Source organism: Citrobacter sp. RHB35-C21, assembly GCF_013816515.1.
Lineage (GTDB): Bacteria > Pseudomonadota > Gammaproteobacteria > Enterobacterales > Enterobacteriaceae > Citrobacter > Citrobacter braakii.
This window is the reverse complement of the sequence record NZ_CP057147.1, coordinates 1,783,844-1,841,514: the sequence shown is the minus strand read 5'-3', so window position 1 is coordinate 1,841,514 and position 57,671 is coordinate 1,783,844. Positions and strand designations below refer to the sequence as shown.

54 protein-coding genes, 1 tRNA gene and 1 pseudogene (2 of these 56 running past the window's edge) are annotated in these 57,671 nt (G+C 52.6%); 23 read left to right on the top strand and 33 right to left on the bottom strand.

What is annotated here, in order from left to right; genetic code table 11:
• Together lysP and yieE are read right to left on the bottom strand one after the other, a co-directional pair.
• Window positions 1–784, bottom strand: the 5' portion of a protein-coding gene (gene lysP / locus HVZ39_RS08815; RefSeq protein ID WP_016153724.1) for a lysine-specific permease. 686 nt of this gene lie to the left of the window's left edge; 784 of the gene's 1,470 nt are visible here — the first part of the coding sequence; the start codon lies at window positions 782–784; its stop codon lies off the left edge, out of view.
• Between the two features lie 203 nt (window positions 785–987).
• The gene (gene yieE / locus HVZ39_RS08810; RefSeq protein ID WP_181633480.1) at window positions 988–1,860 is read right to left on the bottom strand and encodes a DNA-binding transcriptional regulator YeiE; all 873 of its coding nucleotides are present in this window, start codon (window positions 1,858–1,860) and stop codon (window positions 988–990) included.
• Window positions 1,861–2,104: 244 nt separating this feature from the next.
• Between yieE and HVZ39_RS08805 the strand changes: the two genes are divergently transcribed.
• The 3 genes from HVZ39_RS08805 to HVZ39_RS08795 all read left to right on the top strand — a co-directional run bounded on the left by HVZ39_RS08805 (window position 2,105) and on the right by HVZ39_RS08795 (window position 5,174).
• A complete protein-coding gene (locus HVZ39_RS08805; RefSeq protein ID WP_016153726.1) occupies window positions 2,105–3,154 on the top strand; it encodes a YeiH family protein in 1,050 nt (349 codons plus the stop codon).
• 71 nt (window positions 3,155–3,225) lie between these two features.
• Window positions 3,226–4,083: a deoxyribonuclease IV gene (nfo, locus tag HVZ39_RS08800; RefSeq protein ID WP_046275457.1), complete on the top strand. Its 858-nt coding sequence runs from the start codon at window positions 3,226–3,228 to the stop codon at window positions 4,081–4,083.
• A gap of 2 nt (window positions 4,084–4,085) precedes the next feature.
• Window positions 4,086–5,174: a sugar kinase gene (locus HVZ39_RS08795; RefSeq protein WP_047416236.1), complete on the top strand. Its 1,089-nt coding sequence runs from the start codon at window positions 4,086–4,088 to the stop codon at window positions 5,172–5,174.
• A gap of 43 nt (window positions 5,175–5,217) precedes the next feature.
• Here HVZ39_RS08795 and HVZ39_RS08790 read toward each other — a convergent pair whose 3' ends face one another.
• The 4 genes from HVZ39_RS08790 to hypT all read right to left on the bottom strand — a co-directional run bounded on the left by HVZ39_RS08790 (window position 5,218) and on the right by hypT (window position 9,644).
• The gene (locus tag HVZ39_RS08790) at window positions 5,218–6,468 is read right to left on the bottom strand and encodes a NupC/NupG family nucleoside CNT transporter (RefSeq protein ID WP_047359178.1); all 1,251 of its coding nucleotides are present in this window, start codon (window positions 6,466–6,468) and stop codon (window positions 5,218–5,220) included.
• Window positions 6,469–6,564: 96 nt separating this feature from the next.
• A complete protein-coding gene (locus HVZ39_RS08785; protein WP_016156984.1) occupies window positions 6,565–7,500 on the bottom strand; it encodes a pseudouridine-5'-phosphate glycosidase in 936 nt (311 codons plus the stop codon).
• Window positions 7,488–8,429, bottom strand: coding sequence for a pseudouridine kinase (locus HVZ39_RS08780; RefSeq protein ID WP_181221497.1), 942 nt, complete (start codon window positions 8,427–8,429; stop codon window positions 7,488–7,490). Before HVZ39_RS08780 ends, HVZ39_RS08785 begins: the two co-directional genes overlap by 13 nt.
• A 303-nt stretch (window positions 8,430–8,732) precedes the next feature.
• On the bottom strand, window positions 8,733–9,644 hold the full coding sequence (gene hypT, locus HVZ39_RS08775; RefSeq protein WP_181633479.1) for a hypochlorite stress DNA-binding transcriptional regulator HypT: 912 nt from the start codon (window positions 9,642–9,644) through the stop codon (window positions 8,733–8,735).
• 353 nt (window positions 9,645–9,997) lie between these two features.
• On the opposite strand from hypT, the gene HVZ39_RS08770 reads away from it, so the two are divergent.
• Window positions 9,998–10,717, top strand: coding sequence for an amino acid racemase (locus HVZ39_RS08770; protein ID WP_016153734.1), 720 nt, complete (start codon window positions 9,998–10,000; stop codon window positions 10,715–10,717).
• Between the two features lie 76 nt (window positions 10,718–10,793).
• Window positions 10,794–12,092 carry an anaerobic C4-dicarboxylate transporter gene (locus HVZ39_RS08765; protein ID WP_141875433.1) on the top strand — a complete coding sequence of 433 codons (1,299 nt, stop codon included), beginning with the start codon at window positions 10,794–10,796 and terminating at the stop codon, window positions 12,090–12,092.
• A gap of 79 nt (window positions 12,093–12,171) precedes the next feature.
• Here the strand turns inward: HVZ39_RS08765 and fruA are convergent, their stop codons facing one another.
• The 3 genes from fruA to fruB are packed head-to-tail and all read right to left on the bottom strand — an operon-like array spanning window position 12,172 to window position 15,945.
• Window positions 12,172–13,860 (bottom strand): PTS fructose transporter subunit IIBC, encoded by a 1,689-nt coding sequence (fruA, locus tag HVZ39_RS08760; RefSeq protein WP_181633478.1) that lies wholly within the window; start codon window positions 13,858–13,860, stop codon window positions 12,172–12,174.
• Window positions 13,861–13,876: 16 nt separating this feature from the next.
• Window positions 13,877–14,815, bottom strand: a complete 939-nt coding sequence (gene fruK / locus HVZ39_RS08755) for a 1-phosphofructokinase (RefSeq protein ID WP_003834544.1) — start codon at window positions 14,813–14,815, stop codon at window positions 13,877–13,879.
• Entirely contained in the window at window positions 14,815–15,945 is a 1,131-nt protein-coding gene (fruB, locus tag HVZ39_RS08750) for a fused PTS fructose transporter subunit IIA/HPr protein (RefSeq protein WP_016156988.1), read from the bottom strand. The genes fruK and fruB overlap by 1 nt, the downstream gene beginning before the upstream one ends.
• 368 nt (window positions 15,946–16,313) lie before the next feature.
• On the opposite strand from fruB, the gene setB reads away from it, so the two are divergent.
• Window positions 16,314–17,495 carry a sugar efflux transporter SetB gene (gene setB, locus HVZ39_RS08745; RefSeq protein WP_181633477.1) on the top strand — a complete coding sequence of 394 codons (1,182 nt, stop codon included), beginning with the start codon at window positions 16,314–16,316 and terminating at the stop codon, window positions 17,493–17,495.
• Here the strand turns inward: setB and HVZ39_RS08740 are convergent.
• Window positions 17,492–17,746 (bottom strand): YkgJ family cysteine cluster protein, encoded by a 255-nt coding sequence (locus tag HVZ39_RS08740; RefSeq protein WP_016153739.1) that lies wholly within the window; start codon window positions 17,744–17,746, stop codon window positions 17,492–17,494. The genes setB and HVZ39_RS08740 overlap by 4 nt on opposite strands.
• 157 nt (window positions 17,747–17,903) lie before the next feature.
• Here HVZ39_RS08740 and yeiP point away from each other — a divergent pair, with 157 nt between their 5' ends.
• Window positions 17,904–18,476, top strand: a complete 573-nt coding sequence (gene yeiP, locus HVZ39_RS08735; RefSeq protein WP_181633476.1) for an elongation factor P-like protein YeiP — start codon at window positions 17,904–17,906, stop codon at window positions 18,474–18,476.
• 56 nt (window positions 18,477–18,532) lie between these two features.
• Here the strand turns inward: yeiP and torD are convergent, their stop codons facing one another.
• Genes torD through torC form a run of 3 tightly spaced genes read right to left on the bottom strand, consistent with a single transcriptional unit; the run spans window position 18,533 to window position 22,796 of the window.
• A complete protein-coding gene (torD, locus tag HVZ39_RS08730; RefSeq protein WP_181633475.1) occupies window positions 18,533–19,165 on the bottom strand; it encodes a molecular chaperone TorD in 633 nt (210 codons plus the stop codon).
• Window positions 19,155–21,653, bottom strand: coding sequence for a trimethylamine-N-oxide reductase TorA (gene torA, locus HVZ39_RS08725; protein WP_181633474.1), 2,499 nt, complete (start codon window positions 21,651–21,653; stop codon window positions 19,155–19,157). Before torA ends, torD begins: the two co-directional genes overlap by 11 nt.
• A 3-nt stretch (window positions 21,654–21,656) precedes the next feature.
• The gene (gene torC, locus HVZ39_RS08720; protein ID WP_181633473.1) at window positions 21,657–22,796 is read right to left on the bottom strand and encodes a pentaheme c-type cytochrome TorC; all 1,140 of its coding nucleotides are present in this window, start codon (window positions 22,794–22,796) and stop codon (window positions 21,657–21,659) included.
• Between the two features lie 165 nt (window positions 22,797–22,961).
• On the opposite strand from torC, the gene HVZ39_RS08715 reads away from it, so the two are divergent.
• The gene (locus HVZ39_RS08715; protein WP_016156993.1) at window positions 22,962–24,434 is read left to right on the top strand and encodes a PLP-dependent aminotransferase family protein; all 1,473 of its coding nucleotides are present in this window, start codon (window positions 22,962–22,964) and stop codon (window positions 24,432–24,434) included.
• A gap of 45 nt (window positions 24,435–24,479) precedes the next feature.
• On the opposite strand, the gene uxuA is transcribed toward HVZ39_RS08715, so the two are convergent.
• Window positions 24,480–25,670: a mannonate dehydratase gene (gene uxuA / locus HVZ39_RS08710; protein WP_016156994.1), complete on the bottom strand. Its 1,191-nt coding sequence runs from the start codon at window positions 25,668–25,670 to the stop codon at window positions 24,480–24,482.
• A 202-nt stretch (window positions 25,671–25,872) separates the two neighbouring features.
• On the opposite strand from uxuA, the gene HVZ39_RS08705 reads away from it, so the two are divergent.
• The 9 genes from HVZ39_RS08705 (at window position 25,873) to yejF (ending at window position 37,534) form a co-directional block, all read left to right on the top strand.
• Window positions 25,873–27,339, top strand: a complete 1,467-nt coding sequence (locus HVZ39_RS08705) for a mannitol dehydrogenase family protein (RefSeq protein WP_181633472.1) — start codon at window positions 25,873–25,875, stop codon at window positions 27,337–27,339.
• Window positions 27,340–27,458: 119 nt separating this feature from the next.
• A complete protein-coding gene (locus tag HVZ39_RS08700) occupies window positions 27,459–28,445 on the top strand; it encodes a GTP-binding protein (protein WP_016153747.1) in 987 nt (328 codons plus the stop codon).
• Between the two features lie 35 nt (window positions 28,446–28,480).
• On the top strand, window positions 28,481–29,194 hold the full coding sequence (locus HVZ39_RS08695; RefSeq protein WP_019077242.1) for a phosphatase PAP2 family protein: 714 nt from the start codon (window positions 28,481–28,483) through the stop codon (window positions 29,192–29,194).
• A gap of 413 nt (window positions 29,195–29,607) precedes the next feature.
• The gene (gene mepS, locus HVZ39_RS08690; RefSeq protein WP_003027474.1) at window positions 29,608–30,177 is read left to right on the top strand and encodes a bifunctional murein DD-endopeptidase/murein LD-carboxypeptidase; all 570 of its coding nucleotides are present in this window, start codon (window positions 29,608–29,610) and stop codon (window positions 30,175–30,177) included.
• 172 nt (window positions 30,178–30,349) lie between these two features.
• A complete protein-coding gene (locus HVZ39_RS08685) occupies window positions 30,350–31,909 on the top strand; it encodes a cyclic di-GMP phosphodiesterase (RefSeq protein WP_016156997.1) in 1,560 nt (519 codons plus the stop codon).
• A 99-nt stretch (window positions 31,910–32,008) separates the two neighbouring features.
• Window positions 32,009–33,823, top strand: coding sequence for an extracellular solute-binding protein (locus HVZ39_RS08680; protein ID WP_181633471.1), 1,815 nt, complete (start codon window positions 32,009–32,011; stop codon window positions 33,821–33,823).
• Complete coding sequence (locus HVZ39_RS08675) at window positions 33,824–34,918, top strand: microcin C ABC transporter permease YejB (protein WP_016153751.1); 1,095 nt, start codon at window positions 33,824–33,826, stop codon at window positions 34,916–34,918.
• Window positions 34,918–35,943: an ABC transporter permease gene (locus HVZ39_RS08670; protein ID WP_016153752.1), complete on the top strand. Its 1,026-nt coding sequence runs from the start codon at window positions 34,918–34,920 to the stop codon at window positions 35,941–35,943. Before HVZ39_RS08675 ends, HVZ39_RS08670 begins: the two co-directional genes overlap by 1 nt.
• A 1-nt stretch (window position 35,944) precedes the next feature.
• A complete protein-coding gene (yejF, locus tag HVZ39_RS08665; protein WP_047500955.1) occupies window positions 35,945–37,534 on the top strand; it encodes a microcin C ABC transporter ATP-binding protein YejF in 1,590 nt (529 codons plus the stop codon).
• A 3-nt stretch (window positions 37,535–37,537) separates the two neighbouring features.
• Here the strand turns inward: yejF and HVZ39_RS08660 are convergent, their stop codons facing one another.
• The 3 genes from HVZ39_RS08660 to rsuA all read right to left on the bottom strand — a co-directional run bounded on the left by HVZ39_RS08660 (window position 37,538) and on the right by rsuA (window position 40,129).
• Window positions 37,538–37,882 (bottom strand): YejG family protein, encoded by a 345-nt coding sequence (locus HVZ39_RS08660; protein WP_029139605.1) that lies wholly within the window; start codon window positions 37,880–37,882, stop codon window positions 37,538–37,540.
• 333 nt (window positions 37,883–38,215) lie between these two features.
• On the bottom strand, window positions 38,216–39,406 hold the full coding sequence (locus tag HVZ39_RS08655; protein ID WP_016153755.1) for a Bcr/CflA family multidrug efflux MFS transporter: 1,191 nt from the start codon (window positions 39,404–39,406) through the stop codon (window positions 38,216–38,218).
• Between the two features lie 15 nt (window positions 39,407–39,421).
• Window positions 39,422–40,129, bottom strand: coding sequence for a 16S rRNA pseudouridine(516) synthase RsuA (gene rsuA, locus HVZ39_RS08650; protein ID WP_016153756.1), 708 nt, complete (start codon window positions 40,127–40,129; stop codon window positions 39,422–39,424).
• A 150-nt stretch (window positions 40,130–40,279) separates the two neighbouring features.
• Between rsuA and HVZ39_RS08645 the strand changes: the two genes are divergently transcribed.
• Window positions 40,280–42,040, top strand: a complete 1,761-nt coding sequence (locus HVZ39_RS08645) for a DEAD/DEAH box helicase (protein WP_032931694.1) — start codon at window positions 40,280–40,282, stop codon at window positions 42,038–42,040.
• A gap of 124 nt (window positions 42,041–42,164) precedes the next feature.
• Window positions 42,165–42,449 (top strand): 50S ribosomal protein L25, encoded by a 285-nt coding sequence (gene rplY, locus HVZ39_RS08640; RefSeq protein ID WP_016153758.1) that lies wholly within the window; start codon window positions 42,165–42,167, stop codon window positions 42,447–42,449.
• A gap of 121 nt (window positions 42,450–42,570) precedes the next feature.
• Here rplY and yejK read toward each other — a convergent pair whose 3' ends face one another.
• Window positions 42,571–43,578, bottom strand: a complete 1,008-nt coding sequence (gene yejK / locus HVZ39_RS08635; RefSeq protein ID WP_016157002.1) for a nucleoid-associated protein YejK — start codon at window positions 43,576–43,578, stop codon at window positions 42,571–42,573.
• 134 nt (window positions 43,579–43,712) lie between these two features.
• Between yejK and HVZ39_RS08630 the strand changes: the two genes are divergently transcribed.
• The 3 genes from HVZ39_RS08630 (at window position 43,713) to HVZ39_RS08620 (ending at window position 45,883) form a co-directional block, all read left to right on the top strand.
• On the top strand, window positions 43,713–43,940 hold the full coding sequence (locus HVZ39_RS08630; RefSeq protein ID WP_003027506.1) for a YejL family protein: 228 nt from the start codon (window positions 43,713–43,715) through the stop codon (window positions 43,938–43,940).
• A gap of 31 nt (window positions 43,941–43,971) precedes the next feature.
• Window positions 43,972–45,732, top strand: coding sequence for an LPS biosynthesis-modulating metalloenzyme YejM (yejM, locus tag HVZ39_RS08625; protein WP_016153760.1), 1,761 nt, complete (start codon window positions 43,972–43,974; stop codon window positions 45,730–45,732).
• 74 nt (window positions 45,733–45,806) lie between these two features.
• Window positions 45,807–45,883 (top strand) — tRNA-Pro (locus tag HVZ39_RS08620).
• Between the two features lie 374 nt (window positions 45,884–46,257).
• Here the strand turns inward: HVZ39_RS08620 and HVZ39_RS08615 are convergent.
• Both HVZ39_RS08615 and HVZ39_RS08610 read right to left on the bottom strand, forming a co-directional pair.
• On the bottom strand, window positions 46,258–46,575 hold the full coding sequence (locus HVZ39_RS08615; protein WP_181633470.1) for a hypothetical protein: 318 nt from the start codon (window positions 46,573–46,575) through the stop codon (window positions 46,258–46,260).
• Between the two features lie 166 nt (window positions 46,576–46,741).
• Window positions 46,742–47,410: pseudogene (locus tag HVZ39_RS08610) on the bottom strand (transposase); the annotation flags it as partial.
• A gap of 402 nt (window positions 47,411–47,812) precedes the next feature.
• Here HVZ39_RS08610 and narP point away from each other — a divergent pair.
• Window positions 47,813–48,460, top strand: a complete 648-nt coding sequence (narP, locus tag HVZ39_RS08605; protein WP_016153764.1) for a nitrate/nitrite response regulator protein NarP — start codon at window positions 47,813–47,815, stop codon at window positions 48,458–48,460.
• A gap of 59 nt (window positions 48,461–48,519) precedes the next feature.
• Here narP and HVZ39_RS08600 read toward each other — a convergent pair whose 3' ends face one another.
• The 13 genes from HVZ39_RS08600 to napA form a co-directional block, all read right to left on the bottom strand.
• Complete coding sequence (locus HVZ39_RS08600) at window positions 48,520–49,569, bottom strand: cytochrome c-type biogenesis protein CcmH (RefSeq protein WP_181633469.1); 1,050 nt, start codon at window positions 49,567–49,569, stop codon at window positions 48,520–48,522.
• Window positions 49,566–50,123 carry a thiol:disulfide interchange protein DsbE gene (dsbE, locus tag HVZ39_RS08595; protein ID WP_003834613.1) on the bottom strand — a complete coding sequence of 186 codons (558 nt, stop codon included), beginning with the start codon at window positions 50,121–50,123 and terminating at the stop codon, window positions 49,566–49,568. Before dsbE ends, HVZ39_RS08600 begins: the two co-directional genes overlap by 4 nt.
• Window positions 50,120–52,075 (bottom strand): heme lyase CcmF/NrfE family subunit, encoded by a 1,956-nt coding sequence (locus tag HVZ39_RS08590; protein ID WP_016153766.1) that lies wholly within the window; start codon window positions 52,073–52,075, stop codon window positions 50,120–50,122. The genes dsbE and HVZ39_RS08590 overlap by 4 nt, the downstream gene beginning before the upstream one ends.
• Complete coding sequence (ccmE, locus tag HVZ39_RS08585) at window positions 52,072–52,551, bottom strand: cytochrome c maturation protein CcmE (protein ID WP_016153767.1); 480 nt, start codon at window positions 52,549–52,551, stop codon at window positions 52,072–52,074. The genes HVZ39_RS08590 and ccmE overlap by 4 nt, the downstream gene beginning before the upstream one ends.
• The gene (ccmD, locus tag HVZ39_RS08580) at window positions 52,548–52,760 is read right to left on the bottom strand and encodes a heme exporter protein CcmD (protein WP_016153768.1); all 213 of its coding nucleotides are present in this window, start codon (window positions 52,758–52,760) and stop codon (window positions 52,548–52,550) included. The genes ccmE and ccmD overlap by 4 nt, the downstream gene beginning before the upstream one ends.
• Window positions 52,757–53,494 (bottom strand): heme ABC transporter permease, encoded by a 738-nt coding sequence (locus tag HVZ39_RS08575; protein WP_016153769.1) that lies wholly within the window; start codon window positions 53,492–53,494, stop codon window positions 52,757–52,759. The genes ccmD and HVZ39_RS08575 overlap by 4 nt, the downstream gene beginning before the upstream one ends.
• 76 nt (window positions 53,495–53,570) lie before the next feature.
• Window positions 53,571–54,230 carry a heme exporter protein CcmB gene (ccmB, locus tag HVZ39_RS08570; protein ID WP_003027542.1) on the bottom strand — a complete coding sequence of 220 codons (660 nt, stop codon included), beginning with the start codon at window positions 54,228–54,230 and terminating at the stop codon, window positions 53,571–53,573.
• Complete coding sequence (gene ccmA, locus HVZ39_RS08565) at window positions 54,227–54,847, bottom strand: cytochrome c biogenesis heme-transporting ATPase CcmA (protein WP_016153771.1); 621 nt, start codon at window positions 54,845–54,847, stop codon at window positions 54,227–54,229. Before ccmA ends, ccmB begins: the two co-directional genes overlap by 4 nt.
• A gap of 20 nt (window positions 54,848–54,867) precedes the next feature.
• Window positions 54,868–55,470: a cytochrome c-type protein NapC gene (napC, locus tag HVZ39_RS08560; protein ID WP_003027548.1), complete on the bottom strand. Its 603-nt coding sequence runs from the start codon at window positions 55,468–55,470 to the stop codon at window positions 54,868–54,870.
• A 9-nt stretch (window positions 55,471–55,479) separates the two neighbouring features.
• Window positions 55,480–55,929, bottom strand: coding sequence for a nitrate reductase cytochrome c-type subunit (gene napB / locus HVZ39_RS08555; RefSeq protein ID WP_016153772.1), 450 nt, complete (start codon window positions 55,927–55,929; stop codon window positions 55,480–55,482).
• Window positions 55,926–56,789, bottom strand: a complete 864-nt coding sequence (gene napH / locus HVZ39_RS08550) for a quinol dehydrogenase ferredoxin subunit NapH (protein WP_049041119.1) — start codon at window positions 56,787–56,789, stop codon at window positions 55,926–55,928. The genes napB and napH overlap by 4 nt, the downstream gene beginning before the upstream one ends.
• Window positions 56,776–57,471, bottom strand: coding sequence for a ferredoxin-type protein NapG (gene napG / locus HVZ39_RS08545; RefSeq protein WP_016153774.1), 696 nt, complete (start codon window positions 57,469–57,471; stop codon window positions 56,776–56,778). Before napG ends, napH begins: the two co-directional genes overlap by 14 nt.
• Before the next feature lie 6 nt (window positions 57,472–57,477).
• A protein-coding gene (gene napA / locus HVZ39_RS08540) for a nitrate reductase catalytic subunit NapA (RefSeq protein WP_016153775.1) crosses the window boundary here: on the bottom strand, window positions 57,478–57,671 show its 3' portion. The gene runs 2,293 nt beyond the window's last position; 194 of the gene's 2,487 nt are visible here — the last part of the coding sequence; its start codon lies beyond the right edge, outside the window; the stop codon is at window positions 57,478–57,480.

Sequence of the window (57,671 nt, the reverse complement as noted above, 5' to 3'; positions counted from 1 at the left end):
GGCTGATAATCAAAATCGCGAACACATAGAACAGCAGGATTCGCCAAAACACCTGACGCACCGCACGTGGAATGTTCTTTTCAGGATCTTCAGATTCGCCTGCCGCGATACCGATCAGCTCAGTTCCCTGGAAGGAGAAGCCGACGATCATCGCCACGCCAATCATAGCGGCAAAACCCCCGGCAAACGGTGCATCACCGGTCGTCCAGTTGCTCCAGCCCACCGGCTGAGTGCCTTTGAAGATACCGAAAATCATCATCACGCCAACCACGATGAAGATAATTACAGTGGTAACTTTGATCAGCGAGAACCAGTATTCCGCTTCACCAAATCCGCGAACGGAAATGTAGTTCAGCAGGAAGATAACGCCGAGGAACAGTGCGCTCCAGATCCAGCCCGGCGTGTCCGGGAACCACCAGCTCATCACCAGTTGTGCGGCCACCAGGTCAACGGCAATCGTTACCGCCCAGTTGTACCAGTAGTTCCAGCCCAGCGCGAAGCCAAAGCCTTCTTCTACGTAGTTTTGACCGTAAGTGGAGAACGAGCCGGAAACCGGCATATAGGCAGCCAGTTCACCGAGGCTGGTCATCAGGAAGTACACCATCAGACCGATCAGGATATAAGAGAACAACGCGCCGCCAGGACCCGCCGCAGAAATAGTTGCACCAGATGCAACGAAAAGACCTGTACCGATGGAGCCTCCAATGGCAATCATCGTCAGGTGACGCGCCTTCAGTTCACGACGTAGCGTGGGCGCTTCTGTGGTTTTAGTTTCGGAAACCATGTGAAAATGCTATCCATCCAAAAAATGAGGCGCGATTGTAGCAGACGAAATGGCATTCTTCCGGCACAAATGCGCTGTTATAAGAGACCTTCATGACTGACCGCGGATTATAAGTAAAGCAGAAAACGGGCGGCACAAGGCGGTTAAAACGTAACAGCCATTATGGATAGAGTGACCTGACGAGAGTTAGCGCGCTATTCGCCCTACTCAACCTGGTCGCTGTAATATAAAAAACGCGTAATGGCATTGGAGATATGTTTTTGCCGGTGATGAACGCGCCAGAGAGTGCGCACTAAACGCGGTAGTGGCACGGTAACTTCGCTCAGCGTCCCTGCCTGTAACTGCTCCGCAATGACCCGACGCGACAAACAGCTGATCCCGAGACCATGGCGCACCGCATGCTTAATGGCCTCGGAGTTACCCAACTCCATCGCCATCTGAAATCTTGGCAGATGAGACAACAGCAGGTAATCCACCAGTTCACGCGTCCCCGATCCTCGCTCACGCAGGATCCACGGCGAAGCAGCCAGCTGTTCAAGCGTAACGGGCCCCTTTGCGAGCGGTGACGACGGTGCGGCAAACACCACCAGTTCGTCCTCCAGCCACGGTTCAGAGATGATTTCCGTACTGTGACACGGCCCTTCAATCAGCCCGATGTCTACCCGAAAATCCAGCACCGCATTGATCACGTCCTGGCTGTTGCCCACGCTAAGTTCCAGCGGCAAATCGGGGAAGTCCTGGCGATAACGAGCGATCATGGCGGGCAGAATATAATTACCGATGGTGCTACTGGCATAGACCCGAATGGCGCCATTATCTTTGCGAAAAAGCTGTTCGATTTCGGTCGTTTGCTCAAGTAACGCCAGCGCGCGCGGATAAAGCAAGCGTCCGTGTTCGTTAACCACCAGCCGTTTGCCGACACGGTCAAACAGTTGCACGCCAAGTTGCCCTTCCAGATCGGTAAGCGCCGCACTCACCGCCGACTGCGACAATGCCAGCATGACAGATGCCTGGGTTGTTGAGCCGCTTTTTAGTACCTCAGCAAACACTTCAAGTTGTCGCAGGGTGATATGCATAGTCGTTTTCCACTGGATAGCCGTTACTTATACCCTAAATAATTCGAGTTGCAGGAAGGCGGCAAGAGAGAGCATCCCCCGGAGCGTACTTAAGTACGTGACTGGGGTGAACGAGCGCAGCCAACGCACATGCAACTTGAAGTATGACGGGTATACCACTTATATAGATTAATTATAAATATATAATCAATTTTATTTTTAAACCACTTCGCCTTACTCTTTTACCCAGATAAAGGAGAAGGATATGACAGAACTCACCTTACAGACTCATCGTCGTACAGCGTGGCATTTTATTCCGGGGCTTGCCCTGAGTGCAGTTATCACTGGGGTCGCCTTATGGGGAGGATCCATTCCCGCCGTCGCAGGTGCCGGGTTCAGCGCCCTCACCTTAGCCATCTTATTGGGGATGATTCTCGGCAACACCGTCTATCCGCACATCTGGAAAAGCTGTGACGGCGGCGTGCTGTTCGCGAAACAACATTTATTACGTCTGGGGATTATCCTCTACGGTTTCCGCCTCACCTTCGCGCAAATTGCTGACGTCGGCGTCAGCGGTATCGTGATTGATGTATTAACGCTAAGCAGCACCTTTATGATTGCCTGTTTCCTGGGGCAGAAAGTATTTGGTCTGGACCGTCACACCAGCTGGCTGATTGGCGCGGGTAGCAGCATTTGTGGTGCCGCCGCCGTGCTGGCAACCGAACCAGTGGTGAAAGCAGAAGCCAGTAAAGTGACCGTCGCTGTCGCCACCGTGGTTATCTTCGGTACTATCGCTATCTTCCTGTATCCGGCGATGTATCCGTTGCTTTCACACTGGTTTAGCCCAGAAACCTACGGCATTTACATTGGCTCCACCATGCATGAAGTTGCACAGGTTGTGGCTGCCGGGCACGCCATTAGCCCGGATGCGGAAAACGCCGCGGTTATTGCCAAAATGCTGCGCGTCATGATGCTAGCACCGTTCCTTATCCTCCTGGCCGCACGCGTTAAACAACTGTCTCCGGCCACGGGCGGTGAGAAGAGCAAAATAACCATTCCATGGTTTGCCATCCTGTTCATTGTGGTCGCAATTTTTAACTCGTTCCACCTGCTGCCACAGTCAGTAGTGAACATGCTGGTAACGCTGGACACCATTTTGCTGGCAATGGCGATGGCGGCCCTGGGGTTGACCACGCACGTTAGCGCGCTGAAAAAAGCCGGTGCCAAACCGTTACTGATGGCCCTGCTGCTGTTTGTCTGGCTGATTGTGGGTGGCGGTGCGATTAACGTCGCTATCCACGCGCTGATGGCATAAACGATCACGACTCACCTCTATTAACCCGCTATACTCTCCCTTTTTGTATTTGAGTATGGCGGGTTAAATTTATGAAATATATCGGAGCGCACGTAAGCGCCGCTGGCGGTCTGGCTAACGCCGCTATTCGAGCCGCAGAAATCGAAGCGACCGCATTCGCCCTGTTCACCAAAAATCAGCGCCAGTGGCGTGCCGCGCCGCTGACCACCGAAATCATTGATGATTTTAAATCTGCCTGCGAGAAGTATCATTATACTGCCGCCCAGATCCTGCCTCACGACAGTTACCTGATTAACCTCGGTCATCCGGTTAGCGATGCGCTGGAAAAATCACGTGATGCGTTTATAGATGAAATGCAGCGCTGTGAACTGCTGGGCTTATCCTTGCTGAACTTTCACCCGGGCAGCCATTTGATGCAGATCCCGGAAGATGAGTGTCTGGCGCGCATTGCCGAATCCATCAACATCGCCCTTGCTCAGACCCAGGGCGTTACGGCAGTTATCGAAAATACCGCCGGACAAGGCAGCAACCTTGGATTTAAGTTTGAGCACCTTGCCGCCATTATCGACGGCGTTGAAGATAAGTCCCGCGTCGGCGTCTGTATTGATACCTGCCATGCCTTCGCGGCCGGTTACGATTTGCGCTCCGTCGAGGAATGCGAAAAGACGTTTGCGGAATTTGAACGTATTGTCGGCTTCAGGTACCTACGCGGTATGCACCTGAACGACGCCAAGAGCGCATTTGGCAGTCGCGTTGACCGTCACCACAGCTTAGGTGAAGGCAATATTGGCCACGATGCCTTCCGTTGGATCATGCAGGACAATCGTTTTGACGGCATTCCGCTGGTGCTCGAAACGATTAATCCGGATATCTGGGCAGAAGAGATTGCCTGGCTGAAAGCCCAGCAAACAGAAAAAGCGGTGGCATAATCATGAACGACAGGGAAAAGCAGATCCTTAAGATCCTGCGTCGCAATCCGTTGATTCAGCAGAATGAAATCGCCGATATTTTGCAGATCAGCCGTTCACGCGTTGCTGCGCATATTATGGATTTGATGCGTAAAGGCATGATCAAAGGTAAAGGTTATATCCTTACCGAACAGGATTATTGCGTGGTTGTCGGGGCGATCAATATGGATATTCGTGGTGTTGCTGACATCCACTATCCTCAGGCTGCCTCTAACCCTGGGAGCATTCACTGCTCGGCAGGCGGCGTGGGACGCAACATCGCCCACAACCTGGCGCTGCTGGGCCGTGACGTCCACTTAATTTCCGCTGTTGGCAGTGATTTCTATGGCGAAACATTGCTGGAACAAACGCGTCAGGCCGGTGTTAACGTTTCCAGTTGCATACGCCTGCATGGACATAACACCTCAACTTACCTGTCGATCGCTAATCAGCAGGAAGAGACCGTACTGGCAATTAACGATACCCATATCCTGCAACAATTGACGCCGCAGTTACTGAACAGTTCGCGAGATTTGATCCGCCATTCCGGTGTCGTACTGGCAGATTGCAATCTGACTGCCGAAGCCATTGAGTGGGTCTTTACTATTGCTGATGATATTCCGGTATTCATTGACACCGTTTCAGAGTTCAAAGCGGCAAAAATGAAGACCTGGTTTACGCGTATTCATACGCTAAAACCAACGCAGAAAGAGCTGGCGATTTTGTGGGGTCAACCTATTCATTCAGATGCCGACCGCGTACTGGCCGTTAATAGTCTCCATCAGCAAGGGGTAAAACGAATCTTTGTTTGCCTGGAAGATGAATCCGTTTTTTGCAGCGAAAAGGACGGAGAACAGTTTTTACTGACGCCTCCTGAGCATACGGTTGTAGACAGTTTTGGCGCCGACGATGCTTTTATGGCGGGATTGCTGTACAGCTTTCTGGAAGGTAGTGAATTTCGTGAAAGCGCTCACTTTGCCATGGCCTGCGCGGCATTATCACGAGCCAGCGTCAGCATCAACAACCCAACCCTCTCAGCAGATAACGCCTTGTATTTGCTGCAAACTGCTTAAATGTAATGCCGGATGGCGCTACGCGTATCCGGCATTATTTTCGCTATGCCAGCCCGATAAAGAAACCGGCTATAGTGGCGCTCATCAGGTTTGACAGCGTTGCTGCTGCCAGCGCGCGCATGCCAAGCTGCGCGATTTCCGGGGCACGCTGTGGCGCTATCGCCGAAAATGCCCCGACGACAACGCCAATCGAACCAAAGTTAGCGAAACCGCACAGCGCAAACGAGATAATCGCAATGGTCTTCACATCCAGCGTTCCACCCGTTTGCAGATACGGCGAGAAGTTGAGATAAGCGACAAACTCATTAATCGCCAGCTTCTGTCCGATCAGGCTGCCTGCCAGCGTCGCATCGCCCCAGTCCACACCCATAATCCACGCCAGCGGGGCTAGCGCATAGCCAAAGATCCCTTCCAGAGTGGCATGACCAAAGCCAAACCACCCACCAATTCCGCCAATAATGCCGTTAATCAGCGCGATAATGGCAACAAATGCCATTACGACCGTCGCCACGCCAGCGGCAATTTTCAGCCCGGTCATCGCTCCGCTCGCCGCTGCTTCGATGATGCTTTTCGGTGGCGTTTCAGTAAATGACAGGTTCTCAAAGGTGACGCGAGATTCTTCAGTTGCCGGACTCAGCATACGCGCGAACAAAATACCGCCAGGGATTGCCATCAACGATGCCGCCAGCAAATAGTCAATCGGAACGCCCATTCCGGCGTAACCAATCATCATTGAGCCAGCAATCGAGGCCATCCCGCTACAAATAGCGGTAAACAGCTCATTGCGATTCAGGCGGTCAATAAACGGCTTCACGATCGCCGGGATCTCATTTTGCCCGAGAAAAATCGTCGTTACGGCGACAAATGACTCGATCTTACTGATGTTCAGCGCTTTCTGGAAAATACCGCCGAGGATGCGGATCAACAGCCCCATCACGCCAATGTAGTAGAGAAGACTGATCAGTGCGGTCACAAAAATGATGGCCGGTAGCACCCGAAAAGCAAAGATAAACCCGGCTCCGTCAAACAGCACATCCATTTTTGGCCCTACCAGGGAGCCAAAGATAAATGCGCTTCCCGCGTCACTGTATGACATCACCTTGTGGACACCGAGCGCAGCCTGTTCAACCAGCCATTTTCCCGGCGGGAAATACAGCATAATGCCGCCGATTGCGATTTGCAGTACCAGTGCAGCCCCGACCGTGCGCAGACTTATACGTTTTTTATTTACTGACAGCAGAAACGCGATGGCCAGTAATACCACCATACCCACAACACTTCTCATTATATCCATAATGAAATTCCCTTCATGCCAGGAAACCCGGCGTTATCGCCAGGTTTTGGTAGGTTTGATATTCGCGGGCGACCGCATTCTGCCCGGGAAATTCTGTCAGACGAGGCGCTGATACTCCTTCGCAATTTCACAGGCCAGTACCGCATTGTTGAACACCAGCTGAATATTTGATTTCAGGCTGTCACCACCGGTCAGCTCTGCAACCCGCGCTAACAGGAACGGCGTACTCTCTTTGCCCACAACGCCCTGATCTTCCGCTTCTTTTACCGCCCGATCGATTGCCGCATTAATTTTCTCTTCAGCCATCGCAAACTGCTCTGGGATGGGGTTCGCAACAACCAGACCGCCGTCGAGACCCGTTTGCCATTTCACCGCCATGGCACGGGCAATCTCTTGCGCACTGTCCAGACGGATACTGACCTCAAACGGACTGGTACGGCAGAAAAATGCTGGCAACGCGTTGGTTTGATAACCAATTAACGGCACACCAAAGGTTTCTAAATATTCAGTAGTTAAGCCGAGATCAAGAATAGATTTCGCCCCGGCACAAATTACCGTGACATTGGTATGAGCCAGTTCTTGCAGATCCGCGGAAATATCAAAGGTATGTTCAGCACCACGATGAACCCCACCTATTCCCCCTGTCGCAAATACTTTAATTCCCGCCAGGGCGGCAATAATCATGGTTGAGGCAACAGTCGTTGCACCATTTTTTCCTGCCGCGACCACAAACGGCAAATCACGACGACTTACTTTCGTAACGCTATGACCTTCTCGCCCAAGCAGCTCAATTTCATCTTTGCTTAAACCAACTTTCATTATTCCGCCAATAATGGCAATGGTCGCAGGAACCGCACCGTGTTTACGAATAGTTTCTTCTACTTCAATCGCTGTCTGGGCATTCTGCGGAAATGGCATACCATGAGAAATAATGGTTGATTCAAGTGCAACAATCGGCTTCTTACTGTTTAATGCTTCCTGTACTTCTGGAGATATTTGTAATAATTCAGAGGAAAGAGTTAATTCAGACATTCTGTGTTCTCCACTAATGAGCTTACATTCGCAACAGACAAATCAGGGTTATTGGTATATTCACAGGCTAACGCCATTGATGAACAACCCTGCGCAAATCGAACCGAATCAATAAAGGGCATGCCGTCTACCCAGCAGGACGCCAGTCCAGCCATCATTGCATCGCCAGCCCCGGTAACATTAATGACGTGAGTTTTAATCGGCAGCGACCAACCACGACTCCCCGCAATATCACTGTAATAAACACCGTCGCCGCCCATGCTGAGCACCAGCCTATTTAAGCCGCGATCATGAAACCAGGCGGCGACTTTACCCACGTCATCACGCCCGGAAAGCGCAATACCGCTTAGCGTTTCGGCTTCAAGCCGGTTGGGTTTAAGAGTGTGAATTTGTGCAAGCCGCTCGCGAATTTTGACGCATTTCCATGCCGATACCGGGTCAACAAACACCGGAACCTCTCCGGCATTTTCCAGCACCCATGCCAGGGCATCTTCGCTGATATTGCAATCGGCGACGATGACTTTCGCCTGCCGAATAAAATCATGATGCTGTGATAAAAAATCTGCTGAAATATGTTCGGTAATGCTCATATCATTAATGGCAACCAACATTTCACCGGTGTTATCAAGCAATGATAAATAACTGGACGTATTCTCTCCGGGAACGATAAGACACTTATCAACATGAACTCCGGATTGATTGGTTTGCGCCAATAACGATTGTCCATAAAAATCATTACCAACCGCCGTCAGTAACCATGAATTTTTCCCCAGCAGCGCGAGATTATGTGCAATGTTACGTCCAACTCCGCCGGGGGTGAATTTTATCTTTCCTGGATTCGAATCCGCATAATTTAGAGAAGCATGCGAATACCCAGCAACATCCATATTGGCCGAGCCAATAGTTACTATGTATTCCTTTTCACGCATAGCACGTCCCTTGGCAATTAACTTGCCACAAATGAGTTCGTTAAAAATAACCAACGCCACACATCAGGTTATTAGAGCACATGTTCACTATCAAACATGTGTTCATAGTAAGCGTGTTTTTGACAAAGTAAATCCATATTCAAGATCTAAACTCAATAGATATGAACAGAATCACAATTTTTTATAGATACAGTCTGTAAAGGAAAGAGAAAATGAGAGGTAGTACACAATTCAAGCAGTCTAAAGAGTTTAACTCCGGCATAACCGGAGATTTTTCAGATGCGCCAGACGATCCGGTTCGTATCAACTGAGCGAAACAAGGTCCTCTGGCATATGGTTGTACAAAATCCGCCAGAAGTGCTCAGCCGTTTTATTCAACCGGGTATCCATTCGGTAAATATAAGCCTGAATAGGCACCATCAGTTCCGGCGTCTGCAGACAAACCAGCCGCTTTTCGCGCAGTTCGTTTACGATTGTCCACGCCGGCAGCCAGGCGATACCATGCCCATCCAATGCCATATTTTTTAATAACTCACTCATCGAAGACATAAACAGCGTTCGGGCTGAAATGCCGCCTACTTCCGCCAGATGACGGTTTACCAATCTTCCCATGTAGGATGTGCTGGTATAGTTCAGAATCGGCGCCTGCGACTTGTAGATATCAAACAACGCCTTACCCTGCGCATCAACTGCACACACGGGGTACAGTTCAGACTCAAAAACCTTCAAGCCGCAGAAAGGTGACTGCATTAAATCTTCATCCCGAAAGGAGATAATAAAATCGCTTTTCCCCTCGCGCAGAGTATTCACCGCCTGAACAACATCAATAGCTTCAACGTGATAGACAAACTCCTCACCCCAGGCCGCCATTGAGTGCACCAATCTGGGCAACATCGTCAGCGACAGAGAATGTGCCGCCGCTATTTTGATATTGGGTACACCCAGTAAATTGTGGCCGCTTAGCTCATCCAGATTACATTCCAGCTGTTGCAACAAACTACGGGTTTGCGAATGAAATAGCTTGCCCTCCTCCGTGAGTTGCAGTGGGCTCGTTGTGCGATCAAAAAGCAGCACACCCACGGCTGATTCGAGCGCCTTGATCCGCCGACTAAATGCCGGTTGGGATATGTTGCGCTCCTCAGCCGCCTGGGAAAAATGACGGCATGCCTCCAACGTCAGAAAGTCATATAACCATTTTGTCTCAATATTTTTCATGCTTATCACGCGGATATTTAAATATGCCTATTAGCCTTAAAGCATCATGCCTGAATAGTTCCGGAGATGACATTCATCATTAGCGCCTGGTGATTCGTTTTTTGCATCAAGGCTTCATTTTTAACATTAACATACTTCTCTCCCTATCGGTTACGACCGCTTGCCCGCCGCGTAACGCGTAGCCTCTGGCCGAATACCGGCCTGCTGAGGTTACACAATAAACCACAGTCATGCGGTTTTTGCATTGAACCATACATTATTGCATTTCTCCTCACGTCTCACTGCTGTTAAACATTATCAGCAGACACAACCCGGCTCTGAATATTAATTATCGGTGAATTGAGGTATATATCGTGAAAGGTTTAATTGGCGTGCTTGGTGGTATGGGACCTGCTGCAACGGTCGATCTGTTTAATAAATTCGTCACTTTTACCGCTGCGCAACGTGACCAGGAACATATCCCCTTAATTATTTCATCTATTCCTGACATTCCAGACCGAACCGACGCGTTAATGCATCATGGTCATTCCCCACTTCCGGCAATGCGCGATTATATGCATAAACTCGAAGATGCTGGCGCCGAGTGTATTGTGATCCCCTGTAACACCGCCCACTTTTGGTTTAATGAATTAAAAGCGTGCTGCCATACAGAGCTGCTCAGTATCGTTGAAACGACCATCAATGAGGTTAAAAACTGCGGGAAATCGCAAATCGGATTACTCGCCACCAACGCCACTTTATACATGGGCCTCTATCAAAAAGGCATAGAATCTCTTGGGTTAACCTGCATCAGCCCTGACTCATCCAGTCAGGAAAAAGTGATGGAAAGCATCTATTGCTTAAAAGCTGGTGATGCTAAGCGGGCGCAAACGCTGATGAATGAACAGGCTGAAGCACTCTTCTCACGCGGGGCACAAGTCATCGTGCTCGGATGTACTGAAGTTCCTGTCATTCTTGCCGAAGCAGTCAACAAGTCACCTGAGAAATATATTGATTCAACCGGTTCGTTGGTTCGTGCCGGTATTAAATGGTACGAGAAACGCGTGGGTAAAAATCACCTTTTGGCACAATGAATGTCCATACCTGTTTAATTGTTGCATTAAATAAAAATCCATTTTAATTACAAATTACTCTCTGGCGGAGGCCATTATGATTTGGCTAGAAATTATCGTAGTGTTGGGCGCAATATTTTTCGGTATCCGCCTTGGCGGAATTGGTATTGGTTTATGCGGCGGGCTGGGGCTGGCTATTTTAACGCTGGGATTTGGGCTGCAAATTGGTTCGCCACCCGTTGACGTTATTCTCATTATTATGACGGTGGTGGTGGCGGCATCGGCGCTACAGGCCGCCGGAGGCATGGATTATCTGGTTCGCATTGCCGGTAATTTTATGCGCCGTAACCCTAAATATATCAATATTATTGCGCCGATTATCACCTGGTCGATGACGATTATGGCGGGAACAGGGTTCATCGTCTTTTCTACTCTGCCGGTGATTGCCGAAGTTGCCAAAGAGTCAGGTATTCGCCCTTCTCGTACGCTCGCAGGCTCCGTAGTCGCTTCTCAGGTGGCGATATCCGGTTCACCGATCAGTGCCGCAATGGCCGCTATGCTGACTATTATGGAAGGCAACGGTATCAGCTTTATTCAGGTTATGGCGGTATGTCTGCCTGCCTCATTTGTCGCCGCGATGGTCGCCGCTTTTATCGCCTCACGTCAGGGATGTGAGCTACAGGATGATGAAGTCTATCTGGAACGCCTGCAAAAAGGACTGGTGCGTAAATATGCAGGGCAAAACAGCACAACGCCAGGTGCCAGACTGTCAGTCGCCCTGTTTATGCTGGCAACGGTGGTCATCGTTATTCTTGCCGCATGCCCTCAATTGCGCCCTGGATTCGATGCAGGCAACCCAATGAATACCCGGGATATTATCATTATCTGCATGCTAGCTGCCGCGTGTCTGATGGTGGTGCTATGCAAAACATCAACAGACGCGATTGTCCTGACATCCACGTTTCGGGCGGGTATGAGTTCGTTGGCAGTAATTCTGGGGATTGTTACGCTGGGCACAACTTTCATTGATGCCCACTTAACGGAGATAAAGGATATCGCGGGCGATATTCTACGGGCTTATCCGATGCTGTTGGCGCTGGTGCTGTTTGGTACCTGCGCGCTTCTCTATTCGCAGGGAGCCACCACGCCGCTGATTATCCCTCTTGCCGTCGCGCTCGGCGTACCCACATGGGCCATTCTGGCTTCCTATGTCGCAGTGACCGGCGTGTTTGTTCTGCCAACTTATCCGACTTCGCTGGCGGCAATGGAGTTCGACACCACCGGGACAACGCGCGTGGGTAAGTATGTCTTAAACCATCCGTTTATGTTGCCAGGGCTTGGCGGGATCATTGCTGGCGTTGCCTTTGGTTTTATCATCGCACCAATGATTGCCTGAACCGGTTTAACACAGCCAGGCAGATTTAATGGATAAAAAAAGGGGCAGAGAAATCTCTGCCCCGGATGTCAGCGTTAAATCAGGCCGCCTTTGCCACAACCTCTGCTTCCGGGCGTTTCAGCACCGCGTAGGAGAGACCAGCTACCAGCGTACCGGCAATAATGGCCAGCAGGTATCCAACCACCGGAGTGATTGCGCCAGGGATTAACAGCACGAACAGACCGCCGTGCGGCGCCATCAGCTTAGCCCCCACCGCCATCGAGATAGCCCCGGTAATCGCGCCGCCAACGATACAGCAAGGCAGAACGCGCATCGGGTCACGGGCAGCAAATGGGATAGCCCCTTCGGTAATAAAGCACAGGCCCAGTACCAGCGCAGCTTTACCACCTTCCTGCTGCGCTTTGTCGAACTTACGACGCGCCACCAGCGTTGCCAGGCCCAGGGCCAGCGGAGGCACCATACCCGCCGCCATAATCGCCGCCATCGGCGCATAGGTTTGCGTACTAAGCAGCCCCACACCGAAAGCATACGCCGCTTTGTTAACCGGACCGCCCATATCGGTACACATCATGCCGCCAAGAATCGCTCCAAGCAGCACCGCGTTCGCGGTTCCCATGGTTTGCAGCCAGTGGGTCAGACCTTCCAGAATGCCCGCCACTGGTTTACCGATCAGGTAGATCATGGCCAGACCAACCACCAGGCTTGAGAGCAGCGGAATGATCAGGATCGGTTTCAGCGCTTCCATACTCTGCGGGAGTTTCAGTTTCGTGCTGATGAGCTTCGCCACATAACCGGCAAGGAAACCGGCAATAATCCCGCCAATAAAGCCGGAACCGGTGCTCACCGCCAGCATACCGCCGATAAGACCAGGCGTCAGACCCGGACGGTCAGCGATGGAAAACGCGATGTAGCCCGCCAGAACCGGCACCATCAGCGCGAAAGCTGAACCACCGCCAATCTGCATCAGCGCCGCCGCCAGCGTACCCTGCTCCTTGAACGCTTCGATACCAAAAGCGAATGAGAGTGCAATACACAGACCGCCAGCAACCACCATCGGCAGCATGTAGGATACGCCCGTCAGCAGGTGACGATACGCGCCAGCGCTCTCTTTCTTACCTTCAGTGGTTGCAGACTGCGCTTTGCCGGCAGGCTGGTACGGCGTTGCTTCTTCCAGCGCTTTATCCAGCTCCTGCTTCGTTTTCTTCAGCGCAAGGCCAGTAGAAGTACGGTACATTGGTTTTCCGGCAAACTTCGCCAGATCAACTTCAATGTCAGCCGCCACAATCACCAGATCCGCCTGAGCCACCTCTTCCGGCGTAATGGCATTGCCTGCGCCAACAGAACCACGGGTTTCAACCTTCACCCACCAGCCACGTTTTTTCGCTTCCGTTTCAATAGCTTCAGCGGCCATAAATGTATGGGCAACGCCAGTTGGACAAGCCGTCACCGCCACCACGCGTTTTGGACCACTACTGGCCACGGACGCTGCCGCAACCGGAGCGCTATAAGGTTTTGCGTGGCCTTTCGCTTCACTGAGGAAAAGTTCAGGATGCGCAACCGCACGACCAATATCGCCCAGCCAGACTTTTTTGCCGTTCAGCGAACTGTCGGCAGGAAGCGTGTCGCCCAGAACAATTGCCAGTTCGGCATCATTAGGATTATCAATAATTTCCAGATGTGCTTTCTGCGCCGCCGCTCCAAGCAGGGTTTTCGCCATATAAGCGCGAGCCTGGCCGAGATTAGCGTCAATAATCAGCAGCGTTTTCATTATGCCTCTCCTGCTGTCAGTTAAACGGTTTTAAGTCGACACGCGCCATCATTGCGGCCAACTGAGGACGATCGGTAATGCCCACATTGCTTTGGCTTACCGCCAGGGCGGCAACAGCGGTTGCCAGACGCAGGGTGTGTTCACTGGATTCACGCATCAGCAGGCCGTAAATCAGGCCGCCAACCATTGAATCACCCGCGCCTACGGTGCTTACCACCTCGACTGACGGCGGTTTAGCAATCCACTCACCCGAAGCGTTAACCCACAGCGCACCTTCCGCGCCAAGTGAAATCACCACGTGAGCAATACCCTGCTCGCGCAACGCATGTGCAGCTTCAATCACATCTTTCATTTCTGGCAGCTTACGGCCTGCCCAGATTTCCAGTTCACGACGGTTTGGTTTCACCAGCCATGGTGCCGCTTTCAGACCGGCGACCAGTGCTTCACGACTACTATCAAAGATAATGCAAGGACACTGACTGCGCAGGCGCGTCATCCAGTCGGTGAATGCTTCCGGGCTAACGCCGGTCGGCAAACTGCCGCTGACGCACACCATGTCGAACTGGCCCAGCCAGCTCAGCGAGTCATTCACAAAGCGTTCCCAGTCAGCCGGGGTGACTTCAAAGCCGGAGAAATTGAAATCGGACACTTCGCCGTCTTTTTCGGTCAGCTTGACGTTGATACGCGTACGCCCCTGTACAACCTGAAAACGGTTGGCGATACCCAGCTCGCTGAACAACTGCTGAAAACCATCCTGGTTGTCTTTACCGAGGAAACCGCCCACCGTTACATCGATACCTAAATCTTTCAAAACCTTAGCGACGTTAATCCCTTTCCCTGCCGCGTGCAGACCGGTCGTTTTAACCAGGTTCACTTCACCGCGTTCAATTTCCGGGCAGAAACCCACCAGATCGTAGGCTGGGTTAAGGGTGATAGTAGCAACACGTCTGCTCATTACGCGCCCTCCCCAAGACCCGCCGCGATGGCTTCGCCAATCGCTTTCAGCGCCTGTTCAGCATCTTCACCCTGGGCGGTAAAGCGCAGGTGATGTCCTTTCTTCACGCCTAATGCCACAACTTTCATCAGACTGCGTCCATTCGCCGGCTTGCCGGTTCCATCAAGATTTGTCACGGTAATTTCACTGTTAAATTGTTTAATCGTATTCACCAGCATGGTGCCCGGGCGGGCGTGTAAACCATGCTCATTGCGCACAATAAATTCGGCGCTCAGTACATCATCAGTTAAGGCATCATCGCTGGTCAGCAGCGCCAGCACCGTTGCCGCATCGGCTTTCAACAAACGGTCAGCTTTATTATTCAGCAGCAGATCGCCAAGGCGCTTCAGCACCGCAACCGGTTGTTCGTCATTCATGGCGACGGTCACCAGCAGGGCTGCCGCTTCACCTTGTACATCGAACGCTGTTGCTGCGCGGCTGACCGCAACGGCGCTGCGCACATTGCCTTCAGCACAGTCATTCAGCCAGATCCCCTGACCGAGATTCATCGGTTGCTCATTAATGGCTCTGGCCACAAAGGTGGCGTCAACCGCGCCGACCTCTTTCAGCCGTGCGGCGTTGAGAGCCTGCAGCGTGACCAGCGAGTTGGCAACGACGTCCAGCGACAGCGTTTCGTTATCAAGCTTCAGCTGTTCGCTTTGCTTTTCCCCCATCAGCAACGCGCGCAACTCTTCCGCCGTAGTCGCAGATTTCAGCTGTTCAGCGACGGAGTCATCGCTCAGCACATGCGTCAGCTGACGCAGTAAACCGAGGTGCTCATCAGAGCTGGCGGCGATGCCGATTGCCACATAAGCAACCTGCCCTTCACCCCAGATCACGCCCTGCGGAAACTGAAACACCTGCACGCCGGTTTTCAGCACCCGATCGCGCGTGTCCGTCGTACCGTGAGGAATAGCAATACCGTTGCCGAGGAACGTGGACGTCTGTTGTTCACGCGCCAGCATGCCATCGACGTAGCCTTCCGCTACGTTACCTGCCAGCACTAAGGCAGCGGCAACCTGGCGAATAGCCTCTTCTTTATTCCCGGCCTGTTCGCCCGGGTGAATATCCTGAACAGATAACTGGAACATGGTTCTCCTCTCCCGCTGATTTGAAACGATTCAGCTAACATGAGAAAAAAGGCGTCACCTGACTCCATCAGTTATGGCGAGATGACGCTGAAACGTTTCAAGAAGTCTTGCTCTTTTTTCTTCAGCACACAAGTAAAGTTGACAAATTACTTGCTGAATTTAGAGATAACGCACATTTTTTCCACGGAGGAGAAAAAATTGCTGACGCAAAAACGGCGTCAGCCTGTCAGATTCAGCAGCGTCAGCAAACTGCTTTCTCTGACTGAAATGCTATTTTGATTTTTGATGCCGATTTTGATTTGGCTCCCTGTTTATTTTCTGACAAGCAGCGTAAACTCCGCGTCTCTTCACATTATTGATATCAAAACATGCACAACACCCCCGTAGCCGCCACACCCAAGGCGTTTGATTTAACGTCTTCGGCGTTCCTGCTTGTCGCATTTCTGACGGGTATCGCCGGTGCGTTGCAGACGCCAACGCTCAGCCTTTTTCTGACGGATGAAGTCCATGCCCGTCCCGGCATGGTCGGGTTCTTTTTTACCGGTAGCGCCGTAATCGGCATTTTGGTGAGTCAGTTTCTGGCCGGACGTTCAGATAAAAAAGGCGATCGCAAAAACCTGATTGTGTTTTGCTGCGTGCTGGGGATGCTGGCCTGCGTGCTGTTCGCCTGGAACCGTAACTATTTTATTCTGCTGTTTGTCGGGGTATTCCTCAGCAGCTTCGGTTCGACCGCCAACCCGCAAATGTTTGCTCTCGCCCGCGAGCACGCCGACCGTACGGGTCGGGAAGCCGTCATGTTCAGTTCAATATTACGTGCGCAGGTTTCGCTGGCCTGGGTGATTGGCCCGCCGCTGGCCTACGCGCTGGCCATGGGGTTTAGCTTTACGGTGATGTACCTCAGCGCGGCGGTGGCGTTTGTTGTCTGCGGCGTAATGGTCTGGCTGTTCTTACCCTCGATGAGTAAAAGCGTGCCTCTCGCGACAGGCGCGGTAGAAGCCCCGCGCCGCAATCGACGCGACACGCTGCTACTGTTTGTTATCTGCACGTTAATGTGGGGGACTAACAGTCTCTATATCATTAATATGCCGTTGTTTATTATCAACGAACTGCATCTGCCGGAAAAGCTGGCGGGCATCATGATGGGAACTGCCGCGGGGTTGGAAATCCCAACCATGTTGATTGCCGGATACTTCGCGAAGCGTCTGGGCAAACGCCTGTTGATGAGAATCGCCGTTGTCGCCGGATTTTTCTTTTATGCCGGCATGCTGTTGGCCCACTCTCCGGCGATATTGCTTGGCTTACAACTGCTGAACGCGATTTATATCGGCATCCTCGGCGGGATTGGCATGCTTTATTTCCAGGATCTGATGCCGGGACAAGCGGGTTCCGCCACGACTCTCTATACAAATACCATTCGCGTGGGCTGGATTATTGCCGGATCGTTGGCGGGTCTTGCCGCTGAAATCTGGAACTATCACGCGGTATTCTGGTTTGCGTTGGTGATGATCGTCGCCACCGTCGCGTGTCTGACGCGCATCAAAGACGTTTAAGGTGCGGTCAGCGCCTCGAGCTCTATGAGATAGACCATGGCCTGGTGCGTCGTCTGTCCGCACATTTCCGCACTGGGCTGTAAACCGGCGCACACTTTTGGCCGCAGAGGCGAAGCAAAAATTTTACAGCGCAGGGATTCATCCAGTTGAACGCATGGTGTGTTAGCGGGCTTGCCATCAGGCATGCCGGGGATGGGACTGGAAATTGAAGGCGCGGTGCAACATGCACCACAATCCGGACGGCATTCCATACAGTACTCTCTTTATCGTAAACCATCGGATTGTGCAGGAAGCGCACAGTAACACCTTTTGGGCACCAGCAAAAGCATCAATTCCGCTTGCCTGAATGCCCCGGCGCGAGTAGTTTTACGCGATATTTTAGACACTCCTCATTACAGGATTTTTTCGATGCCAAGAGCGAACGAAATTAAAAAAGGTATGGTACTGAATTACAACGGCAAACTGCTGATTGTAAAAGATATTGATATTCAATCACCAACCGCACGTGGCGCCGCCACGCTGTACAAAATGCGTTTTTCTGATGTTCGTACCGGTCTGAAAGTTGAAGAGCGCTTCAAAGGTGATGACATCGTTGATACCGTCACCCTGAGCCGTCGTGGCGTTGATTTCTCCTATGTCGATGGCAACGAATACGTCTTCATGGATAAAGAAGACTATACCCCGTATACCTTCACCAAAGATCAGATTGAAGAAGAATTGCTGTTCATCCCGGAAGGCGGAATGCCGGATATGCAGGTACTGACCTGGGACGGCCAGCTGCTGGCGCTTGAACTGCCGCAAACGGTAGACCTGGAAATCGTTGAAACAGCTCCGGGCATTAAAGGCGCGTCAGCAAGTGCGCGTAACAAACCAGCGACCATGAGCACCGGTCTGGTTATCCTGGTTCCTGAATATCTGAGTGCAGGTGAAAAAATCCGTATTCATATCGAAGAACGTCGCTACATGGGCCGCGTAGACTAACTTTTCTGCTGCGACAGCGGTGAAAAGGGACAGCATTTGCTGTCCCTTTGTTCTTTTCAGCCTTGGCTGCTGAGGTAAAAATCATCCACCAACAGAGATTCCAGATACAGCTCATCCTCACGCATAAAATGCGTTATGACGTTAACCGCCTGAGGATAAACCCCCTCTTCGTCCCGCTGTAAACAACTTTCCCGTAGCAGGGGTGCCCAGCACATAATGTGATGATGCAAAAAGTAATATTGCGTCGATAACGTCTCCTTTTTGGTAACCATTCTCGCCATCAGTGCCAGTTGTACAGCAATATGGTCGGCAGGCTCGTTGTCCTGCGGTGTCAGCCCATACTCGACTAACAGCACATTCATTTCCTTGCGTTCTTCAGGCGCGGTCGTATGCGGATAATGCCCCGCATAAGGTGAAACACCGCCAGGAGGTGCCAGCAAAAACAACGAGGCATAGTCCGCCGCCAGCTCCAGCTGTCGGCTTTCCCGGCGCAGCGCCCGAACGAGACTACGTTCCAGGTTTTTGACATCAACGGATAACCCAGGGATAGCCGTCAACGACGCCAGCCACTTTCGGCTTTCCCCACTTTCAAGGCGGATGAGTTGCTCCTCGTCCAGCTCACGGAACAGCAGTTGCGAAAACCACTGGTACACCGCCGCCCGCTGTCGATGAATATGATTATGCTGCACTTGCCCCCTCCTCTTTCACAACCTCCGGCCCGCCAAAGCCCGTGACCTGCGAGGCATTCTCCTGGTACCGCTCCACCTCGACCAGCACCGTATGCGCTGAAGGCCCCTGCGCCAGTTGCGATGTACCGATATCCGCACTTAGCACATTCGGATCGCCATAAGTGCATAATGTGCCCGCTTTCCCGCCTTCCTGCGGCGAATACCACGCGCCTTCATGAATCCGGACGACGCCAGGCGCGTAATCCGGACTGATCACCACCCCGGCCAGCACCTGGCCTCTGGCGTTAAACACGCGCGCAATATCCCCGGCTTTCAGGCCACGTGCGCGGGCATCCGACTGGCTCATGTACAGCGGCTCTCTTCCTGCCACCGCATAGGTGTTGCGAAACGCCTCGCTTGAGCACAGCTGAGAGTGCAGACGTTTATCCGGATGGCAGGACTGCAGATGCAGCGGATATTTATCTGTTTTGCTGCCATGGGTACGCTCAAAGGGTTCCATCCACACCGGATGCCCCGGGCAGTCATCGTAGGCAAAGCCCGCGATGGTTTTGCTGTAAATTTCAATCAGACCCGAGGGTGTTCCTAACGGATTGATATCCGGCTGTTCGCGAAATTCTCCGTGACGCACCCACGGCTTCCCGGCAGGATATTCAATGTATCCTTCGCCCTGCCAGAAACTCTCGAAGTTCGGCATACTCACGCCAAGGGACGCTCCCGTTTTCGCGCCCTCATCATAAATGGCTTTTATCCACTGCATTTCATCCCGCTTTTCGCGGTATGTCTCTTCCTGACCAAAGCGTTTGCACAGACCGGCAAAGACATCAAAGTCATGTCGCGCTTCAAACTGCGGTTTAACCACCTGATGTATCGCCATCAGCCCTTTATTCGAGTGTGTACCGAACTGCTCAATGTCATTACGCTCAAAGCGCGTGGTCACAGGCAGGACGATATCGGCAAAACGACAGGATGCTGTCCACTGATGATCCAGAACGACCACGGTTTCCAGCTTCTTCCACGCCTCGATCATGCGGTTACGATCCTGCTGAGCATGGAACGGATTGGCGGCGCTGAAAATCGCCATTTTGATATCAGGGAAAGTTAATGTTTCACCGTTGAAAGCGATCTTTTTGCCTGGCGCCAGCAGACAATCGATCATTCGCGAGGTAGGAATATGTTCTGAAGCGCCGCGGAAATCCGCTTTGTATTTCGCGGCCGGGGGATTGTTGATGCTCCCGAGGCCGGACAGGACAGGACCGGCAGAAGTGACCGTCCCGCCGCCGTTATAGTGCCAGCCAAACCCTACTCCGCCGCCCGGCAAGCCAATTTGGCCAACCATGCTGGCCAGCACCACCAGCATCCACGGATACTGCTCGCCATGGTGCATACGCTGCACGCACCAGCCGCCCATAAACTGTGTCCGGCCTTTGACCAGCAGGCGGGCGAAGTCGCGGATCTGCTCCGCCGTCAGACCGCAGATTTCCGCCGCCCATTCGGCGTTTTTCGGCTGCTTGTCGCTTTCCCCAAGCAGATACGGCAAGAACTGTTCAAAGCCCACGGTATAATCGTTAATGAACGCCACGTCATACAGTTTTTCTTCGTACAGGGTATGCGCCAGCGCCAGCAATAACGCGACATCCGTTTGCGGTCGCAGCGCCAGCTGCTCACAGCCAAGATAGTTTTGCGACTTGCTACGCACCGGATCAACGCTGATAACGCGCATCTTACCCTGCGCAACCGCTTCTTTAATCTGCTGCCAATAGCCAAACGCATCGTGATCGGGAACCAGGAACTCGATCTGCAGATTCTTGATAGGATCGCAGCCCCACAGCACGATGGTTTGGGTATTTTCGATAACCAGCGGGAGTGACGTTTGCTGCTCGTAAACTTCCAGCGAACCAATCACATGCGGCAAAATGACCTGCGCTGCGGCTGCCGAGTAGTCGCCGACGGTCGTTACATAGCTACCGTGCAAGCTGAGTCCCCGATCCATCGCGCCGCCGGCCTTATGATATTTGCCAACAATTTGCCAGTCCGCCAGCCCGGTAAAGACGCCAGAAGATCCGTAGGTCTTTTGTACCCGCTCCAGCTCTTCATAGAACAGATCCAACGCCTGATCCCAGCTCACACGGACAAAGCGATTATCGCCGCGCTGGTTGCGATCTGACTTTTCACGCTTGCGCAGCCAGTCCAGCCGCACCATCGGGTAGCGCACACGCGATGGGTTGCAGACCACCTCCCGAACGGCATTGAGCATATCGCAGGGGTATTTGTCATGTTTGAAGGGGCGGGTATCGACCCATTCACCGTTCACGACTTTGGCTTCAAAAGCGCCAAAGTGCGAGCCAGACTGGATCCATTGCTCCGGGTTTTCACCCGCTGCCCAGACCTTTGAGATCAGTGGATTTGGCCCTAAAGCGCTGACGGCACCGACTGCCAGCATTCCACTTAAAAACCGTCGACGTGACGGATTAAAATCATGAATATCCATAAATTATCCTTTTGGATTGTTAGATTGAGGTATATCGCTGGCGTGAGTCTGGAGATATTTCAACAACGTACGGTCTTCCACCGGATTAAGCCGGTAGTAGGTGGACATGGATTTCAGTCCGGCGATCCAGCCATTCGCGGAATAGCGGGTCGGCGGCGGCGTGCTGTGGCAAGCGCTACAGGTGGATTGCAACATCTGATCGGCGTATTGCCAGAGGGGGTCAATATTGTCGGTAAACCCCTCCGCCGAACTCCAGGCCATCACGCTGACCTGCTGCCACTCCTGATGTGACTCCGGATCAACCTGTGTTTGCTCAACCTTCACATTGCTCATCAGCGAGGCATCTAATACGGCAGCAAAAACGCGTTTACCCATATACTGGGTAATCACCCGTCCCCGTCCTTTGCTTTCCCGCCAGCCAGTCAGCTCTATCTGAACGTTTTTTCCTTCTCTTTTCAGCACACGCACTTGCGTTGCCGGGTACAGCATGGCTTTACCTGCCGGGCTCTCTGCTGTCGCAGTCAGTGATTTTTCGCCTAACGAATACAGCGTCGTCGCCGTGGGTAACTGCTCTCCCTGACGCTGCAACTGCTTGTAACGATCGCGAAAACCGCTGCTCATATCGGGTTTGTGATGGGCAATGCCTTTGTGACAATCGATACAGTTACTGTCTTTTGCCGCCGCCGCGGTCATTTGCGCCGCTGCATTTGCCGATTGCTTACCGTGATCCATCGCCTCATAGCTATGGCAGGATTTACACGCCGCTGAATTATTCGCGCTCATGCGCGCCCATTCTCGCTGGGCCAACTCCGCCCGCTTTGCGGCAAATTTTTCCGGGGTATCGATCGAAGGAGAGATAAAGGTGTGGTAGAGGTCGTTTAAGGCTTGCGTTTTACGAACCAGCGTTGGGACGATGCCTGGCGGAATATGACAATCCTTACACTCCGCACGCACACCAGAAGCATTACGAAAATGCACGCTGGTTTTATACTCCTCGCCAGATGTGCGCATCGAGTGACACGATAAACAAAACTCGGTAGAACTGGTGTAATGAACGCCTTGCCACGTTCCCCAAATAGCCAGGGCCATTGCTACCGCCCCGGCGAATGCGCACCATAGTGCGTTTTTTCTTATCCACGACATGCTTGCCTCCATTTTTTTAATAGCGACACGCTAAGGGATAATAAAAATCAAAAATAGAGACAGCGAAGGCAGATTATAGGAACAGCATCCACTCTATGAGGTTCGTCAAATAGTAATGAGCAGAAGTCCGTAATATAATTACCATCTATAAATAAGGAATTTATCATGCTCAAACTGACTCTCGATAGAGAAAGCCGGACTCCGCTGCAGTTGCAGATATTTCAATTTTATTTACAGGCCATTCAGCGTGGTGATTTGCTGTGTGGAGATAAACTCCCCTCTATTCGCGAGCAGGCCCAGGCATTGAACATTGCCAAAATAACGGTAGTGATGGCCTATGATAAGCTGATGGCGGCTGGATTAATTAAGAGCCGACACGGCATTGGCTATGAGGTGATATTCACCACGCCTGTACGTGTAACCCCAGCGCATGTGTCCGTACCCCAGGGCTCTCCGCCAGTAACACCAAAAGCGGCCGGGGTCTCTACCGATGTTTACGCAGAGCCTGGGCGGGAGTGCTACTGCCGGATGGGCGTCCCCGATCCCAATGCTTTTCCCTGGGCAAGCTGGCGAAAATGGAATAACGCGCCAAGCGTACTTAAAGAGCAATTGTTTACCCGATATCATTCATCAAATGGATTATTTTCACTGCGTGAGCAACTAGCCAGGTACCTTAATTTATCTCGCGGCATTAATACCCGGGCGGAGAACATCATCATTACCAATGGGATTCAGGAAGGATTGTCGCTGCTCAGTCAAATATTTATTGTTCATCATGCCGTCAGTCAGCAAAAAAAGTGCCACGTTGTGGCCGAATCCCCTTGCTATTCTGGCGCATGGCATCTGTTTAATTATTACGGTGCAGACATTACGTCAATTGCTGTAGATAACCACGGGCTGCAAACAGATAAATTACCCGAATATGAAACCCAGCTTTGCTATGTGACTCCGGCTCACCAGTATCCAATGGGAAGCGTCCTTTCGCTGGAGCGCCGTCAGTCATTATTGACGTGGGCGCAGCGCGTCGGCGCTTATATCCTTGAAGACGACTACGATGCTGTTTTTACTTATGGCGAGAACCCCCTTCCTGCCCTGAAAGCTATGGATTATCACAACCGGGTTATCTACATGGGGACATTTTCCAAAACGCTGGGGCCGGGAACGCGTCTTGGCTATCTCATTTGTCCTGATGAACTGCTCCCGGCAGTAAAGAATATGAAAGCGCTCAACAACAACGGCAGTCAGTGGCTATTGCAGCAATTTTTAGCCGAATTAATGCAAAATCAGGTGTTTTACTCGCACATCAGCAAGCTGGCCTGCAACTATGCGGCGCGCCTCAATCTGTTACGCGATGGCCTTTCTGTTCTGTTTCCGTCAGGGAAAATCGCTGGCGCAACGGCGGGTCTGCACCTCTCGTTACGCGTTGACAGACACCCAGATATGATAGCCAGGCTGCAACAGCGCTGCCTGCTGGCAGGGATCCGCTTTGACACTCTGCCAGATATTGAAAATGGCTCAGGAGCCGCATGGCGTAGGGAGAACAGCGATGCTGTTATGTTTTTCGGGTTTGGCGGATTGCAGATACAGCAGATCAAAAAGGTGCTGTCGGTACTGGAGCAGGCGCTAGCGCAGCCTTGATGAATTTCAGGGATCGCGCCTGCGGCACAATCCCTGTTGTTAACCTTACAGCAGATCGCGGAACTGCGTTTGTTTTAACGCCAGCTCAACGCCGCGAACTTCCGCCAGCCCTTTCAGGCGACCAATCGCGGAGTAACCTGGGTTGGTTTTCTTGTGCAGGTCGTCAAGCATCTGGTGTCCGTGATCCGGACGCATCGGAATAGGACGCAAATCGCCCGCCTTTTTACGGCGCTGTTCTTCGCTCAGGATGGCAGCAACCACCGATACCATATCCACATCGCCTTGCAGGTGCGCACCTTCGTGGAAGGTTTTCGGGTTATCTTCACGGCAGGTGGAGCGCAGATGCGTGAAGTGGATTCGATCGCCAAAGGTTTCGATCATTTTCACCAGATCGTTATCGGCGCGCACGCCGTAGGAACCAGTGCACATGGTGAAACCGTTATTGATGCTGTCGACGGTTTCTTTCAGCCACTGCATATCTTCGATAGTCGAAACAATGCGCGGCAGGCCGAGGATCGGACGCGGCGGATCGTCAGGGTGGACAGCCAGACGCACGCCGACTTCTTCCGCTACAGGCACAATCGCCCGCAGGAATACCGCCATATTATCGCGCAGATCGTCTTTGCTGATGCCGTCATATTCAGCGAGGCGCGCACGGAACTGATCCAGCGTATAGCCCTCTTCCGCACCGGGCAGGCCGGCAATGATATTGCGGGTCAGCTTTTCGATATCGGCATCGCTCATAGCATTGAAGTAATTCAGCGCCTGGCGTTGTTCTTCTGCGGTGTAATCCGCTGCGGCGCCAGGGCGCTGAAGAATATGCAGTTCGAAGGCTGCAAAAGCAATCTGGTCAAAACGTAGCGCTTTGGAGCCGTCCGGCAGCTGATATTCGAGATCGGTACGTGTCCAGTCGAGGATCGGCATGAAGTTATAGCACACGGTATCGATGCCGCAGGTCGCCAGATTACGGATACTCTGCTGATAATTGGCAATCCACGTTTGGTACTGGCCTGAACGCGTTTTGATATCTTCGTGGACAGGAATACTTTCCACCACCGACCAGGTCAGCCCTTTTTCAGCCAGAATAGCCTGACGCTGTTGAATCTCTTCTACCGGCCACACTTCACCGTTGGGAATGTGGTGCAAGGCGGTCACAACACCCGTTGCGCCAGCCTGACGCACATCATCAAGCGATACCGGATCGTTAGGTCCGTACCAACGCCAGGTTTGTTCCATTGTTTCACCCCACAAGTTGTTATACCAAATTAAACTACCTGAATGACGACTACCATACAGCCATCCTGGAGATGTTCAACAGATGGCCTATCATTGATTGATCCAGCTCACATTCCCCGGATAAATGAGGCACACCAATTCAATTTGCTGTCATATAACTTTATACTGGCATTGTTAATTAATGGTTAATCAGGTGTATTTAATGAAAACTATTGCCTCAGCGCCACTGGCGGAAAATGTCATGATGCCGCAGTACGACCGCCAACAATTAAAAACGCGGATTGTACATTTTGGTTTCGGTGCTTTTCATCGCGCCCATCAGGCGTTATTAACCGACAGGGTGCTGAATGCGCAGGGCGGAGACTGGGGGATTTGCGAGATTAGCCTGTTCAGTGGCGATCGGCTGATGCATCAGCTTCGCGAACAAGATCATTTATTTACCGTGTTAGAAAAAGGGGCTAACGGCAACCAGCCTATTGTTATCGGTGCCGTTAACGAATGCCTGAACGCCACGCTGGATTCGCTGGCGGCCATTATTGAAAAATTCTGCGAGCCTCAGGTCGCGATTGTCTCGTTAACCATCACGGAAAAAGGCTACTGCATCGATCCGGCGACGGGTTCGTTAGATCTCTCTAATGCGCGTATTATTCACGATCTGCAGACACCGGCTGAACCGCACTCCGCCCCCGGTATAATCGTAGAAGCGCTGCACCGCCGACGTGAACGTGGACTTCAGCCGTTTACCGTCCTCTCCTGCGATAACATCCCGGACAATGGTCATGTGGTAAAAAATGCCGTACTGGGGATGGCGGAAAAACGCTCTCCTGAGTTGGCGCACTGGATCCAGGAACACGTCAGTTTCCCGGGTACTATGGTGGATCGGATTGTTCCCGCCGCCACCGAAGAGTCGCTGGCTGAAATCGCCCACGAGCTGGGCGTTGCCGATCCTTGCGCAATCAGCTGCGAGCCGTTTATTCAGTGGGTGATTGAAGACAACTTTGTCTGTGGTCGTCCGCAATGGGAAACCGCGGGTGTCCAGATGGTTGAAAACGTCTTGCCGTGGGAACAAATGAAACTGCGGATGCTGAACGGCAGCCATTCGTTTCTCGCTTATCTCGGCTATCTGGCCGGATTCCAGCACATCAGCGACTGTATGCAGGATAGCGCATTTCGTGAAGCCGCTTACCGGCTAATGCTCACCGAACAGGCCCCCACGCTGCAAATTACCGATGTTGATTTAAACCAGTATGCCTTAAGTCTGCTGGACCGCTTTGCCAATCCGGCGCTGAAACACAAAACCTGGCAAATCGCGATGGATGGTAGCCAGAAATTACCCCAGCGAATGCTGGAAGGGATCCGCGTGCATTTAGCACGTCAAAGCGAGTGGCCGCTGTTGGCGCTCGGCATCGCAGGCTGGATGCGCTACGTGAGCGGTGTGGATGATTCAGGCGCTACGATTGATATTCGTGACCCGCTCAGTGAGAAAATTGCCGCTCTGGTGGCACAGAGCACTGAATCAGAACGCGTCAGCGCCCTGCTTTCTCTGCATGAGATTTTCTCCGCCGAGCTCGTACAGAATCCGCAGTTTGTCGCGGTCATTCAGCAGGCCTGGCAACGTATTGCCCAATACGGTGCGCATCAGGCTGTCATTGAAACGTTAAAAAATTAACGATTTCTGCCATTAAACAGGACGAAGCACGTCTTCGTCCCCTCACCCCTTCTCTTTTTCCCCATTTTTCGCCAGGATTGTTAAATGCCATTACGGTAATTTATGATTCTGGAGTAATTGTGACTAAAACCAATCTCATCACTGGTTTTCTCGGCAGTGGCAAAACCACCTCTATTCTTCATCTATTGGCGAACAAGGATCCCGCAGAGAAGTGGGCCGTGCTGGTCAATGAGTTTGGTGAAGTAGGTATTGATGGCGCCCTGTTAGCCGACAGCGGCGCATTGCTAAAAGAGATCCCCGGCGGCTGTATGTGCTGCGTTAACGGTCTACCGATGCAGGTTGGCCTCAATACGCTGCTGCGTCAGGGAAAACCCGACAGATTGCTGATTGAACCCACTGGCCTCGGACACCCTAAACAAATTCTGGATTTACTCACCGCACCGGTTTACGAACCGTGGATCGATCTGCGCGCGACCCTCTGTATTCTTGACCCCCGGCTGTTACTGGATGAAAAAAGCGTCGCCAATGACAATTTCCGCGATCAGCTTGCCGCCGCAGATATCATTGTTGCCAATAAAGCCGACCGTGCCACAGCGGAAAGCGAAAACGCCTTGCAAACCTGGTGGCAACACTACGGCGGCAATCGCCAGTTGGTTCATGCCGACCATGGGCAAATTGACGGGCAGTTACTGGATTTACCCCGACTAAACCTGGCAGAGCTTCCTGCAAGCGCAGAGCACGCCCATAGCCATGCAGACAAAAAGGGACTGGCGGCATTGAGTCTGCCGTCACAGCAGCGCTGGCGGCGCAGCCTGAACAGCGGCCAGGGCCATCAGGCCTGCGGTTGGATTTTTGACGCTGATACGGTGTTCGATACCATCGGTCTGCTGGAATGGTCCCGTCTTGCCCCCGTGGGGCGCGTGAAAGGTGTCATGCGTATAAAGGAAGGGCTGGTGCGCATTAACCGCCAGGGAGACGACTGGCATATTGAGACGCAAAACGTCGCGCCACCGGATAGCCGTATTGAACTCATCGCCGATACTGAGACCGACTGGAATACGCTACAGAGTGCATTGTTGAGACTTCGTTTAGACGCTAACGCGTAAGGTTGCCTTCGTTTTTATAGCAATGGTAAACGATGATGAAAACCCGATACCCTCTTATTCTCCTACTCAATATTGCGGGGCTGGCGCTGTTTCTGTCCTGGTATCTTCCTGCCGGGCATGGGATCTGGTCTTCATTGGATACGGGCGTTTTCCGCTTCTTTAACCAGAAACTGGTGGAAAGCCCGCAGTTCTTGTGGATTGTTGCTATTACCAATAACCGGGCATTTGATGGTTGCTCATTGCTGGCAATGGGCGCCTTGATGCTGCATTTTTGGCTGAAAGAGACGTCGGAAGGTCGCCGACGCATTGTCGCTATTGGCCTGGTTATGCTGCTCACCGCAGTGGTATTAAATCAGTTAGGCCAGGCGCTTATTCCCGTTAAACGCGCCAGCCCTACTCTGATGCTGGATAATATTTATCGCGTCAGCGAACTGCTGCATATTCCGACTAAAGATGCGTCCAGAGACAGTTTCCCCGGCGATCACGGTATGATGCTGCTTATTTTTTCCGCATTTATGCTGCGTTATTTCGGAAAAGTCGCCGGAATAATCGGCCTTATTATCGCTGTGGTTTTTGCCTTTCCACGCATAATGATTGGCGCTCACTGGCTCACCGATATCGTGATCGGTTCCATGACTGTCGTCTTGATTGGTCTTCCTTGGTGGCTAATGACACCGTTAAGCGACCGATTAGTCACTCTGTTTGCGAATTATCTGCCCGGTAAAAACAAACATTTTTTAAACAAATAACGCAGAGTAATTAACATCATCAGGGAAAACTCTGATTCCCTGATGATGCTTGTCGATATTTCATCATTCTGGCTGTCATTCTCTCGTCATCTTATTCATCTTTAAAATGATTGGGTTGCGTCTTTTTTATCCCGATTGTTCTTAATTTAGGCAATGCCGGTTATTCACTTTCTGTATCAATTTTTCTTATAAGAAATCACGTAAATTCACTCGCAATGACCGGACCGATCGGGTAATCTCGAACTCGTTTTGCCTCGCCGGATAATTATTCTCTTCAGGAATAAATTTGTGCGTTCTGCCACAGATTTGACCTTAAAGAATTGTCTCATCGTGCGATGGTAATTAGTCTCGTCACGTTTGGCATTTTTTATAACGATATTTATCGTTAAGGACTTCAAGGGAAAACAAACAAAATGGTCAAATCTCAACCGATTTTGAGATATATCTTGCGGGGCATACCCGCGATAGCAGTTGCGGTTCTGCTTTCTGCATGTAGCACAACGAACACCGCCAGGAATATGCATTCTGAGACGCATGCTGTGGGCAATGGAGATAACTCTTCACTGCAAGCCTCTCAGGATGAATTTGAAAATATGGTCCGTAATATCGATGTTAAATCACGTATTATGGACCAGTATGCTGACTGGAAAGGCGTGCGTTACCGCCTTGGCGGCAGCACCAAAAAAGGCATTGATTGTTCAAGCTTCGTACAACGTACGTTCCGCGAGCAATTTGGTTTAGAGCTTCCTCGCTCAACCTACGAACAACAGGAAACGGGTAAATCCGTTTCGCGCACTAACCTGCGCACAGGCGATCTGGTTCTGTTCCGTGCTGGCTCCACTGGCCGTCACGTCGGTATTTATATCGGCAACAACCAGTTCGTACACGCCTCGACCAGCAGCGGCGTTATCATTTCCAGCATGAACGAACCTTACTGGAAAAAACGTTACAACGAAGCTCGCCGGGTCCTGAGCCGCAGTTAATTTCGTTTGGCAGCTATCCCTTGGCTATCCTGATGAGACATTTTGAAAAGCACTGCTTCGGCGGTGCTTTTTTTTTGCTTTGTCTTGTGACTAAGAAAAATCTCACAAGGTGAGTCATTTCAGGTTATATTCATACAGAATAAGCGGTTAACTCAGGTAAACATAAGGAACTATGTTTAAACGCTCCTCTTCATCCAATCAGAAAATCCTGCTTTCCTGTATGTTAACGGGGCTTATCGTCGCGCTCCTGGTGAGTACCCTGCAATTTTTCGTGACCTGGCATAAACGAGACATTAAGTACGACACGCTTCTTTCCGATATCCAGAATTATGTCAGCAGCTACTTCGCCGATCTCAAATCCACCACAGATGACCTTCAGCCACTGGTCGCCAACAGTTGCCAACAAGTCGCTGCTCAACTGACCTCCAGCGCGGCCTTTAGCCTCAACGTTCGCGCATTTTTACTGGTCAAAAACGGCATTGCTTTCTGCTCCTCCGCAACGGGCGCAATGTTCACCCCGATTTTAGATCTGGTCCCAAGCCTCGATATCAGCAGAAATATTGATGTGGAATTACTCCCCGGTACACCCATGATGCCGAACAAGCCGGCGATAATGATTTGGCACCGGAACCCATCGTTCACTGATAGCGGCGTGTTTACCTCACTGAATATTAATCTGGCCCCTTATCTGCTTTATACCGCCCGACAGGATGATTTTAACGGTATTGCCATAGTCGTCGGTGATAACGCGATTTCAACATTTTCATCACGGATTATTGATGCCTCCGCTCTGCCCCACTCTCACTGGCGGCAGGCGACCCTGGAAGGTATTCCGCTACAGATTCGTTTATATGCTGATGAGTGGACCTATACCGACATCTGGTATTCGATTATGTTGGGATGCATGGCGGGGATTATTGCCGCACTTCTTCTCTGGTACTACATCTACACAATCCGTTTACGTCCGGGCAAAGATATCCTCAACGCTATCAAACATAACCAATTTTATGTGGTGTACCAGCCCGTCGTAGAGGTGCAGACACTGGAGGTGAAAGGTGTAGAGGTGTTATTACGCTGGAATCATCCAACAACGGGTGAGATCCCTCCGGATGCTTTTATTCACTACGCCGAATCCCAGAAAATGATTGTCCCGCTGACCCAGCATCTCTTTAAGTTGATAGCCCAGGACGCACCGATGCTGCAAAAAGTGTTACCCGCTGGAGCAAAATTGGGGATCAATATCGCGCCAACGCATCTGCACGGCGAGACGTTTAAAGACGACATTCATCACCTGCAGGCCTCGCTTCCCGCAAACCATTTCCAGATGGTGCTGGAAATCACCGAACGGGATATGCTTAATCAACACGAGGCCACAAAGCTTTTTGAATGGCTTCATTCCGCAGGTTTTGAAATTGCCATTGATGATTTTGGCACCGGTCATAGCGCGCTGATTTATCTGGAACGCTTTACCGTTGACTACCTGAAAATCGATCGCGGGTTTATTAACGCCATTGGAACAGAGACCCTGACCTCTCCGGTTCTGGACGCCGTGTTGACACTCTCTAAGCGTCTTAATATGCTGACGGTTGCTGAAGGGGTTGAAACGCCTGAGCAAGCCCGTTGGCTGCGCGATCGTGGAGTGCATTTTTTCCAGGGATACTGGATTAGCCGACCATTAAAACTTGCTGATTTCGTGCGTTGGATGGCGCAGCCCAATAAGCCGACGTGGTGATCGCAGTATGCGAATCATATACTCTCACTCGCCGCCACATCCCTTATCTTTCAGGCATGATGCCCGTCGGGTTGCGGCAGGAAAAGGAAATCGCTTTTAATGATCCCTCGCGTATTGCTGCTGTTTATCGCCCTCATCGGGTTTAGCGCCGAGGCGCAGTCCATCAAAGAAAGCTATGCTTTTGCCGTACTGGGCGAACCGAAGTACGCGTTTAACTTTAATCACTTTGATTACGTCAACCCTGCGGCCCCCAAAGGCGGGCAAATCATCCTCTCCGCCATCGGCACGTTCGATAACTTCAACCGCTATGCGATGCGCGGTAATCCCGGAGCACGTACCGAAACGCTTTACGATACGCTGTTTACTACCTCTGACGATGAACCTGGCAGCTATTATCCGCTCATCGCCGACAGCGCACGCTATGCTGATGACTATTCCTGGGTAGAAATCGCCATCAATCCGCGGGCGCGTTTTCACGATGGCTCCCCCATTACTGCCAGCGATGTCGCATTCACCTTCCACAAATTTATGACTGAAGGCGTGCCGCAATTTCGCCTGGTCTACAAGGGAACAACGGTAAAAGCGATCGCGCCATTAACCGTACGTATTGAATTAGCCAAACCGGGTAAAGAGGACATGCTCAGCCTGTTTTCATTACCCGTGATGCCAGAGAAGTACTGGAAAGATCATAAGCTCAGCGATCCCTTATCATCGCCTCCGCTCGCCAGCGGTCCTTATCGCATCACGAAATGGAAGATGGGTCAGTACATTGTCTATTCGCGCGTCAACGATTATTGGGCCGCTAATCTGCCCGTCAACCGTGGCCGCTGGAACTTTGATACCATCCGCTACGACTACTATCTGGATGACAACGTCGCCTTTGAAGCGTTTAAGGCCGGAGCGTTTGACCTGCGTCTTGAAAACGATGCCAAAAACTGGGCGACACGTTATACCGGTAAAAATTTCGCGAATCATTACATCATCAAAGATGAGCAAAAAAACGAATCCGCCCAGGATACGCGTTGGCTGGCGTTTAATATTCAGCGCCCGGTGTTCAGCGACCGACGGGTGCGAGAAGCCATCACCCTGGCCTTTGATTTTGAATGGATGAATAAAGCTCTGTTCTATAACGCCTGGAGTCGGACCAACAGCTATTTTCAGAATACCGAGTATGCCGCTAAAAATTACCCCGATGCGGATGAACTGGTGATACTTGCGCCCTTGAAAAAAGATCTCCCTCCTGAGGTCTTCAGCCAAATTTATCAGCCGCCGAAATCAAAAGGCGATGGCTACGATCGTGACAACCTGTTGAAAGCCGATGCCTTACTGGAGCAGGCCGGATGGGTACTTAAGGGACAACAGCGCGTAAACAGCGCCAACGGTAAACCCCTGAGCTTTGAACTGTTGCTCCCGGCGGGCAGTAACAGTCAGTGGGTGCTGCCGTTCCAGCACAACCTGCAGCGCTTAGGCATTACAATGAACATCCGCCAGGTTGATAACTCACAAATCACAAACCGGCTGCGCAGTCGTGACTATGACATGATGCCGAGATTGTATCGCGCAATGCCGTGGCCAAGTTCGGACCTGCAAATTCTCTGGGCCTCTGAATATATTGACTCCAGCTATAACGCCCCGGGCGTGCAAAACCCGGTGATTGATAAACTGATCAACCAAATCATCACGGCGCAGGGTGATAAAGCCAAACTAATCCCACTCGGTCGGGCACTGGACAGGGTATTAACGTGGAACTACTACATGTTGCCGATGTGGTTTATGGCAGAGGATCGCATCGCCTGGTGGGATAAGTTTTCGCATCCAGCTATTCGCCCCATTTATACCATTGGTCTCGACAACTGGTGGTACGACGTTAACAAAGCGGCGAAACTGCCAGCAGCCAGACGGCAGGGAGAATAAATGGGCGCTTATCTGATTCGACGTCTGCTACTGGTGATCCCAACGCTTTGGGCCATCATCACCATCAACTTTTTTATCGTGCAGATTGCCCCCGGTGGTCCGGTTGAGCAGGCCGTCGCCGCTATTGAGTTCGGACAAAGCGGGGCATTACCCGGCGCGGGTAGTGAAGGCATTCGCGCCAGCCACGCGCAAACCGGCGTCGGCAATATCAGCGACAGTAATTACCGAGGCGGCCGTGGTCTTGACCCGGAAGTGATCGCCGAAATCACTCGCCGTTACGGGTTCGATAAGCCCATTCATGAGCGTTATTTCAAAATGCTCTGGGACTATATTCGTTTCGATTTCGGCGACAGTCTGTTTCGTAGCGCCTCAGTGCTGACGCTTATCAAAGATAGCCTGCCTGTTTCCGTCACGCTGGGGCTATGGAGTACGCTCATTATCTATCTGGTGTCGATACCGCTTGGGATCCGCAAAGCCGTTCACAACGGCAGCCGATTTGATGTCTGGAGCAGCGCATTCATTATTATTGGCTATGCCATACCGGCCTTTTTGTTTGCGATTTTACTGATCGTCTTTTTTGCCGGGGGCAGCTATTACGACCTGTTCCCGCTTCGCGGACTGGTTTCCGCCAATTTTGATTCCCTGCCCTGGTATCAGAAAGTGACCGACTACCTTTGGCATATTACCCTGCCAGTGCTGGCGACGGTGGTTGGGGGGTTTGCCGCGCTAACCATGCTGACCAAAAACTCATTTCTGGATGAGGTACGCAAACAGTATGTCGTCACCGCGCGCGCCAAAGGGGTCAGCGAGAAAAACATTCTGTGGAAACATGTGTTTCGCAATGCCATGTTGCTGGTAATCGCTGGCTTCCCGGCAACGTTTATCAGCATGTTTTTTACCGGTTCGCTGCTGATTGAAGTGATGTTTTCGCTTAACGGTCTGGGACTACTGGGTTATGAATCCACCGTATCACGTGACTACCCGGTAATGTTTGGCACGCTCTATATCTTCACCCTGATCGGTCTGCTGCTGAATATCCTCAGCGACATCAGCTATACGCTGGTCGATCCCCGTATTGATTTTGAGGGACGCTAATGTCGCGATTAAGCCCCGTCAATCAGGCCCGCTGGGCGCGTTTTCGCCATAACCGTCGCGGCTATTGGTCGCTGTGGATTTTTCTACTGCTCTTCGGCCTTAGCCTGTGTTCAGAACTGATTGCCAATGATAAGCCGCTACTGGTGCGCTACGACAGTAGCTGGTATTTCCCCTTGTTCAAAAACTACAGTGAAAGCGACTTCGGCGGACCATTGGCGACCCAGGCTGATTATCAGGATCCGTGGTTACAGCAGCGCCTGGAAAACCGGGGCTGGATCCTGTGGGCGCCGATACGCTTTGGAGCCACCAGCATTAACTTTGCCACCGATAAGCCCTTCCCTTCCCCGCCTTCTGCACAAAACTGGCTGGGAACGGACGCCAACGGTGGTGATGTGCTGGCACGGATCCTCTACGGCACACGTATTTCTGTCCTGTTCGGATTAATGCTAACCCTGTGCTCCAGCGTGATGGGGATCATGGCTGGCGCAATCCAGGGCTATTATGGCGGCAAGGTGGATTTGTGGGGGCAACGATTCATTGAGGTTTGGTCAGGTATGCCAACGCTGTTTTTGATCATACTGCTGTCGAGCGTGGTCCAGCCAAACTTCTGGTGGCTACTGGGCATTACCGTGCTGTTTGGCTGGATGAGCCTGGTTGGCGTGGTACGCGCGGAATTTTTACGTACCCGAAACTTTGATTACATTCGTGCCGCTCAGGCGCTCGGCGTGAGCGATCGCAGTATTATTCTGCGCCATATGCTGCCCAATGCGATGGTCGCCGCCCTGACCTTTTTACCGTTTATATTATGCGCCTCGATCACCACTCTGACCTCGCTGGATTTTCTTGGCTTCGGCTTACCGCTTGGCTCGCCATCGCTGGGAGAACTCCTGTTACAGGGTAAAAACAACCTGCAGGCACCGTGGCTTGGCATCACCGCGTTCATCTCCGTTGCCCTGCTATTATCGCTACTGATATTTATTGGTGAAGCGGTACGCGACGCGTTCGATCCCAACAAGGCGATTTAAGATGACACAACCACTGTTAGCTATTGAAAATTTATCGGTAGGTTTTCGCCAACAGGAGACCGTGCGCACCGTGGTCAATACCCTCTCACTGAGGGTTGAAGCCGGGCAAACTCTGGCGCTGGTGGGCGAGTCCGGTTCGGGTAAAAGCGTGACCGCACTTTCTATTCTACGGTTATTACCGACCCCTCCCGCAGTCTACCTTTCCGGCGACATCCGTTTTCATGGTGAATCATTGCTTCATGCCGATGAGCAGACGCTTCGCGGCGTTCGCGGGAATAAAATCGCCATGATTTTCCAGGAACCAATGGTGTCGCTAAACCCGCTTCACAACCTGGAAAAACAGCTGTATGAAGTGCTGTCGCTGCATCGGGGAATGCGTCGGGAGGCCGCGCGGGCAGAAATACTGACCTGTCTGGATCGGGTCGGCATCCGTCAGGCGGCCAAACGTCTCGCAGACTATCCGCACCAGCTATCCGGCGGTGAACGCCAGCGCGTGATGATCGCCATGGCGCTGCTTACGCGACCGGAGCTGCTTATTGCCGATGAACCGACCACCGCGCTGGATGTCTCCGTACAGGCGCAAATCCTGCAGCTGCTGCGGGAGCTACAGCGCGAGCTGAACATGGGATTACTGTTTATCACCCACAACCTCAGCATTGTGAAAAAACTCGCCGATACCGTTGCGGTGATGCAAAACGGCCAGTGCGTTGAGCAAAATCGAGCAGCACAGCTGCTCACTGCGCCAACACATCCCTACACGCAGAAATTGTTAAACAGCGAACCTTCCGGCGATCCGGTGCCTGTACCTGCCGGGCAAGCTCCATTGCTGGAAGTGGAAAAACTCTGCGTCGCCTTCCCCATCCGTAAAGGTATCCTGAAGCGCGTGGTGGACCATAACGTTGTGGTTAACAACGTCAGTTTTTCCCTCCGGCCCGGTGAAACGCTGGGGCTGGTCGGGGAGTCAGGATCGGGGAAAAGCACTACCGGGCTGGCGCTACTGAGGTTAATCACCTCACAGGGAAGCATTGTGTTCGATGGCCTGGCGCTGCATACCTTAAATCGCCGCCAGCTGTTACCGGTACGTCACCGCATTCAGGTCGTGTTTCAGGATCCCAACTCCTCGCTGAACCCGCGCCTGAGCGTGCTACAGATTATTGAGGAGGGACTGCGCGTTCATCAGCCAACCCTGTCAGCCGAGCAGCGCGAAGCGCAGGTGAAAGCGGTAATGGCGGAAGTGGGACTGGATAGCGAAACGCGGCATCGTTACCCGGCGGAGTTTTCCGGCGGTCAACGTCAACGTATAGCCATTGCCAGAGCCTTGATTCTCAAGCCTTCCCTGATCATTCTGGATGAACCAACATCGTCGCTCGACAGAACCGTACAGGCGCAAATCCTGACGTTATTAAAGTCTTTACAGGAAAAGCATCGCCTGGCTTATATCTTTATCAGCCATGATTTGCACGTAGTACGCGCGTTATGCCATCAGGTTATTGTGCTAAGGCAGGGAGAGGTCGTGGAGCAAGGACAATGCGAGCACGTATTTAACGCGCCACAGCAGGCATATACGCGTCAGCTGCTCGCGCTAAGCTGACGCTCAAAACGGATTGTTATTTGAAAACGGCTCTGCGATGGCCACGCCGAAATTTTTCAGTCTGCAGGTCGCGGCAAATTCATCCTGACGATTCACAAACAGGCACGGCTCTCCTTCGCATTCCAACACGGAACAAGGTACCTCAATGTCGCTGAGGGCCTGGCTGAGTTTATGCATGACTGACCACGCGCTGTCACCATCAGGGCTAAGCAATTTGAGCGCCACCAGGCTGTTCTCATTGCTCTGACCGTTTTGCGGAATCGGTTCAACCTTTGAACCTGCGAAACCCACCGACCAACGATAGCACTGTGGCAGACGATGAACGATTGAGAGTTGTAATGTCATCACTTTCTTTCCCTGGAAGTACAATCACTTCACAATTATTTTACATCAATATTAACACATCATTGACAATACGTCTTTAAACAGTTCGTAAACGTTTACACCCTGACTTTATGCCACTTTCCGAACCAAATATTTAAATTTATTCAACGGTTCTGGCATATTTCCGCGCTATATGTACTCGTTTCTGCGATCTAACTCAACCTTTTTAACTACAATGATGTGACTTTTTACATAAATTGATTTTACATAAAATAAACATAAGCGGGGAAATTGATAGATTTTCGGTTGATGTACATCAACTCTGGAGGCCCTATCGCCCCCAGGTTGTGTAATAGATCACCGTTTTTTGGCGCGGCTGGCGTAGAGATAGAAGAGAATTGAGCAGGTAGCGCAAAACGCTATCGACCAGATCATCGGCCAGGCCGAGTTAAAGGTCGCCAGTGACAGCAGCGCCCCAACGATGGCGCCAATGCCAAAACGGAACGTCCCTGCCAGCGATGACGCCGTTCCCGCCATATGCGGAAATTCATCCAGAATGACCGCCATGGCGTTGGATGACACCATCGACACGCAGCCAACAAACGCCGCAACGCCCACCACCAGCGCCCAGAAACCAACCCCGAACAGTGCGCTAAAGACCATCCAGCCCGCCATCACGAATTGGATCCACAGGCCAGTACGGAACATATTCAACGCCCCAACCCGACGAACAAAGCGGCTGTTGATGATGGTCATCACAAACAGGAAAACAATGTTCAGCGCGAAGTAATAGCCGAAATGCTGCGGTGAAACGTGGTTGATCTCAATGTAAACAAAAGGTCCGGCGCTCAGGAACGAGAACATCCCGGCAAAACTAAACCCACTGGCCAGCATATAGCTCAGTACACGCTTGTGGCGAAACAGCGAGGCAAAGTTGCCGAGAGTAGTACGCAAGCGAAACGGCTGGCGGCGCTCAACCGGCAAGGTCTCTTTGATCAGCGTAAAGATCATCACCGACGCCAGAATAGCCGCCACGGCGAGGATCCAAAAGATGTAGTGCCAGCTCAGCCATACCAATACCCAGCCGCCCACGATGGGTGCCAGTAAGGGTGCAATTGTCGTGACCAGCATGACAAATGACATCATGCGCGAAAACTCTTCCTTCGGATAGATATCGCGCATCAGGGCGTTGATAACCACGCTCGCCGCAGCCGCAGCCAGACCATGGAAGAAACGCATCACGATCAGTTGATCGATAGTTTGTGCCAGCGCACAGGCAACTGCCGCCGCCGCAAACACCAGCGTCCCGCCCAGAATCACCGGCTTGCGCCCAATGCTGTCAGCCATTGGACCATAGAGTAACTGCCCCACCGCGAACCCAAGAATATAGGTACTGAGGGTCATCTGCGCGCTACCTGCAGGCACACCAAACTGTTCAGAGATAACAGGTAGTGCCGGAAGATACATATCAATCGACAACGGCATCAGCATGGCTAACAAGCCAAGGATAAAGACAATGGCAATTGACGAGTTCTGCCGGGTGGTCACATTTAGCTCCTGAAATTAACGCGGGGTTAAGTTAACGCTGGCGATTTCTTCTTCGGTCAATGGACGGTATTCACCCGGCTCCAGATCCTCATCAAGCTTGATGTCACCAATCCGTTCACGGTGCAGTTCCACAACGTGGTTACCTACGGCGGCAAACATACGTTTAACCTGATGATAGCGCCCTTCGCTGATGGTCAATCGCACCTGAGTTGGCGTAATAACCTCCAGCACGGCCGGTTTGGTCAGGTCTTTCTCATTATGCAGTTGTACGCCATGGGCAAACTGTTCGGCGGTGTCATCTGCCACCGGCGACTCCAGCGTCACCAGATAGGTTTTCTCACAATGGTGACGTGGCGAAGTGATGCGATGCGACCACTGTCCGTCATCGGTCATCAGCACCAGTCCGGTGGTGTCGATATCCAGACGCCCTGCCGCATGCAGTTTGTAGGCAACCGGCTCATCAAGGAAATAGAGCACTGTCGGGTGATCCGGGTCATCCGTTGAACAAACATAACCCTGAGGTTTATTCAGCATAAAATAGCGCGGGCCATTTTGTTGAATCAGGGAATTACCGTCATATTCTACGTCGTGTTCTGGCAGCAGCTTAAAGGCACTGTTTTTGACGATTTCACCGTCGACGGTAACGCGGTTAGCACGGATCTCACGCCCGGCAATAGCGCGGCTGACGCCGAGTTGCTGAGCGATAAATTTATCAAGTCGCATGAGTGTGATTTTTGCCTGTAAAAAACAAGAAGCGGGATTGCGCCCGAAAAGTGGGACGATTATCCGCCCAGTATAGCGGCGTTACACCATCCCTCAAGGGAAATGATTCATGGCATACTATACATTGTTGCTGCTTACCTTAATGAGCCCATGATTTTTACTCTTCGCCCGTACCAAAAAGAAGCCGTGGATGCCACGCTCAACCATTTCCGCCACCATCGCACGCCAGCGGTTATCGTCCTGCCAACCGGTGCGGGAAAAAGCCTGGTGATTGCTGAACTGGCCCGCGTGGCGCGTGGTCGCGTGCTGATACTGGCGCACGTTAAAGAACTGGTCGCGCAAAACCATGCCAAATATCGCGCGTTGGGGCTGGAAGCCGATATTTTTGCCGCAGGTCTGAAGCGTAAAGAGAGCCACGGGAAAGTGGTATTTGGCAGCGTACAGTCGGTAGCGCGTAATCTTGACGCCTTTCAGGGAGAATTCTCGCTGCTTATCGTCGATGAATGTCACCGTATTGGTGATGATGACGAGAGTCAATATCAGCAAATCCTCACTCACCTGACCAAAGTAAATCCCCACTTACGCCTGCTCGGGCTTACTGCCACTCCTTTTCGTTTGGGCAAAGGCTGGATTTATCACTTTCATTATCACGGTATGGTGCGCGGCGATGAAAAAGCGCTGTTTCGTGACTGCATTTATGAATTACCGTTGCGTTACATGATTAAACACGGCTACCTGACGCCGCCAGAACGCCTCGACATGCCGGTAGTGCAGTATGACTTCAGCCGCCTGCAGGCACAGAGTAACGGCCTGTTTAGCGAAACGGATCTCAATCAGGAACTGAAAAAGCAGCAGCGAATAACGCCGCATATCATCAGCCAGATTGTCGAGTTTGCCCAGACGCGCAAAGGGGTGATGATTTTCGCCGCCACAGTGGAGCACGCCAAAGAAATCCTGGGCCTGCTGCCTGCTGACGATGCCGCGCTAATCACCGGAGACACGCCTGGCGCAGAGCGTGATGTGCTGATTGAAGAGTTCAAAGCCCAGCGCTTTCGCTATCTGGTGAATGTGTCGGTCCTGACCACTGGCTTCGATGCCCCGCACGTCGACCTTATCGCCATTCTGCGCCCGACGGAGTCAGTTAGCCTTTACCAACAAATTGTCGGTCGCGGCCTGCGCCTGGCGCCGGGTAAAACCGACTGTCTGATCCTCGATTATGCCGGTAACCCGCACGATCTTTATGCGCCGGAAGTGGGGGCGCCGAAAGGGAAAAGCGATAACGTTCCGGTGCAGGTGTTCTGTCCCGCCTGCGGGTTTGCAAACACCTTCTGGGGCAAAACAACGGCAGACGGCACGCTGATTGAACACTTTGGCCGCCGCTGTCAGGGGTGGTTTGAAGATGATGACGGCCATCGCGAACAGTGCGATTTTCGTTTTCGTTTTAAAAACTGCCCACAATGCAACGCGGAAAATGATATCGCCGCCCGCCGCTGTCGGGAGTGCGACACGGTGCTGGTTGACCCGGATGACATGCTGAAAGCCGCGCTCAGGCTCAAAGATGCGCTGGTCCTGCGCTGTAGCGGCATGGTGTTACAAAACGGCCAGGATGAAAAAGGCGAATGGCTAAAAATCACCTATTACGATGAAGATGGTGCCGACGTTAGCGAACGCTTTCGCCTGCATACTCCCGCGCAACGTACGGCTTTCGAGCAACTGTTTATTCGCCCGCACACCCGAACGCCCGGCATTCCCTTACGCTGGATAACCGCCGCCGATATCCTCGCCCAGCAGGCGCTGTTACGTCATCCTGATTTCGTGGTGGCGCGCATGAAAGGTCAGTACTGGCAGGTCCGTGAAAAGGTCTTCGATTATGAAGGACGCTATCGTCGGGCACATGAATTACGCGGTTAATCGTACTTTTGATTGATGTACCAGCCGTTTAAGTATAGAATCTCGCCCGCTTTTGCATACGCAAAGCAGATCACTTACCTGTTGCTGGGTCGCCTGTAGCAGGAATTATTAAAGAGAGATTTAAATGTTTACTATCAACGCTGAAGTACGTAAAGAGCAGGGTAAGGGTGCGAGCCGCCGCCTGCGTGCCGCTAACAAGTTCCCGGCAATCATCTATGGTGGCGCAGAAGCCCCGGTTGCTATCGAACTGGATCACGATGCAGTTATGAACATGCAAGCTAAAGCTGAATTCTACAGCGAAGTTCTGACCATCGTTGTTGACGGTAAAGAAGTGAAAGTTAAAGCTCAGGCAGTACAGCGTCACCCGTTCAAGCCGAAGCTGGCACACATCGACTTCGTTCGCGCATAATCGCCTACAAGTTGAAGAAAAACCCCGCCTCGGCGGGGTTTTTTTATGGGATTTTGTTGGCGGTAAAGATGAATCACACAGGCCGGATGGGGGCGTTAACGCCCCCATCCGGCAAACGGCTTTATTTCCCGCCCGAAGTACGACGCTGTAGCTGATCTCGCAGGTTCGGCGGCGTACCTTTGATGGTCAAAGTATCTGTGGCTGGATCCCAGAAAATACGCTCACCCAGTAACATGGCGTCGAAGTTGATGGTTAACCCGCCGCCGCTTCCGGCAAATTTGGTTAACTGACGCAGCGTGCTGCGATCCGCCGGGAAGCTCTCTTCCAGCTCGTAGCCTTTATCAGCGGTAAATTCGCTGAAGCTGACTTCACTGACGCCGGAAAGCTCTTTGGACAGCGACTCCAACTCGATCTCTTCACCGGCCTGCAGTTGCTCGTTGCAGTAGCTGTACACCTGCTGACGCACGTTCTGGCGTTCAGCTTTATCGAGTTGCGCCTCGGCGGTAAAGTCATCGACCGCCTGCAACAGGCCGCGGTTTTGCGCTTTGGCGTTAAGCCCCTCGCTGGCGCCCAGGAAGTCCATAAAGAAATCGGCGACTTTGCGCCCTACCCGCCCTTTCAGGAACGTCAGATAGCGCGTGGACTCCGGGTTGGTTTCCCACTCGGTTAAATCAATACGCGCCACGATATCCGCATGATTGATATCCAGATAGTGCGTCGGGTTGATATCCAGATTTTCATTGACGCGCATACTGCTTAAATTGTTCAGCACGGCGACCAGCAGATACTCTACCGCCAGATAGCGGTAATGGCAGAACAGGACAATGCCGCCATCGGCAAAAGGATATTTTGCCAGTTCGTCCCGCAAGCGCCCTGTCGCTGCACGACTAAAGGCCAGAAAATCCTCTTCGCCCTGACGCTGTAAACGCAGCGTTTGCGCCAGTTCACTCTCTGCGCTAAACAGGCCATAAGCTTTATTCTTGGCGCTGTACACCCGATGCAACTCAGCCATCATATCGACAACGGTCGCTGTCGGTTCCAGTAATGAATCGCGCAAGACCAGCTCAAGGTTCTGCTCGTCACGTTTGATAAGCTGGTGCAGGGCAATCTGGTTGATATCCAGACTCATGATAAACTCTCCTTTTAGACCGGGCGGTATTCAACCACCTGCCGGGCAGTGACGCAATAGAAGATAAAAAAGCAGAAAAAAAACTGTCTGTACGGTAATATGTTGCCCTTTCATGAACAGACTGATTTCGATTTATGCCACAAATTTCCCGCTATAGTGACGAACACGTTGAACAACTGCTGAATGAGATGCTCAACGTACTGGAAAAACATAAGGCGCCGACCGACCTTTCCCTGATGGTACTGGGAAATATGGTGACTAACCTTATCAATACAAGCATCGCACCGGCCCAGCGCCAGGCGATTGCCAACTCTTTTGCCCGCGCATTGCAGTCTTCGGTAAACGACGACCAAGCGCATTAAGAGCCTGCTCCGGGGAAACGAACAACAGTTTATGGTAACTCATCGTCAACGCTACCGTGAGAAAGTCTCCCAGATGGTTAGCTGGGGGCACTGGTTTGCCTTGTTCAACATTCTGTTGGCCATGGTGCTCGGTAGCCGTTACCTGTTTGTCGCCGACTGGCCGACAACCCTTGCAGGTCGTGTTTATTCCTACCTGAGCGTTGTCGGGCATTTTAGCTTTCTGGTGTTCGCCACCTATCTGCTGATCCTGTTTCCCCTGACGTTTATCGTCATGTCCCAGAGGCTGATGCGATTCTTATCAGCTATTCTGGCGACGGCTGGCATGACGCTGTTGCTAATCGACAGCGAAGTTTTCACCCGCTTCCACCTGCATCTCAATCCAATCGTCTGGGAACTGGTCATCAACCCAGACCAGAATGAAGCGGCGCGTGACTGGCAGCTGATGTTTATCAGCGTACCGGTTATTCTGTTAATTGAAATGCTGTTTGCGACCTGGAGCTGGCAAAAGCTGCGCAGCCTGACGCGTCGTCGCCATTTTGCCAAACCGTTAGCAGCATTCTTCTTCGTTTCCTTTATCGCCTCGCACGTGGTGTATATCTGGGCGGATGCCAATTTTTATCGCCCGATTACCATGCAGCGTGCGAATCTGCCGCTCTCCTACCCGATGACGGCACGTAAATTCCTGGAAAAACATGGCCTGCTGGATGCGCAAGAGTATCAGCGACGCCTGATCGAACAGGGCAATCCAGAAGCGGTTTCCGTGCAGTACCCGCTCAGCGAACTGCGCTATCGCGATATGGGCACCGGTCAGAACGTGCTGCTTATTACCGTCGACGGTCTGAACTACTCACGCTTTGAAAAACAGATGCCTGCGCTGGCTGAATTCGCCGGGCAGAATATCTCGTTTACGCGTCACATGAGCTCAGGCAATACCACGGATAATGGCATCTTTGGCCTGTTCTATGGTGTCTCGCCAAGCTACATGGACGGCATTTTGTCGACCCGTACGCCTGCGGCGCTGATTACTGCACTGAACCAGCAGGGTTACCAGTTAGGGCTATTCTCCTCGGATGGCTTTACCAGCCCGCTGTATCGCCAGGCGCTGCTGTCAGACTTCTCCATGCCAAGCGTACAAACGCAATCTGACGAACAAACCGCAAGTCAGTGGATTAACTGGCTGGGGCGCTACGCGCAGGAAGATAACCGCTGGTTCTCGTGGGTCTCCTTTAACGGGACGAACCTTGATAACAGCAACCAGAAGAACTTTGCCAAACGCTATGCCAGCGCCGCTCAGGATGTGGATGCCAATATTAACCGTATTCTTAGTGCCCTGCGCGACTCCGGTAAACTGAACAACACGGTGGTGATTATTACCGCAGGTCGGGGCGTGCCGCTGACTCAGGAAGAGAACAATTTTGCCTGGTCGCGTGGCCATCTGCAGGTTCCGCTGGTTATTCACTGGCCGGGAACGCCTGCCCAACGCATCAATAGCCTGACCGATCATACAGACCTGATGACAACGCTCATGCAGCGCCTGCTGCACGTCAGCACGCCTGCTAACGAATACTCGCAGGGGCAGGATCTGTTCAATGCAAACCGCCGCCATTACTGGGTTACCGCCGCCGACGGCAGCACGATGGCAGTTACGACGCCAGAGATGACGCTGGTGCTGAACAACAACGGTAATTATCAGACCTATGATTTACGCGGCGAAAAAATAAAAGATCAGAAACCGCAGCTAAGCCTGCTGCTACAGGTTCTGACGGATGAGAAACGATTTATTGCTAACTGATTAATTATAAATCACTTAGCGATGCTTCCCCTTGCATTCGCAGCGGAAAGCAGTAGTATTAGCAGCCATAGCGTCGGCACGTAGCGCAGCCTGGTAGCGCACCGTCATGGGGTGTCGGGGGTCGGAGGTTCAAATCCTCTCGTGCCGACCAATTAACACCCTATTTTCAACAAGTTAGTTATGTTGTTGGAAATCTAATCGGGGCTAGGATTTTGTGTATGCACACTTGATCTTTTGCCCCGACACTTCTACATAAATCCCTTGCATTGTCAATTCGCACTTTGTGAAGTTCATTACAAATATTACGCCACTATGACAGGTGCAAAAAACCATACTTCCAGTTCATTACGGCATGAGCTATCAGGCTGCGCTACGTGCCGAAAAAATCAATCGAGCTTTTCAGCCCTCAACACTGTGAAGAGCAGGACACTGTAAAAGGGAATTTATTTGAGGAGAATCAAAACCGCAGAACCCCACAGGAACATTTCTATGGGGCGGCATTGATATTCTTGAATGGAGTACAAATCAATAGGTGTTACACACAACGCCATTACCCATAGGGTTGCAGGTTGTCGTAGTCATAGTCGGTGCTGCTTGTTGCTGCTGCTGTTGCACTGCTTGTTGCTGCTGCATTTGCTGGTTCGCCGCATTCAATCCATTCGTAAGACCTTGCATATCAGCGGCAGCGTAACAAGCCGCCTTATCACCGCTATCGCACATCGCCATCACCTGACCAACTGATTTAAAAGCATAACGACTGTTCCACATGCTATTAGGGTCATTTGTACAACCGCTGAGTACAACTAAAGAAACTGCCGCCACCATCAATAGCTTAATCTTCATTTTTATTAACACCTAAGGAATTACCCAGACACTGTAAATTAATGTAAATCGAAACAATTTGTAAAGTTGTGATCTGAATCAATAAAAAATAATTAATCACGCTCCGTAAATACATAACCCATACACTGTAAAGTAGTAACCCTGTCAGGATTCATTGCCACGAATTAAGCTGCTTAGGCTCTGTCACTGCGAACTGCCGCTCAAGGTGATTCGGGATAGCGATGTGTTCATGACCGCCGCGCTTATAACGGTGAGTAGGCTGCTGACAACTCACCAGCCCCAGCTCTTTCATGAGTCTGCCGGCAAGCCATCGTCCCATCCGGAAACCTCTCAGCGTTGCCATGGTCGCGATACTTCTTGCGCCAGCAGAGCCATGGCTGATGTTATGCAGCTCCAGAACCTGGCTGCGTAATACAGCCCGCCTGCCGTCTGGCTTTTCAGGACGGTTTTTCCAGTATTTGTAGCTGCTGCGATGAACCCCGAACACGTGGCAGAGTGTGGCCACTGGATAACGCGCCCTGAGCTTCCCGATTAACGAGAATTGTTCAGGGAGTCTGACATCAAGAGCGCGGTAGCCTTTTTTAATATTTCATTTTCCATTTCAATACGTTGTAGCTTTTTTTTTCAGTTCACGTATTTCGATTTGTTCCGGGGTTATTGGGGAGGCTTTTGGGATATTGCCCCGGCGTTCATCACGCAGCTGTTTTACCCACCGTGTCATTGTGGAGAGCCCCACATCCATAACACTGGCCGCATCAGCAACAGTGTAGTTTTGATCAACAACAAGTTGGGCTGATTCGCGTTTAAACTCTGCGCTGAAATTTCTTTTCTTCATTGAGGCACCTGAACAGAGGTGAGGATATCACCTCTGTTCAGGTGGCCAAATTCAGTGTGCCACTACAAAGTGAACGGGCCCGTTCACTTTGTAGTGAGATGAATAATGCCGAGAGCCTGTGAAAGTTCCATTTAAAAAGGTCCATGTAGAGACATGAACCCTTTTTACATCAACCACCGGATCGGTCAACCGATCCTTAAATGATCGGCATTAACCTTCATGGTTGGTTTTTTTATACCTGCGATTCCACATTCCTTATTATTAGCCCGGCCTTTGGCACAGGTTTTACTACTTACCCATGCACAAATTGGGGTAAAATTTACCCTCTCATCAGCGCGATGAAACTAGACGAGTGATGCGCTGAAAACAATAATGATACTAATAAAAACTCAGGAGAATAGTATGCCTGAAGCAACGCCTTTTCGGGTGCTGATTGTCGACGACCACCCACTAATGCGGCGAGGAATTAGTCAATTATTGCAACTGGATCCCGCATTTAACGTAGTCGCGGAAGCAGGTGACGGTGCCAGCGCTATCGATCTGGCTAACCGTCTGGACCTGGATGTGATCCTGCTGGATCTCAATATGAAAGGCATGAGCGGACTGGACACCCTGAATGCGCTGCGCCGGGATGGCGTCACCGCGCAAATTATTATTCTTACCGTCTCGGATGCCGCCAGCGATGTGTACGCCTTAATTGATGCCGGCGCGGATGGTTATTTACTCAAAGACAGCGATCCTGAAGTCTTGCTGGAGGCCATTCGCAGCGGCGCCAAAGGCGGTAAAGCTTTTAGCACACGCGTCAGCGAATATCTGCGCGAACGCGATCTGTTCGGCGCACAAGAAGATCCCTTCAGCATTCTCACCGAACGTGAACTGGATGTATTGCATGAACTGGCTCAGGGGCTGTCGAACAAGCAGATTGCGTCAGTGCTGAATATTTCCGAACAGACCGTGAAAGTGCATATTCGCAACCTGCTGCGCAAACTCAATGTGCGCTCTCGCGTTGCAGCTACCATCCTGTTTTTACAAACGCGTGGAATGCAGTAATCCATGAAGAGGCCGGATAGCCCCGATATGCGAAGCGCTATCGGGGCTATTCTGGATACTTATTTCTCCTGCGGCGTTAGCTGCTCCATCGCCTGCTTAATGCTCCGTTCTATTACCGCCCGACGGGTATCGTTGGCAGGTAATAGTTTCAGCATCATCTCCCACGCCGCAACCGCCTCGCCGAAGCGCTGCTGTTCAAAGGCGTTGAAAGCGTACATGCTGAGAACTCGCACATTGGCATGTTCGCCACGCACCAGTTGGCGTAACAGCTCCCCTCCCCGACGGTTATCATCAGGATCGGAAGAACGGGTCAGCGCTTCCGCATAGCCCAGCGCCGCATCGCTGTTTTTAGGATCCAGTCGATAGGCATTGGCATAGGCTTCAGTGGCCGTACTGGCGTTACCGAGAACCATGCCAATGCGTCCAAGCATGATCCAGCCTTCAACATTTGCGGGATCGGCTTGTAAACGTGTGCGCAGCCCCAGCGCCAGACGCGCCATATCTTCTTCATTGAGCGGTTCCGCTTTCGGATCCAACGCCCGCTCCAGCAGCGCCGGAGCCTGAGCAGTGGCCTGCTGCCAGACCTGAACCGGCTTATAGCTGCCGGTTTGGTAATAGCTTACTGCGCCAACCACCAGCGCCACCACGATACCAGGTACAAACAACCCGAATCCACCGCGCTTGCCATTCGGAATAACATCGTCAGGAAACGCTTCCTGTTTCACCCGAACGCGTCGGCGAGTACGGGCGAAAATAATCCAGCCCCCCACACCAATCGCTACCACCGGCATCACCCACAGCAGCACGGTGAGCGGCGTTAACGGCGGATCGTACGTGACGAAGTTGCCGTAGCGCGCCACCATGTAATCGACAATTTCTTTCTGGCTTTTTCCTTCCTGCATCAGTTCGTACACTTTCTGACGCAGGTCGGTGGCAATCATCGAGTTAGAATCGGCAATGCTGTTGTTCTGGCATTTAGGACAACGCAGTTGTTCAGTAAGCTGGCGGAACTGCTGCTCCTGCGCTTCGTCCTTAAACTGCATCACGTCGATAGTCGCAAGCGCGGCTCCCGAGATAACCAGCATTAGCAGGCCCAGTAAAAATCTCATTGCGCAGCCTCCTTACTGTACTTGTCCCATAACGGTTTGATCTCGCTCTCCCACACCCGGGCGTTCAGATCGCCGGCATGGCGATAGCGAATAATGCCTTTGCCGTCGATCAGGAACGTCTCCGGAGCACCGTACACGCCAAGATCCAGACCGAGCATACCGTCGCCGTCAAACAGACTTAATGAGTAAGGATTACCCAGCTCTTTCAGCCAGACAATGGCTTTCTGACGATCATCTTTATAGTTCAGACCCACTACCCGCACGCCTTGCGCAGACAGCTGATTCAGATACTGATGCTCGGCGCGACAGGTCGGGCACCAGGTCGCCCAGACGTTCAGCAATACCGGTTTGCCCTGCGTCAGCACATCGGCCTGATAGTGCTGACCCGGATTTTCCAGTGACTCCAGGCGGAATGTCGGAACAGGTTTGCCGATCAGCGCCGATTCCAGATTAGTGGGATCGTCCCCCTGAGCGTTACGCGCGAGCTGCCACAACAGCGCCGCCGCAATGATGAGAAAAATAATAAACGGAATTAACAGTGCGTTGCGCTTCATACAGCCTCCGACGCATTTTTTTGCACCGCGGCGCGAGGACGCGTCCGCTGGCGATAGCGTGGATCAAACAGGCAGAACAACCCGCCCAGCGCCATCAGCAATCCTCCGGCCCAAATCCAGCGAATAAACGGTTTGTAGTACAGGCGTACAGCCCATGCGCCATTATCCAGTTCTTCACCCAGCGCAGCGTACAGATCGCGCGTGAATCCGCCGTCAATTGCCGCTTCGGTCATCATCGAACTGGTGCTGTTATAGAAGCGTTTTTCCGCATGCAGCGTGGCTTCTGGCTTACCATCTCGGGTAACCCCAATAATGGCAACGCCCCCCCGGTAGTTTGGCCCGGTAATATCTTTCACTTCGCGGAAAGTGAACTGATAGTTATGGATACTAACGCTATCACCCGCTTTCATGCGCACATCGCGTTCAACGCTGTAGTTCTGGCTAAAGGCAATACCAACAATGGTAATCGCCAGCCCAACGTGACCCGATACCATGCCCCAGTAGCTTGGCGTCAGCTTTGTCCCACGGGAAATACGCAGGAACGCTTCGGACATCGCCAGTACGAATATCCAGCACGCCATCGCCAGCCCCACCACTGTCATGGCGGCAATGCGATCCTCAAGCAGCCACGGCAGCAGCAGCGACAGAACAAGGGTGGTGACAAACGCGATAAGCAATAACGTTTTCAGTTTACGCGGTCGGTCACGGCCCCAGCGCACTAATGGCCCAATCCCCAACAACAGTGCGAACGGCGCCATCAGCCAGGTGAACATGGTGTTGAAAAACGGCTCGCCAATCGAAATGCTGCCCAGCCCCAGCTGTTTGTGCACCAGCGGCAGCAGTGTGCCCAGTAGCACCACCAGCATGGCGGCAATCAGCAGGACGTTATTCCCCAGCAGCAGTGATTCACGCGACCACAGCGCGTTGTTCACCCGTGAGCGAACCTTGTGACCGCGCACCGCAAACAGCAGCAGGGAGCCGCCAATTACCAGCACCATAAAGGCCAGAATAAACATCCCGCGCGACGGATCGGAGGCGAAAGCATGTACCGACACCAGTACGCCGGAGCGCACCAGGAAAGTACCTAACAGACAAAGTGAGAATGCGCAGATTGACAGCAGCAGCGTCCAGGCTTTAAAGCTGGCGCGCTGTTCGGTTACCGACAACGAGTGCATCAGCGCCGTTCCCACCAGCCATGGCATAAACGAGGCGTTTTCAACCGGATCCCAGAACCACCAGCCGCCCCAGCCCAGCTCGTAATAGGCCCAGGCCGAACCGAGCACAATGCCCAGCGTCAGAAACACCCACGCCGCCAGCGTCCACGGACGCGAAAAACGGGCGAATGTGCTGTCCAGTCGTCCGCTCATCAGCGCAGCAATCGCAAACGCAAAGGCGACCGAGAAGCCGACATACCCCATGTACAGCAGCGGCGGATGGAAAATCAGCCCCGGATCCTGCAACAGCGGGTTCAGGTCACGTCCTTCAATCGGGAAGTTCGGCAACGTGCGGGCAAACGGGTTGGAGGTAAACAGAATAAATAGCAGGAAACCGACGCTGACCATTCCCATGACTGCCAGCACGCGGGCGACGATATCCAGCGGCATGCGCTGGCTGAACGCCGCAACGGCGAACGTCCAGCCGCTCATCAGCAGCACCCACAGCAGCAACGAGCCTTCATGCGCCCCCCACGTCGCCGCCACCCGATACCAGACCGGAAGCTGGGTGTTGGAGTTGCTGGCGACGTAGGTCACGGTAAAGTCATTAACCACGAAGGCGTTGACCAGAATCAGGAACGCCCCCATCACACAGATAAACAGTACCCAGGCAAAGGGACGCGCGGAGGCCATCATCCGCACGTCGCCGCGCGCTACGCCCCACAGCGGATAGACCGACAGCAGTAATGCAACGCCAAGCGCAAGGCACAACAGCGCATTGCCAATTTCAGGCATCATGACGTTTTATCCTTATAAACACTTTCCGGGCGACGGTGGTTTTCCTGCATCGCTTTTTCGACTTCCGGCGGGGTGTAATTTTCATCATGTTTAGCAAGCACTTCTTTGGCCTGCACATGATTTCCCCCGTCCAGTTCGCCCTGAACGACGACGCCCTGCCCTTCGCGGAACAGATCCGGCAGAATGCCTTCATAGGTGACATCCACCACACCTTCGGCGTCATAGATGCTGAAATTCACCTTCAGCGACTGCGGATCGCGCTTTACGCTGCCAGGCATAACCATACCGCCCACGCGCAGGCGCTGGCCGACTTCAGGCATTTGCTGCGTTTCGCGCTTACCGTAGAGTATCTCTCCCGGCGTATAGAACAGATCGATATTGGAACGCAGCGCGTAGAGCACCAGCGAAATGGTCAAAGCCAGACCTGCCAGGACCGCGCAGGCTATCCATAACCGATTTTTACGTCGAATATTCACGCCGCCTCCCGTTGCACTTGCGCCGCACGCATGCGCGCTTCTCTCGCCCGCTGCTGCGCGACACCGCGTAAGATTGCACGATGCTGTAACGCAGAATGCAGCACCAGCGCCACCAGCGGGACAATGCTCATCGCCACAGCCAGCCAGACATACAAGGCGTAACCGCCCATCGCGAAAAAATCACTCCATGATGCAAATGCAGGGGTCATTGGCGGCCTCTTTTTAAGATCAGTTCGCTCACCCACGGGCGGCGTTTTTCCATCATCAAAATCAGGTTACGCATGCGCATCAGCGCCAGCGTGACAAACAGTAACAGGTAGCCGACGATCGCCAGACGCAGCGGCGCGCGCATTGCCGGATCGATACTCTGCTGCATACGGGTCGACCCCTGATGCAGCGTATTCCACCACTCGACCGAGTAGTGAATAATCGGCAAGTTGACCACGCCAATCAGCACCAGAATGCCGGCAGCGCGACCAGCCAGACGGCGGTCGTCAAAGGCATGCCACAGCGCAATGGCGCCGACGTAGAGAAACAGCAATACCAGTTCAGAGGTGAGTCGGGCATCCCAGACCCACCAGGTGCCCCACATCGGTTTGCCCCATGCAGAGCCCGTCACCAGCGCAATAAAGGTAAACACGGCACCAATGGGCGCCATCGCGGCCAGCGCCAGATTGGCCATTTTCATCTGCCAGACCAGGCCAATAAACGCGGCAACGGCCATCGATGCATAAATCCCCATCGACCAGATTGCTGCCGGAACGTGCAGATAAATAATGCGATAGCTCTGCCCCTGCTGATAATCCGCAGGCGCGAAGCCAAAGCCCCAGATCAATCCGGTTATCAGTACCACCGCGCTGGCAATCGCCAGCCACGGGATAAACCAGCCGCAGATCTGATAGAGCCGAGGAGGCATCGCCAATTGATGAAGTGTTTTCCACATAGTTCAGTCACCAGACTCCGTAAATTAATATCCATTGTGCCGGAGCGCCTTGCCCGGCCTGCATATCTCAACTGCGCTACTGCACGCTGATCCGTAACGCCGCAGCTGTGGCAAACGGGCTTAGCGTGGCGCTGCCGACCAGCAACGCGCCCAGAATCGCCATGTACCCTTCAACCGGTAAGTGCATGGAAGCCGCATCCATCGCCGCGGTCGCAAAAATCAGTAAGGGTATGGTGAGCGGGAGTACCAGTACGCTTAACAGCACGCCGCCGCGCTTTAAGCCCACCGTCAACCCCACGCCCGGCGCGCCGAGGAAGCCCAGCGTAGGCGTCCCGAGTAACAAGGTCAGCGCCATAATTTTCCAGCCGTACATGTCCATGCCCAGCAGCAACGCCACCAGCGGCGAGAGGATCAGCAGCGGCAGGCCGGTCACGACCCAGTGCGCCATCACTTTCGCCAGCACCACTGCCGGCAGCGGCAGCGGCAGCAGCATCAGTTGCTCAAGGCTGCCGTCCTGCAGATCATCACGAAACAGGCGCTCCAGCGCCAGCAACGACGCCAGCAGCGCCGCAACCCAGATGATGCCCGGCGCAATACGCGCCAGCAGTTGCGGCTCCGGCCCAATGCTCAGCGGGAACAGCGTAATAACAATCAGGAAGAACCATAAAGGATTGGCGATTTCCGCACTATGACGAAACGCAACTCGTAGTTCTAAACGGAAGATTCGCCACATCATTGCGTTGCCCTCTCGCTGGTCAGCGCAATACGTCGCACTTTATCGGTCTCGACATTGAGCGGTTGGTGGGTGGTGAGAATAACAATACCGCCCTGCTCCGTATGCTGCGCCATACGCTGAGTCAGTCGCTCAACGCCGTTCACATCAATGGCGGTAAAGGGTTCGTCGAGGATCCACAGCCGGGCGCGGGTCAGCCACAAACGGGCCAGCGCCACGCGCCGCTGTTGTCCGGCGGAGAGTTGATTCACCGGGATGTCTTCATATCCGGCAAGCCCCGCCTGCGCCAGCGCAGCCAGACACTGTGCGACGTCGCCGTCATGGTGGAAGAAACGCAGGTTTTCCAACGCCGAAAGCCGGGTTTTTATCCCCGGCTGATGTCCGATCCACAGCAGTTGTTGATGGTAGCTGTCCCGCACGTGATGCAGCGGTTGCTCTTGCCAGCAAACCTCCCCTGCGTCGGGACGCGCCAGCCCGGTAAGTAACCGCAGCAAAGTGGTTTTCCCTGCGCCGTTGCTGCCGGTAATTTGTACCCATTCCCCTGCGTTAACGCGAAATGACAAATCGCTGAACAGTATTCTGTCATCCCGCTCGCAAAGTAATTCTCTGGCTTCAAGCATACCTGGTTATCTACATCCTGTTAAAATCCCGGTTTGACTTCGCGCATATCAGGCAGTTTGTGCGCTATCCCTTTATGACAGTCAATACAGGTTTGCCCGTCTTTCACGGCCTGGTCGTGCATTTTGGCCGCAACGCCTTTCTGGGCGGTTAAATCCATAAACTCGAAGTTGTGACAGTTTCGACACTCTTGCGAATTGTTATCTTTCATACGCCGCCACTCATTTTGCGCCATCGTTAAACGATGGTCTTCAAATTTCTGCGGTGTATCTATCAGCCCCAGTGCTTTCGCGTACAGCTCTTTACTGGCCTTGATCTTACGAATCATTTTCGGACCCCACTCATGTGGGACGTGGCAATCAGGGCAAGTCGCTCGCACACCACTACGGTTGTTGTAGTGTACGGTTTCCATGTATTCCTGGTACACCGTATTGCGCATTTCGTGACAGCTAATGCAGAACTCTTCTGTATTGGCCTTTTCCATACCGGTATTAAAGCCGCCCCAGAAAATAATGCCGCCCACAAAGCCGATTAACAACAGCGTGCCGAGCGCCAGACGGCTGGGGCGACGCCACCATTGCCAGACGCGCTTAATCCAGCCTGGTTTACGGTTAGAATTTTCCATAATGACCTCTTATTTCCCGTAACCTTTCGAGGGGGTGAAGGTATTTTCAACAATCGGCGCGGCGTCAGCCTGCGGAACGTGACATTGCAGGCAGAAATAACGACGCGGCGCGACTTCAGCCAATACCTTACCGTCGCTGTCCATAAAGTGCGTCGGACTGATGCGCGGCGCACCGGTGGTGCGATAGCTTTCCACACCGTGACATTGCAGGCAGCGGTTAGTGTTAGTCGTCACCTGATACCCTTCAACGCTGTGCGGAACCATCGGCGGCTGATTCACATAGTTCAGCGGCATACGCACTTGCTCTTTCGGCATGCGAATCGCCCCTTCTTGTGTCCCTGAGACTTCTGGTGACTGGCTCAGATCCACTCCGTTTGCAGCCCAAACGGCCCCACTGACTACCAGGGCCAGCGCAGCCGTCCATTGACTCAGCGCTTTAATCAGGTCATGGCTTTTCATGATTTCGCTCCCGAACTCCATCGTGTTGTTATTGTAAAAACATCCTCAGAACAGACATCCACACAGCGACCGCAGGCCATGCAATCGCGGCTGGTTACCTGCACCGGACTTTGCTCATCCAGCACCGGCGCACGTAGCACATGCGGTTCCGGGCAAACATGAAAACAATCCATACAGCGGTTACATCTGTTACGTTCTTTTGCCGAAACGGTTAATGCACCTTTACTCCCCACCACGCTATACAGCGCACCCAGTGGGCAAAGATGCCCGCACCAGCCATGCTCAACGACCAGTAGATCAAATAAAAACAGCGCGAGGATCAGCAGCGCTCCGCTGCCAAATCCCATGACCAGACTCCGTCCGAGCAGGGAGACTGGGTTTATCCACTCCCACAGCAGCGTACCGGTCACGGCGGAACCGACCAGGATAACCACCAGCAGGACGTACCGTATATGGCGCGGCAGGGTTGCAGACTGATTCAGGTCAAACCTTCTGCGCAACCAACTGGCTAAATCGGTGACAGGGTTCATGGGACAAACCCAACTGCAAAACAGTCGTTTACCCGCCAGGGCATACAGCACCGTGATGATGACCGCCCCCGTTAACGCAACCGTCGCCGGCAGGTGCCCGCTGGCCAGGCTTTGCAGGGTAATCAACGGATCGGTGAACGGGATGGAGTCCAGCAACAGGCTGCTACTGTAATTGCCATGCAGGATCCAGACGCCAAGCCATGGGCCGCTAAGGAACATCGCCAGTATCAGAAACTGGCTCAGACGACGCAGCACCAGCCAGCGATGACTCTTCCACCATCCTTTTTTTACCTGCGCTTCACGCCCGGCGTCACGTTTACGATTTGCCATTGTTCCCCTCCAGCCAACCGAAGCGGTAATGGTGTCCTAACTCCCCTTTCGCCAGCGACAGGGGCAGCACTTTTATTGCTGGCTGCTCCAGGACGCAGACTTTTTCGCATTTCCCGCAGCCGGTACAGGCATCGCTGTGTACGGTCGGAATAAACCGCGCATGCTTGCCGGTACGCATGTTGCGGTCCAGCTCCAGGGTGATAGCCTCATCGATTTTCGGGCATTCGCGATAGCAAACGTCGCAGCGTAATCCCTGATAGTTGAGGCAGTTTTCGTGATCCAGCAGTACCGCCAGCCCCATGCGTGAATCGTCAATAGATTCAATGTCCCTGTCCAACGCGCCGCTGGGGCAAACTTTGGCGCACGGAATGTCTTCACACATTTCGCAGGGAATATCACGCGCGACAAAATACGGCGTACCAGCAGCCAGCCCTGAGGCCAGCGTCGCCAGCTTCAGCGTGTCATACGGGCAGGCCTGAACGCACTGACCACAGCGCACGCAGGCACTGGCGAATGCCTCCTCGCTCAGTGCGCCTGGCGGGCGTAGCCGCACGCCGGTTGCACGTGCGGTTTGCTGTTGCAACCCCAGCGCCACGCCAACGACGGCCAGTCCGCCCGCTGCGCGAACCATATCGCGCAGAAAGCGGCGGCGGCCATTTTGGGGTTTTGCTGACCGGGACATAACGCGTTACACCTTCGCCAGTTTCACAGCGCACTTCTTGAAATCCGTCTCTTTGGAGAGCGGATCCGTCGCATCCAGCGTCAGGTTGTTCACCAGCTGTGCGGCGTCGAAGAACGGCATGTAGACCAGCCCCTGCGGTGGACGGTTACGCCCGCGCGTTTCAACTATCGAGATAACTTCACCACGACGGGAAACCACTT

Excerpts from the sequence above, each read along its gene's own strand:
- rsuA (WP_016153756.1), bottom strand. The coding sequence starts at position 40,129 with ATGCGACTTGATAAATTTATCGCTCAGCAACTCGGCGTCAGCCGCGCT.
- yejK (WP_016157002.1), bottom strand. The coding sequence starts at position 43,578 with ATGAGTCTGGATATCAACCAGATTGCCCTGCACCAGCTTATCAAACGT.
- napG (WP_016153774.1), bottom strand. The coding sequence starts at position 57,471 with ATGTCCCGGTCAGCAAAACCCCAAAATGGCCGCCGCCGCTTTCTGCGC.
- napC (WP_003027548.1), bottom strand. The coding sequence starts at position 55,470 with ATGGAAAATTCTAACCGTAAACCAGGCTGGATTAAGCGCGTCTGGCAA.
- HVZ39_RS08705 (WP_181633472.1), top strand. The coding sequence starts at position 25,873 with ATGAAAACTATTGCCTCAGCGCCACTGGCGGAAAATGTCATGATGCCG.
- HVZ39_RS08740 (WP_016153739.1), bottom strand. The coding sequence starts at position 17,746 with ATGGAATGCCGTCCGGATTGTGGTGCATGTTGCACCGCGCCTTCAATT.
- ccmD (WP_016153768.1), bottom strand. The coding sequence starts at position 52,760 with ATGACCCCTGCATTTGCATCATGGAGTGATTTTTTCGCGATGGGCGGT.
- HVZ39_RS08600 (WP_181633469.1), bottom strand. The coding sequence starts at position 49,569 with ATGAGATTTTTACTGGGCCTGCTAATGCTGGTTATCTCGGGAGCCGCG.
- dsbE (WP_003834613.1), bottom strand. The coding sequence starts at position 50,123 with ATGAAGCGCAACGCACTGTTAATTCCGTTTATTATTTTTCTCATCATT.
- yejM (WP_016153760.1), top strand. The coding sequence starts at position 43,972 with ATGGTAACTCATCGTCAACGCTACCGTGAGAAAGTCTCCCAGATGGTT.
- HVZ39_RS08780 (WP_181221497.1), bottom strand. The coding sequence starts at position 8,429 with ATGCGTGAAAAGGAATACATAGTAACTATTGGCTCGGCCAATATGGAT.
- HVZ39_RS08805 (WP_016153726.1), top strand. The coding sequence starts at position 2,105 with ATGACAGAACTCACCTTACAGACTCATCGTCGTACAGCGTGGCATTTT.
- HVZ39_RS08590 (WP_016153766.1), bottom strand. The coding sequence starts at position 52,075 with ATGATGCCTGAAATTGGCAATGCGCTGTTGTGCCTTGCGCTTGGCGTT.
- hypT (WP_181633479.1), bottom strand. The coding sequence starts at position 9,644 with ATGAAAAATATTGAGACAAAATGGTTATATGACTTTCTGACGTTGGAG.
- yeiP (WP_181633476.1), top strand. The coding sequence starts at position 17,904 with ATGCCAAGAGCGAACGAAATTAAAAAAGGTATGGTACTGAATTACAAC.
- HVZ39_RS08615 (WP_181633470.1), bottom strand. The coding sequence starts at position 46,575 with ATGAAGATTAAGCTATTGATGGTGGCGGCAGTTTCTTTAGTTGTACTC.
- HVZ39_RS08680 (WP_181633471.1), top strand. The coding sequence starts at position 32,009 with ATGATCCCTCGCGTATTGCTGCTGTTTATCGCCCTCATCGGGTTTAGC.
- HVZ39_RS08675 (WP_016153751.1), top strand. The coding sequence starts at position 33,824 with ATGGGCGCTTATCTGATTCGACGTCTGCTACTGGTGATCCCAACGCTT.
- HVZ39_RS08765 (WP_141875433.1), top strand. The coding sequence starts at position 10,794 with ATGATTTGGCTAGAAATTATCGTAGTGTTGGGCGCAATATTTTTCGGT.
- HVZ39_RS08670 (WP_016153752.1), top strand. The coding sequence starts at position 34,918 with ATGTCGCGATTAAGCCCCGTCAATCAGGCCCGCTGGGCGCGTTTTCGC.
- ccmB (WP_003027542.1), bottom strand. The coding sequence starts at position 54,230 with ATGATGTGGCGAATCTTCCGTTTAGAACTACGAGTTGCGTTTCGTCAT.
- HVZ39_RS08795 (WP_047416236.1), top strand. The coding sequence starts at position 4,086 with ATGAACGACAGGGAAAAGCAGATCCTTAAGATCCTGCGTCGCAATCCG.
- yejF (WP_047500955.1), top strand. The coding sequence starts at position 35,945 with ATGACACAACCACTGTTAGCTATTGAAAATTTATCGGTAGGTTTTCGC.
- fruA (WP_181633478.1), bottom strand. The coding sequence starts at position 13,860 with ATGAAAACGCTGCTGATTATTGACGCTAATCTCGGCCAGGCTCGCGCT.
- yieE (WP_181633480.1), bottom strand. The coding sequence starts at position 1,860 with ATGCATATCACCCTGCGACAACTTGAAGTGTTTGCTGAGGTACTAAAA.
- nfo (WP_046275457.1), top strand. The coding sequence starts at position 3,226 with ATGAAATATATCGGAGCGCACGTAAGCGCCGCTGGCGGTCTGGCTAAC.
- HVZ39_RS08575 (WP_016153769.1), bottom strand. The coding sequence starts at position 53,494 with ATGTGGAAAACACTTCATCAATTGGCGATGCCTCCTCGGCTCTATCAG.
- fruB (WP_016156988.1), bottom strand. The coding sequence starts at position 15,945 with ATGTTCCAGTTATCTGTTCAGGATATTCACCCGGGCGAACAGGCCGGG.
- HVZ39_RS08695 (WP_019077242.1), top strand. The coding sequence starts at position 28,481 with ATGAAAACCCGATACCCTCTTATTCTCCTACTCAATATTGCGGGGCTG.
- HVZ39_RS08785 (WP_016156984.1), bottom strand. The coding sequence starts at position 7,500 with ATGTCTGAATTAACTCTTTCCTCTGAATTATTACAAATATCTCCAGAA.
- fruK (WP_003834544.1), bottom strand. The coding sequence starts at position 14,815 with ATGAGCAGACGTGTTGCTACTATCACCCTTAACCCAGCCTACGATCTG.
- ccmA (WP_016153771.1), bottom strand. The coding sequence starts at position 54,847 with ATGCTTGAAGCCAGAGAATTACTTTGCGAGCGGGATGACAGAATACTG.
- HVZ39_RS08685 (WP_016156997.1), top strand. The coding sequence starts at position 30,350 with ATGTTTAAACGCTCCTCTTCATCCAATCAGAAAATCCTGCTTTCCTGT.
- uxuA (WP_016156994.1), bottom strand. The coding sequence starts at position 25,670 with ATGGAACAAACCTGGCGTTGGTACGGACCTAACGATCCGGTATCGCTT.
- HVZ39_RS08715 (WP_016156993.1), top strand. The coding sequence starts at position 22,962 with ATGCTCAAACTGACTCTCGATAGAGAAAGCCGGACTCCGCTGCAGTTG.
- napB (WP_016153772.1), bottom strand. The coding sequence starts at position 55,929 with ATGAAAAGCCATGACCTGATTAAAGCGCTGAGTCAATGGACGGCTGCG.
- torC (WP_181633473.1), bottom strand. The coding sequence starts at position 22,796 with ATGTCGTGGATAAGAAAAAACGCACTATGGTGCGCATTCGCCGGGGCG.
- HVZ39_RS08645 (WP_032931694.1), top strand. The coding sequence starts at position 40,280 with ATGATTTTTACTCTTCGCCCGTACCAAAAAGAAGCCGTGGATGCCACG.
- torA (WP_181633474.1), bottom strand. The coding sequence starts at position 21,653 with ATGGATATTCATGATTTTAATCCGTCACGTCGACGGTTTTTAAGTGGA.
- napH (WP_049041119.1), bottom strand. The coding sequence starts at position 56,789 with ATGGCAAATCGTAAACGTGACGCCGGGCGTGAAGCGCAGGTAAAAAAA.
- HVZ39_RS08790 (WP_047359178.1), bottom strand. The coding sequence starts at position 6,468 with ATGGATATAATGAGAAGTGTTGTGGGTATGGTGGTATTACTGGCCATC.
- narP (WP_016153764.1), top strand. The coding sequence starts at position 47,813 with ATGCCTGAAGCAACGCCTTTTCGGGTGCTGATTGTCGACGACCACCCA.
- HVZ39_RS08630 (WP_003027506.1), top strand. The coding sequence starts at position 43,713 with ATGCCACAAATTTCCCGCTATAGTGACGAACACGTTGAACAACTGCTG.
- mepS (WP_003027474.1), top strand. The coding sequence starts at position 29,608 with ATGGTCAAATCTCAACCGATTTTGAGATATATCTTGCGGGGCATACCC.
- rplY (WP_016153758.1), top strand. The coding sequence starts at position 42,165 with ATGTTTACTATCAACGCTGAAGTACGTAAAGAGCAGGGTAAGGGTGCG.
- setB (WP_181633477.1), top strand. The coding sequence starts at position 16,314 with ATGCACAACACCCCCGTAGCCGCCACACCCAAGGCGTTTGATTTAACG.